Origin of the sequence: Micromonospora sp. DT63, from assembly GCF_049841615.1 — a bacterium.
GTDB lineage: Bacteria > Actinomycetota > Actinomycetes > Mycobacteriales > Micromonosporaceae > Micromonospora.
This window is the reverse complement of the sequence record NZ_JBNCKQ010000001.1, coordinates 957879-1015549: the sequence shown is the minus strand read 5'-3', so window position 1 is coordinate 1015549 and position 57671 is coordinate 957879. Positions and strand designations below refer to the sequence as shown.

The window sequence follows — 57671 nt, the reverse complement described above, 5'->3', positions numbered from 1 at the left end:
AACACGCCGTACTCGGTGGCGCCGGTGGCGGTGACCATGACGGCGACGCCCCCGAAGACCTGGGGCAAGCTGATGGGCACGGTGACCGGGACCAGTTGCCAGGGCGCGACCTCGCCGATCGCCGGCGCGGTGGTCCAGGTGGACTCGTGGGCGATGTCGTGGACGTTCGCGACCGACAGCGCCGGCAGGTACGCCTACTGGGTGGACCGCCGGAACAACCCGCTCACGATGATCGTCGCCAAGGACGGCTGGAAGCCCCAGACCCGTCAGACGAGGATCGACACCACCACTCCCGCGGTGGAGAACTTCGCGCTGGCACCCATCCGGTGCTGACACCCTGCGGTAAGCGGTAGCGCACCATCCGGCCCGCCTGGTCCTCGACCAGGCGGGCCGGACCGGCCTTCGCGACGGCCGGGCGCGCGCTCAGACGGGCGCGAGCCGGAAGCCGACGCCGCGGACCGCGTGGATGGTGGTGGCGGCGTCGAGCCGGGCCAGCTTGCGACGCACCCGACGAACCACGGAGTGCATGTCGGACCCGCGGCCGAGGTGTCGGTTGCCCCAGACCTCAAGGTGCAGTCGCTCGTAGGTCCAGACCTGCCCGGGAGCGTCGACCAGGCAGAGCAGCACGTCGTGCTCCAGTCGGGTCAGGTCGATCTCCTGGTCGCGCCAGCGCAGCACCCGGCGGTCGGAGTCGACGCTCAGATCCGGCGGCGGCTGCGGGCTCGGCGCCACCTCCGCGAGCACGGTCTGGGCGGGGGGAGGTGCGACGGGGGGCATCTCGACCACCCCGAGGAACTCCCGCGCCTGGTCCACGTTCGAGACGATCAGGAAGGCGTCGGTCCCGCCGAGCAGGCGGGCCAACTGCCGGCGCTCAGCCGGCGAGGACGCGATGCCGATGACCAGCGAGGCGACCGGAATTCCCTGCATTGCCCAACCCCTTCCGGTTCCCCACAATCACTCCGGATGGTTTTCGCACCGCCGAGGACGACCATCGATCGGCGTCCTGACCCTAGTGGTGGCTCGTCTCGGCTGGGTAAAACATAGTTGCATGTAAGCATGTGAATGACTGTCGACGTCACGGCCGTGCGGACGGCTTGGCGACAACGAAGGGTGGGCGGGGGTTCGGGAAGCGGGATCGCCCGGTTTTCTCCGGTGGTGACCGGCGGTTGTGACAGAACGAAGACAATCCACGGACGGCGTCCGGACCTGGCCGGCCGAACATGGTCGACATGCCTCACGGATCGTCGTACCCCGTCAGTCGGTCCTCGCCTCGACCCGCGCGGGCGCTGCCGTCCGGCGGCGCCGCCGTTGCGCCGGGCCTGCGGCTGCTCGCAGCGGCTGTCTGTTTCCTGTTCGCCCTGGGCCTCACCGGCCTGTTGTTCGTGTGGACCGACCGGGGTCAGTTGATCGACGGGCTGCTCCTGCCGCGTGCCGAACGGGGTGGCGGATACGAGCAGCCCGGCGATCTGTTCGGGCCGGCGACTGTCGTCCTGCGGCACTTCGGCCGGCCCTCGACGCTCGCCGCCCTGCTCGGCGGGGTGCTGGTGGTGGGTCTGCTCGGTCGTCGACTGCTGGCCGGCCTCACGGGTGTGGGCCTGGTGCTGTGCGCGGTCGTGACGGCCGGTGCGGTGAAGTCGGCACTGCCCCGTCCGGACTTCGCGATCGAGGGCTCGACCACGCACAACAGTTTTCCCAGTGGCCACGTCGCGGTCGCGACGGCTCTGGTGCTGGCCTACCTGCTGGTCCTGCCGGGCTGGGTCCGACGGTGGTCGGTCGTGCCGGGCGCGGCGGCTGTCTCGGTGATCGGCGCGGCCACGATGATCGCGGGCTGGCACCGGTTCAGTGACGTGCTCGGTGGCGTCCTGCTGAGTGCGGCGCTGTTCTGCCTGGCCGCGGCGGCGCTGACGCTCCGACGTGGCGGCGACGCGCCGCGCCCAGGTGCCATGCCGGTCGCCGGTCGCGCCTGGCGCGCGTTCGCCGAGGGGGCGGTGGGGTTGATCGTGCTCGGCTGGGTGGTTCGGGTGCTGCTGCCCGGTCCGGCCGCCGGACTGTCGTGGGGGCCGCTCGTGGCCATTTCGGCGGCGGCCGTGCTGACGGCGCTGGCGGTGGGCGTGGCGGTCTTCCTGGTGGCGTCGGTGGAGTTCACGGGACCGGTGGATCGGCCGCAGCGGGAGGCGGCCCACCCGGGGTCCATGGAGCGCCTGCTGGCGACGGACAGCAGGACGGCAGGGCGCTGACGGGTCGATACCCGACCCGCGAGACATCGACCAAAGGCGAATACATCTCATGATGGGATACTGGACGGCATGCCACAGGTCCTGCTGATCGAAGATCACCAGACGGTCCGCGACGGACTGCAGCTGGCGCTCACCCGGCAGGGCCACTCGGTCGTCGCCGTGGCGACCGGCGAACAAGGCTTGGAACGACTGCAGACGGCGGCGTCCGACGTGGTGGTCCTCGATCTCATGCTGCCCGGTATGGACGGGTTCGAGGTTTGCCGCCGGATCCGGCAGCAGGGCGACCTGCCCATCATCATGCTCACCGCCCGCAACGACGACATGGACGTGGTTGCCGGCCTGGAGGCGGGCGCCGACGACTACGTGGTCAAGCCGGTGCAGGCCCGGGTGCTCGAAGCGCGCATCCGGGCGGTGCTGCGACGCACCGGCGGCGACTCGCGGCGCCCCGGCCCCGAGCGGCCCGGGCTGCACCAGCACGGCGCCCTGACCATCGACCGGGCCGCGCTGGTGGTCAGCAAGGACGGGGCGCCGGTCAGCCTGGCCCCGACGGAGCTGCGGCTGCTGCTCGAACTCTCGCACACGCCAGGCCAGGTGCTCAGCCGCCAGCAACTGCTGGAGGCCGTGTGGGAGCACGGGTACCTCGGCGACTCACGGCTGGTGGACGCCTGCGTCCAGCGGCTGCGCGCCAAGATCGAGGACGAGCCGTCGGCGCCGGTCTACATCCAGACGGTACGTGGCTTCGGATACCGGTTCGGGCCGCTGTGACCCCCTGGCACTGGGCCTGGGCCATGGCACTGGGCCTGCGCGTCCGCCTGCTCCTGGCCTTCGCCCTGCTGGGCGTGACCACCACGGCGGTGGTGGCCAGCGGAAGCTACTTCCAGGCCCGGACGGTCATCCTCCAGCAGGCGCAGGACGCGGCTGTGGCGTCGCTGACCGACGAGCTGTCGAAGGTGTATCCGATCGTCAGTCTGCCGCCGAACCAGGAGGAACTCGACATGCTGGCCCAGCGCCTCTCCGACCGGGAGGGGGACGCCGTGGTCCGCTACGGGGATCTGTGGGCGCAGAGCGTCGTCGACGAGTCCGACGTGCTCACCCCGGAGCTGCGGCAGGAGGTGGCGGGCGGTCGCATCGCCTGGCAGCGCGTCGATCGCCACGGCAAGCACCTGCTGCTCATCGGCACGCAGCTCAGGTTCGACAGGTCCGACGGAACGTCCGTGCCGTCGGGCGTGGAGGTCTACTCGGTGCGCAGCCTCGACTCCGAACAGCAGAGCATCGACCGGCTCGCCATGCTGGCGTGGGTGACCGGCGGTCTCTCCCTGATCCTCGCCGTCCTGCTGGCCCTGCTGGCCGCGCGGGGCGTGTTGCGGCCGGTACGGGAGCTGGGCCGCGCGGCACGCCGGCTCGGCGAGGGCGACCTGTCCACCCGGTTGACCGTTCGGGGTGTCGACGAACTGGCCGACGTGGCCCGCACCTTCAACGACACCGCTGGGACCCTGGAGCGTCAGGTCGGGGAGCTGCGGCGGATGGAGGCCGACGCGCGGCGCTTCGTGGCCGACGTGTCGCACGAACTCCGTACGCCCCTGGCCGCGATGACGGCGGTCACCGACGTGCTGGACGAGGAGGCGGACCGGCTGCCGGGGGACGCCGGCCAGGCCGCCCGGCTCGTCAGTCAGGAGACCCAGAACCTCACCCAGCTGGTCAACGACCTCATCGAGGTCAGCAGGTTCGACTCCGGCACCGCCCGGCTCGCCCTCGACGACGTCGACGTCGCGGCGGCGGTCAACGCGACCCTGCGGCTGCGCCGGTGGGCCGATCGGGTGGAGACGGATCTGCCGTCCGGTGTCATCGCCCGGCTCGATCCCCGCCGGCTGGACGTCATCGTCGCCAACCTGGTCGGCAACGCCTTCCGGCACGGCCACGAGCCGGTGTCCGTACGCCTGCGCGCCGAACCGGACTGGATCACCATCGAGGTCGCCGACCACGGGCCGGGGCTGGACCCGGAGGTGCTGCCGCACGTCTTCGACCGCTTCTACAAGGCCGACACCGCGCGGACCCGCTCCGAGGGCAGCGGCCTCGGCCTCGCCATCGCGTGGGAGAACGCGCGACTGCACCGGCACGCCGGTCAGCCGGGAAGTCTGGTGGCGGGCAACACCCCCGACTGCGGAGCGGTGTTCACGCTGCGCCTGCCCCGGGTGGCGTCGGAGACCGTGGACGCCGGAGGCGTACGGTGATCGGCGCGTGCCGGACACGTCCGGCGCCGCGCCGACGCGTGACGCGGACGCTGCTCGCGGTCGGGCTTCTGCTCACCCTGCTCACGGCCGGCTGCGGAGTCCGGCCCAGCGACGTCATCACCGGCCGCGCCGCGGTGAGCGGGCCGTCCGCGGGCGCGGGTCTCTACCTCATCTCGCACGGCGAGCTGGCGCTCGTCCTGCGCGCGACGAAACCCGGCCCCGGTCCCTCGTCGCCGGCCGACGCGCTCGCGCTGCTCGCGGCCGGTCCCACCCCGACCGAGCGGGAGGCGGGGCTCAGCAGCGAGGTGCCATCCGACGCCGCGCCGGCCAAGGTGGCGCCGAGCGTCGACGAGCCCGGCATCACCGTGACGATGTCGGGTGCCGTGCTGCCGCTGTCGACAGTCGCGGCCAACCAGATCATCTGCACCGTGGTGTTCTCCATGTCGGGAAACGGTGCCACCCCGGTCACCCTCGTCGGGCCGGACGGCACCCGGCCAGCCTGGCCCTGCTGGCTCGAGTGACCGGGGCGAACGCCGCTCACACCAGATCGACAGCCCGTGCCGGCCGGGGCAGCCCGAACGAGGCGACCCGAGGACTGTCGACGAGCGCGCCGGAGATCAGGATGTCGAGCAGGGCGGGAAACTCGATCCCGGCCCGCTGCCAGATCTGCGGGAACTGCGACGCGGCGGTGAATCCCGGGAAGGTGTTGACCTCGTTCACGATGGGCTCCGCGCCCTCGCCGGAGAGGAAGAAGTCGACCCGCAGCAGGCCTCGGCAGTCGAGGGCGTGAAAGGCGCGGATCGCCCGGTCCTGGAGCACCTCGGTGGTGGCCGGATCGAGCGGGGCGGGGATCTCAAAGACAGCCCCGCCGTCGTACTTCGCGTCGTAGTCGAAGAAGCCCGCGCCGTTCACCCGGATCTCCAGCGGCGGCCCGGCCTGCACCCGGCCGTCCGGGTACTGCAGGACGGCGACGTCGATCTCCCGTCCGCGCGCCCCCTGCTCGACGAGCACCTTCGGATCGACCTCGCGGGCCTGCTCGACCGCGGCGGGCAGCGCCGCCCAGTCCGTCACCCGGACCACGCCCAGGCTGGAGCCGGCCCGCGCCGGCTTGACGAAGACCGGCAGGTCCAGTCGCTGCCGCTCGGCCGGCGACAGGTGCTCCCCGGGTCGCAGGGTCACACCCGGGCTCACCCGCAGGCCGTCCGCGGCGAGGAGCCGCTTGGTGACGCCCTTGTCCATGCCCGCCGCGCTGGCGAAGACACCGTTGCCGACGTACGGCACGCCGAGCCATTCCAGCAGCGACGCGACGGTGCCGTCCTCGCCGTACGGACCGTGCAGGGCCGGGAACACCACGTCCTGGGCGCGCAGCACCCGAAGCGCCTGCGGCAGGGGAGTGGGACGGCCGTCGACGTGCCACCCGCCGTCGGTGTCGATGAGCACCTCGGTGACCTGGTACCGCTCGTGGTCCAGCCCGGCCAGAATGCTCTCTCCCGAGCGCCGCGACACCTCGTGCTCGCCGCTCTGTCCGCCGTACAGCACTGCCAGTCGCGTTGTCATGCGACGTCCGCCCTTTCGTGGAGATGATCGCGGCCCACCCGGGCCCCGATGCCGGTCAAGATCTCGTTTGGGTTGGTGCCGGCCCAGCGCGCCCACTCGGTGGCGGTCGGCGGGGTGGCGTCGTCGCCGGCGGGGCCGAGCACGACGACCGGATCGCCGATGGTCACCGGCAGGTCACCGGCGTCGACCACGCACTGGTCCATGGCGATGCGCCCGACGATCGGGCAGCGCCGGCCGCCGAGCCACACCTCGGCGCGGCCCTCGGTGGCCCGGGGCAGCCCGTCGGCGTAACCGAGTGGCAGCAGCGCCAGCGTCGTCGGCGCGGAGGTCACGTGCTCCGGCCCGTAGGAGACACCCGTGCCGGCGGCCACCCGCTTCACGTTGACCACTGTCGTCCGCAGCGTCAGGGCCGCACGCAGCCCGAACGCGCCGGGGCCGAGCGCGCCGAACGGGTCGACGCCGTAGAGGGCCAGCCCGATCCGGCAGAGGTCGAAGCGGGTCCGGGGCGCCGACAGCGCCGCCGCCGAGTTGGCCAGGTGCACGAGGTCGGGATCGAGGCCGGCGCCGCGGGCGATGTGCAGCGCCTCGGCGAACGTCCGCACCTGACGGGCCAGCCCGGGGGTGCCGGGCACGTCCGCGTCGGCCAGGTGCGACCACACGCCGCGCACCCGGACGGTGCCCTCCACCTCGTACTTGCGGGCCCAGGTGACCAGGTCGGGCCAGTCGTCGCGGCCGGCGCCGTTGCGGGTCAGGCCGGTGTCGGCCTTGAGCTGCACCGTCGCGGGCACGCCGAGGCGCACTGCCGCGTCGGCCACGGCGTGCAGGTGGGTGATCGTCGAGACGCCGACGTCGACGCCCGCGTCGATCAACGTGTCGAAGTCGTCGTCCGGTCGGTGCAGCCAGCTCAAGGTGGGCGCGGTGATGCCCGCGTCCCGCAGGGCCAGCGCCTCGGACGCCGAGGTCACCCCCAGCCAGGTGGCGCCGGCGCGCAGCGCGGCCCGGGCGACCGGCACCGCCCCGTGGCCGAACCCGTCCGCCTTCACCACTGCCATCAGTTCGGTGTCGGTGACCGCGGCGACCGTGCGCACGTTGTCGGCGATCGCCCCGAGGTCGATCACCGCCTCGGCCAGCTTGCTCATCCGGCCACCGCCGCGCGACGCGTGCCGGGGAGCGCGAACAGCCAGTGGCCGTGCAGCCGCAGCACGCCGCGGTGCACGGCCAGGCTCAGGCCGATCACGAGCGCGGTCAGCAGGATCGGGTAGCCGAGCACGAGCAGGCTCTGGGCGACCGGGTCCAGCCCCGAGACCGGGGCGGACAGCAGCCGGTGCAGCAGCGCGAGGAGCGGCATGTGGATGACGTAGATGGGCAGCGTGATGCGCCCGAGCGCGGCCAGCCGGTCGCTGAGGGCGGGCCGCCGCGCCAGCCGGGCGGCGGCGGTGACGCCGAACGCCACCGCCACGACGGAGACCACCGGCCACACGCCGAACCACCGCTGGGCGCCGGCCGCCGCCATCGCGACGAGTGCGACGGCGTACGCCCCGGACGTCAGCACGAGTCGCCGCCGGGTGGCCGTGGCCGCCCACCGCTCGATCCACGGCCGCAGGTAGAGGCCGGCGAGGAAGAAGACCAGGTTCTGATAGAGACCCGCGCGGTTGCCCGGGGTGGCCAGCAGGCCGGCGGCCGCGACGGCGGACAACACTGCCGCGGGTACGCCCACCAGCAACCGGGGCAGCCGGCGGGTCGCCTTGGCGAGCGTGAAGTAGAGCGCCAGGGCGTACAGGTACCAGAGGTTGGAGGGCGTGACCGTGAGCTGCGCCAGCAGACCGAGGACGGACGTGGCCCGGTCGGTCGGGAAGTCCGGTGCCAGGGCGAGGACCGCCGTGTGGATCAGCAACCACACCGCGTACAGGTAGAGGAACCCGGCGATGCGGCTGCGGCCGACGGTGCGCCAGGGCCGCTGCACGGCGTTGGCCGCGAAGACGCCGGAGATGGTGAAGAAGAGCGGCATCCGCAGCGGCAGGAACTGCTCGCCGAGCGTGCCCCACAGGCCGGGCACCGGCAGGCCGACGTGCCAGTCGATCTGGAGGTAGTCCTTGACGACGACGTGCCACGCGACGACGAGGATGATGCACACGCCCTTCGCGGCGTCGGCCCACTGCACGCGCGGTGACCGGCCCGAGGCGACGCCGGCCTCGGGCCGCCGTCGGTGGCGGAACCGGACGCGCGTGTCGGCGTCGTACCCCTCTGGCCGCGATTCGGTGAAAGACAGCTCTTGGATCACTCAGCAGAAGGTGCCAGCCGGATATCCGCGCCCGATCCACGAATTGTCATGAACCGGTAATGGACTCGGCCGGATCGTCGTGCGGGAACCACGACCATCGAGCCGGCGACGCGTTGGGAACCGGGGGGAGCGCTACTAGGCTCGATCGCGGAGGTGCCGAACATGAAGCTCGGGCTGCACTACTGGAATTTCTCGACTCCGGCCGATCCGGCCGCCATCGCGCCGACCCTCACCGAGGCGGCGACCGTCGCCGAACAGGCCGGCGTGGCCTCGTTCACGGTCATGGACCACTTCTTCCAGATGGAGGCGCTGGCCCCGGCCGAGGAGCCGATGCTGGAGGCGTACACGACGCTGGGCTACGTCGCGGCGCAGACCCGCCGGATGACGCTCGGTGTGCTGGTCACCGGTGTGATGTACCGCTATCCGGGGCTGCTGGCCAAGACCGTGACGACCCTCGACGTGCTCTCCGGCGGCCGGGCCCGGCTCGGCATCGGAGCGTCCTGGTACGAGCGGGAGCAGCGCGGGCTCGGCGTGCCCGTGGTGCCGGTCGCCGAGCGGTTCGAGCGGCTGGAGGAGACGCTGCGGATCTGCCGGCAGATGTGGAGCGACGACAACGGGCCGTTCGACGGGCGGCACTACCAGCTTACGGAGACGATCAACTCGCCCCAGCCGTTGCGCCGTCCGCACCCGCCGATCATGATCGGCGGCAGCGGCGAGAAGAAGACGCTGCTGCTGGTCGCCCGGTACGCCGACGCCTGCAACCTGTTCGGCACGGGCGCCGAGGGGATCGCGCACAAGCTGGACGTGCTGCGCGGGCACTGCGCCGCCGAGGGCCGCGACTACGACAGCGTCGAGAAGACCGTGCTGGCCAGCAAGCCGCCGCTGGAGGATCTCGACGCGTTCCTCGCCGAGGTGTCCGACTACGCCGCGCTCGGCGTCAGCGAGGTGCAGGTCACGCCGGACCGGCACCCCGTGGAGTTCGCCCGGCGGCTCGGCGACGAGGTGCTGCCGCGGCTGGCCGACATCGGCTGACGCGGGCGTGGCCGAGCATTGTGAACGCAAGGCCAATTCGCGGTGGATTGCTGGTGCGGCACCCGCCGAGTCGCAATGACAAGGTTCAAACAAATGGCTGCTCCGCCCGTCGGAAATTGTTTTTCCGGCGGGTCGGGCAGCCTCGCCGACCGCCACCGATCTGGAGTCGCCCGATCCAGGGCGAATTGCTGACGAGGAGCCGGCTGCTCGCCCACGACGACGAGGGCCGCCCTCCCGCCGGAGCGGGGGGACGGCCCTCGTCGGTGACCGGTCAGCGGACCGAGGCGGGGAACCTCTCCCACACCCGGTGCGCGGCCATCAACTGCTGCACTCCGGTCAGCGCCTCGGCGCCCGAGCCGGCGGACACGATGCCCGGGGTGCCGGCCACCCCGGCCTGCTCCAGCACGGTGACGCCGGCGCCCCAGGCGCCGATCGCCTTGGCGTGCCGCCAGCACTCCTCGACCAGGAGCAGCACGCGGGGATCGACTGTCGACGCGTCCGGCCGGCCGGCCTTGGCGTCGCGGGCGGGCAGCGCGTCCGGCGCGGGCACCGGCGCCCCGGCCAGCAGGAGCGCGTCCAGCTCGACCGACCGGCCGGTGGCGAAGGTCCGCTGGACGGGCATGTCGCCCACCATCCCGCCGTGCGGGGCGATCAGCAGCGGCACCATGCCGGCCTCGAACACGGCCCGGCGGACCTCGTGGACGCCGTCCAGGTCACCGTCGGGGTCCACGACGATCCCGACCATGCGACCGTCGGCGGGCCATGCCTTGCCGACCTGCGACAGGGCCGGGCTCGGCGCGACGTCGGCCAGCGGCACCGTCGGCTGCGGCGCGGGCAGCCCCAGGCCGGTGGCGACCTGCTCGCACAGCACCGGGTCGATGTTGGCGAGGCACTGGAGCTGGCGCTCCTTGATCGCCTGGTGGTAGCACTTGCCCAGCTCGAAGGTGTACGCCCGGATGATGTGCTCCTTCTCGACCGGCGACATGCTCAGCCAGAACAGGCGGACCTGGCTGTAGTGGTCGTCGAACGAGGCCGGGTTGGCGCGGACCTTGGGCGCCTGCGCCACGGTCACCGGCACGTCCAGGAACGCGTGCTGGGCGTCGCCGGCCGGGAAGGGGTTGCCACCGTCGAGCGAGTTCGGCCGGTACGGCGCCACTCCGGCGTGTACGGCGTGCTGGTGGAAGCCGTCGCGCAGCATGTCGTTGACGGCGGCGTGCGGGCGGTTGATCGGGATCTGCGCGAAGTTCGGCCCGCCGAGGCGGGTGAGCTGCGTGTCGACGTACGAGAAGAGCCGGCCCTGCAACAGCGGGTCGTTCGTGACGTCGATGCCCGGCGGCAGGTGGCCGAGGTGGAAGGCGACCTGCTCGGTCTCGGCGAAGAAGTTCGTCGGCGTCCGGTTGAGGACGAGCCTGCCGATCGGCTGCACCTCGGCCAGTTCCTCCGGGACGATCTTGGTGGCGTCCAGCAGGTCGATCCCGGCGAAGGTCTCCTCGGGGGTGTCGGGGAAGACCTGGATGCCGAGTTCCCACTCGGGGAACGCGCCGGCCTCGATCGCGTCGTAGAGGTCCCGACGGTGGAAGTCGGGGTCGATGCCGCCGAGCATCTGCGCCTCCTCCCAGGTCAGGGAGTGCACGCCGAGCTTCGGCTTCCAGTGGAACTTCGCCAGCACCGTCTCCCCGGCCTCGTTGACGAGGCGGAAGGTGTGCACACCGAAGCCCTCCATCGTCCGGTACGAGCGCGGGATGCCCCGGTCGGACATGTTCCACATGGTGTGGTGCTGCGCCTCGGTGTGCAGCGAGACGAAGTCCCAGAAGGTGTCGTGCGCGCTCTGCGCCTGCGGGATCTCCCGGTCGGGATGCGGCTTCGCGGCGTGGATGATGTCGGGGAACTTGATGGCGTCCTGGATGAAGAAGACCGGCATGTTGTTGCCGACCAGGTCGAAGGTGCCCTCGTCGGTGTAGAACTTCGTCGCGAAGCCACGGGTGTCCCGGACGGTGTCGGCCGAGCCGCGCGATCCGAGCACGGTGGAGAACCGGACGAAGACGTCCGTCTCGCGCCCCTTGGCGAGGAAGCCGGCCCGGGTGACCGCCTCGGCGGTGCCGTAGGCCGTGAACACCCCGTGCGCGCCGGCGCCCCGGGCGTGCACCACACGCTCCGGAATGCGCTCGTGGTCGAAGTGCGTGATCTTCTCGCGCAGGTGGTGGTCCTGGAGCAGCACCGGCCCCCGGGGTCCGGCCTTGAGCGAGTGGTCGGTGTCGCGCAGTCGGGCCCCGTTGGCCGTGGTGAGGTACGCGCCCTGCTGGCCCTTCGCGGTCGAAGGCACGCCGGTCTCGGCGCCGGTCGGCGTACGGGTCTGCGGTTGGCCCTGCTCCGGCTTCGGCGGCAGCGGGTCGTGGGGCGTGGTCGGTTCCTCGACCGGTGGGGGTGCGCTGCCCGGGGCGCCGGGCACCTCGGGCGTCAGAGCGTCGGCGATCTTCTCGGAGGCGGTCTTCACGACGTTCTTGACCGCCTCGGCGGGCTTGCTGGAATCCACTGGGTGAACCTCTCCATGGAGCGTTTGGGCAGGCCCCTGCACCCCTACCCCTGGTCGGAGGGTCGAAACGCGCGGTAGATCCGATCTGCGGGTGGGACTGGTGATTTCACCGATGCGGGGGTCGAGCGAAGCGGCGAAGACTGACGAACGTCGATATCGCTCGACTCTAGGGAGTGCCCGACGTGTCGTCACCAACCACCACCCGTCCCCGTTCCGGGCCCGCTCGGGCCATCCGGCTCGCGCTGGCCGCCACTCTGCTCGCCGCCGGCGTCCTCGCCGGTCCCGCCCCCGCGCAGGCGGCGAGCCCGTACGAGCGGGGCCCCGCCCCGACCGCCGCGATCCTGGAGGCCAGCCGCGGCCCCTTCGCCACCGCCTCGCAGAGCGTGTCCTCGCTGAGCGTCACCGGCTTCGGCGGCGGGGTCATCTATTACCCGACCAGCACCAGCGAGGGCACGTTCGGCGCCATCGCCATCTCGCCCGGCTACACGGCCGCCTGGTCCAGCATCAGCTGGCTCGGACCGCGCATCGCCTCGCACGGCTTCGTGGTGATCGGGATCGAGACCAACACCCGGCTCGACCAGCCCGACAGCCGTGGCCGGCAGCTGCTCGCCGCGCTCGACTACCTCACCGAGCGCAGCTCGGTGCGTAGCCGGATCGACAGCAGTCGCCTCGCGGTCGCCGGCCACTCGATGGGTGGCGGCGGGACTCTGGAGGCCGCGTCGGCTCGGCCGTCGCTCCAGGCCGCCGTGCCGCTGGCGCCGTGGAACCTGGACAAGAGCTGGTCCGAGCTGCGGGTGCCCACGCTGATCATCGGAGGCGAGAGCGACACTGTCGCGCCTGTCGCGTCGCACTCGGTGCCGTTCTACACCAGCATCCCGGCCTCGGCCGAGAAGGCGTACCTGGAGTTGAACGGCGCGAGCCACTTCTTCCCGCAGACGGTCAACACGCCGACGGCCCGGCAGATGGTGGCCTGGTTGAAGCGGTTCGTCGACGACGACACCCGCTACGAGCAGTTCCTCTGCCCGGGCCCGAGCGGGTCGGCGATCGAGGAGTACCGCAACACCTGCCCCAGCTACTGAGCGGGTCGGTTCGGGGCGGTCGCCGGTGGCGGCCGCCCCGGTCGCGTCGGCGCATCGAAGGTCTTGACGCCGCAACCGAGAAACGTACACTGCGAGTGTAAATAACACCCGCCACGGCAGAGGGATGGGTGATGGAGCGCGGGCTCGAACTGCACGGCATCGGCGTCCGTTTCGGCGGCCTCACCGCCCTCGACGACGTCTCGCTGCGGGTGCCACCCAACCGGGTGGTGGGCGTGATCGGGCCCAACGGCGCCGGCAAGACCACGTTGTTCAACGTGATCTGCGGCTTCGTGACGCCCGAGTCGGGTTCGCTCACGCTGGACGGTCGTCCGCTGCGACCACGGCCGCACCGGCTGACCAGACTGGGCATCGCCCGGACCCTGCAGGGGACCGGGCTCTTCGCCGGCCTCAGCGTCCTGGAGAACGTGATGACCGGCGCGTCGCACACCGCCCGCGCCGGCTTCGCGTCGGCGCTGTTCGGGCTGCCCCGCAGCGACCGCGACGAGCGCCGGCTGCGCGAGCACGCCCTGGACGTCCTCGACGACCTGGGGATCGCCCGGCACGCCGACGCCGCGCCGGGCACGCTGCCCTTCGCCGTACGCCAGCGGGTCGCCCTGGCCCGCGCGCTCGCCGCGCGGCCCCGGCTGCTGCTGCTCGACGAACCCGCGGGCGGCCTCGGCGCCGACGACATCGCCGAGCTCGCCGAGCTGGTGCGGCAGCTTCCCCGGCGTGACGCCGACCCGTGCGCGGTGCTGCTCGTCGAGCACCACATGGACCTGGTGATGGCCGTCTGCGACGAGCTCGTGGTGCTCGACTTCGGCCGGGTGATCGCCGCTGGCACGCCGGACGAGATCCGCGACGACACGACTGTCGCCGACGCCTACCTCGGCGCCCTCGTCGAGGAGGCCGCACCGTGAGCGCGAGGAGTGAGCCGGGTTTGCGAGCCCCGCAGTCGCGAACGAATGGTGGCTCAGCGTGAGCGCGGCCGATCTGCTCGTGGTGCGGGGGCTGGTGGCCGGTTACGGTGCCGCGCCGGTGTTGCGGGCCGTCGACCTCACCGTGCCCGCCGGCACGATCGCCGCCGTCGTCGGCGCCAACGGCGCCGGCAAGACGACGCTGCTGCGCGCGCTCTCCGGCATGATCCGCCCGTCCGCCGGCCAGGTCGTCCTCGCGGGGGAGGACCTGGGGGGTACGCCCGTGGAGCAGCTCGTCCGGCGCGGCATGGCGCACGTGCCGGAGGGGCGGGGCGTGATCAGCGAGTTGACTGTCGACGAGAACCTGCGGCTCGGCGGGCTGTGGCGGCGGGACCGGGCGGACGCCGGCCGTGCCCTCGACGAGGTCTACCAGCTCTTCGAGCCACTCGCCAGGCGTCGCCGGCACCTCGGCCACCAGCTCTCCGGTGGTGAGCGGCAGATGCTCGCGTTGGGCCGGGCGCTGGTCGGCCGGCCGCGCCTGCTGCTGCTGGACGAGCCGTCGCTCGGCCTGGCGCCCCGGGTGGTCGCCCGGACCATGGCGCTGCTGCGCCACCTGCGCGACCGCACGGGCCTGACCGTGCTGCTCGTCGAGCAGAACGTGCGCAGCGCGCTCGCCGTGGCCGACCAGGGCGTCGTGATGTCACTGGGCCAGGTGGTGATCGCCGCCCCGGCGGCGACGCTGCGGGACGACGACGACCTGCGCCACGCGTACCTCGGTTTCTGACCCACCTCGTCCCCTGGAGGGAGGACTGTTGGACCGCTTCGTCTTCCTCACCGTCGACGGTCTGTCGCGGGGCGCGGTGTACGCCGCGTTCGCGCTGGCGCTGGTGCTCATCTGGCGGGCGGCGCGGGTCGTCAACTTCGCCCAGGGGGCGATGGCCGTCGCCGCCGCGTACGTCGCGTACTCGGTGTCCGCCGCGACCGGCTCCTACTGGCTCGGCTTCCTGGTCGCGATCGTCGCCGGCCTGCTGCTCGGCGCGCTGGTGGACCGGGTCGTGATGCGGCACGTCGATCACGCGTCACCGCTCAACCCGGTGATCGTCGCGCTCGGGCTGGTGCTGGTGCTCCAGGCCGTGCTGGGCATGGTGTACGGCAACGAGTTCCGCCCCGCCGACGTCCCGTTCAGCCGGTCCGCCCTCACCGTCGGCGGGGTCGCCGTGCTGTCGCCGTACGACCTGTTCGTCTTCGCCACGATCGGGGTGGTGGTCAGCGCGTTGGCCTGGATGTTCGCGCGTACCGCTGTCGGGTTGCGGATGCGCGCGGCGGCCTTCGCACCGGAGGTCTCCCGTCTGCTCGGTGTCAACGTCGGCGGGATGTTGACGCTCGGCTGGGCGCTCGCCTCCGGGGTGGGCGCGCTCGCCGCGATGCTTGTCATCCCGACCGAGTTGGGCCTGCACCCGCACGCCATGGACCTGGTGTTCGTCTCGGCGTTCACCGCGGCGGTGGTCGGCGGGCTGGACAGTCCACCGGGCGCGGTGGTCGGTGGCCTGGTGGTGGGTCTGCTGCTCTCCTACGTCAGCGGGTACGCCGGCAGCGACCTCACCCCCCTCGCCGTGCTCGTCCTGCTGCTGGCGGTGCTGCTGGTCCGGCCCGGCGGGTTGTTCGCCCCGGTCGCGGCGAGGCGGGTGTGAGCGCCACCCGGGCGGCCCTGCCGCCGAGGCAGCGGGCCGCCGAGACCGGCGATCGTCCCCTCGACCGCGGGCGTCGCGGTTCCACCCTGCTGCGGCACCTCGCCGTGCTGCTCGTCGTGGGGCTGGTGCTGGTGGCGGTCAGCTACGCCGTCGAGCCGTTCCGCAACTTCCAGCTCGCCACCGTGGCGGCGTATCTCTGCGCCACCGCCGGGTTGACAGTCCTCACCGGGCTCAACGGTCAGCTGTCGCTGGGGCACGGGGCGTTGATGGCGACCGGCGCGTACACGGTGGCCCTGTGCCAGAACGCGTTCGCCGACCGGGGGTTGACCGGCGGCTGGCTGTTGCCGCTGTCGCTGCTCGCGGCCGTGCTGGGCACTGTCGCGGTAGGCGCGGTGGTAGGTGTGGCGGCGGCCCGGCTGCGCGGGCCCTACCTCGCCGGGGTGACGCTCGCCGTCGCCGTCGTGGTGCCGGCGTTGGCCGTCACCTTCGACGGCGTCTTCAACGGCGAGCAGGGGCTGTCGGTGCCGGTGGAGCCGCCGCCGCTGGCGCTCGGCGCGTACTTCCCGTACGAGCGGTGGCAGCTCTGGCTCTCGGGCGCTGCCACCCTGCTGGCCCTGCTGCTGGTGGCGAACCTGGTCCGCAGCCGGTACGGGCGGACCTTCCGGGCGGTCCGCGACGACGAGGTGGCGGCCCGGCTCGCGGGCATCCACGTGGCCCGCACGCAGGTTCTCGCCTTCGTGGTCAGTGCCGCCACCGCCGGGCTCGGCGGCGGTCTGCTCGCGATGCTCGCGCAGAGCGTCTCGCCCGGGGCGTTCTCGTTGACCCTGTCGCTCTTCCTGCTGATGGCTGTGGTGATCGGTGGCCTCGGTCGCCTCGCCGGCGCGCTGTGGGGGGCGGTGCTGCTGGTCGCCCTGCCCGATCTCACCCATTCCGTGACCGAGCTGCTCACCCTCTCGCCGGCGGTGGCGCAGCGGCTGGAGGGCAACCTCCCGTTGGCGATCTTCGGCGTCACGCTGATCGTCGTGATGATCGCCGCGCCCGGCGGTGTGCAGGGTCTGCTGTCCCGTCTCGGCCGAGGGCTGCTGGCCCGCTGGCCGGCGCGGCGTTCCTGAGCTGTCCCCGGCCCGGCCTCGGCCGGGCGCCTCACCACCACACCGTTCCCAGAAGAACCGGACCGAGAAAGGTCGGTGTTTCCCATGCACCGTACGGCACGACGCGGTCTCGCGATCGCCAGCACCATCGCCCTGCTCGTCACCGCCGCGGGCTGCAGCGGCGACGACGGCCCCACCTCCGGCGGGGGGTCGGTGCCGGGGGTCACCGACACCGAGATCGTCGTCGGCACCCACATGCCGCTCACCGGGCCGGCCTCGGCCGGCTACTCCAAGATCGCCCCGGCGACGAAGGCGTACTTCGACTACGTCAACGCCAACGGCGGCGTGCACGGCCGCAAGATCACCTACAAGATCATGGACGACGGCTACAACCCGGCGAACACCCAGCAGGTGGTACGCCAGCTCGTCCTGCAGGACAAGGTCTTCGCCGTCCTCAACGGCCTGGGCACGCCGACGCACACCGGTGTGCTCGACTTCCTCAAGAGCAACCGGGTGCCCGATCTCTTCGTCGCATCCGGCAGCCGCAGCTGGGACCAGCCCGACAAGTATCCCGGCACGTTCGGCTTCAACCCGGACTACACGATCGAGGGCAAGATCCTGGCCAACTACGCGAAGACGAACCTGGCCGGCCGCAAGGTCTGCTTCCTCGGTCAGGACGACGACTTCGGCCGCGACAGCCTGGCCGGCGTGGAGAAGGTGCTCGGCGCGGGGGCGGTGGCCGTCAAGCAGACGTACGTCACCAGCAACACCAACGTCGCGCCGCAGATCGGCGCGTTCAAGGCGGCCGGCTGTCAGGTCGTCATGCTGGCGACCGTGCCCGGCTTCACCGCGCTGTCCATCGGCACCGCCGCACGGCTGGGCTTCAAGCCGCAGTGGCTGGTCTCCAACGTCGGCGCCGACCACCCGACCCTGGCCAAGCAGCTCGGCGCCGCCGCCCCGCTGCTGGAGGGCATGGTCGGCACCAACTACCTGCCGATGCAGAACGACACCGCGAACCCGTGGATCCAGCTCTTCACGAAGATCAACAAGACGCACAACGGTGACGCGCCCTTCGACGGCAACACCGTCTACGGCATGTCGGTCGGCTACCTCTTCGTGCAGGTGCTGCTCGCCGCCGGCAAGGACCTCACCCGCGAGAAGGTGCTCGACGCGGTCCAGAAGGGCGGCTTCACCGGCCCCGGGCTCGCGCCGCTGCGCTTCTCCGCCGACGACCACTCCGGCTACGGCGGGCAGCGGTTGAGCCGGGTGAGCGGGGGAGTGCAGAGCTACTTCGGGCCGACGTACGAGACCGACGAGGGGGACGGCCCGGTCACCGAGTACACCGCCGCGCCGGTCGCGCCGCCGGCGAACGGGGTGCCCACCGTCTCCTGACGGGCCCGCCATCGCTGTCGTACGACCCGGGGGTCACCGCCTCCGGGTCGTACGACAGTGCCCGGACCCGGTGCGCCGTGCCGGATGCCGGCCGTTGACCGACACCGATCAGTCCTCCTACTATCTGCACTGTGGATGCAACTTCAGGTCGACTCGCCGGTCGGGTCGCCATCGTCACCGGCGCCAGTCGCGGGATCGGCCTGGCCATCGCCCAACGCCTCGTCGCCGAGGGCGTCCGGGTGGGTCTGACCGCCCGCCGCCCCGAGGCGCTCGCCGACGCGGTCGTCGCCCTCGGCGGCCCCGCGTACGCCGTGGCCGTGCCCGGCCGGGCCGACGACCCCGAGCACCGGGCCGAGGCGGTGCGGCAGGTCGGCGCGGCGTTCGGGCCGGTGGACCTGCTGGTCAACAACACCGGCATCAACCCCGTGCACGGCCCGCTGGTCGAGCTGGACCTGGCCGCCGCCCGCAAGATCCTCGACGTCAACCTCGTCGCCGCGCTGGGCTGGGTGCAGGAGGTCTGCGCCGCAGGCATGACCGAGCGGGGCGGCTGCGTGGTCAACGTCTCCTCGATCGCCGGCCTCGCGCCGTCGCCGGGCATCGCCTTCTACGGCGTGAGCAAGGCGGCGCTCATCCACCTCACCGCAGGTCTCGCCGTCGAGCTGGGGCCGACGATCCGGGTCAACGCCGTCGCCCCCGGTGTGGTCAAGACCCGCTTCGCCGCGGCGCTCTACGAGGGTCGTGAGGACGAGGTCGCCGCGCGGTACCCCCTCGGCCGGCTCGGCGTCGCCCCGGACGTGGCGGGCGCGGTCGCCTTCCTGGCCGGCCCCGACGCCGCCTGGATCACCGGGCAGACGATCGTCTGCGACGGTGGCGTCACGCTGGCCGGCCGGGCCGGATGACACCGTCCGTGCACGCTCGCCGGTGCCTGATCATCGCCTGTCTAGACTCGGCGGGGAGCCGGGCGACGTCGTGGCGGTGAAGGGGCGAGGGCGGATGAACAGGGTCGAGGCCCCGGGGCGGGTGGACGGGCGGACGGCCCGGGCCGAGCGCACCCGGGCAGCCATCGTCGAGGCGCACCTGGCGCTCATCGCCGAGGGCGACCTGCGGCCGACCGGGGAGCGCATCGCCGAACGGGCCGGCATCTCGCTGCGCACACTCTGGACCAACTTCAAGGACATGGAGACGCTCTTCGAGGCCAGCGGCGCCGAGGTGCTGCGCCAGCAGGATGCCGCCTACCGGCCGATCTCGCCCGCGTTGCCGCTGGCCAAGCGGGTCGACGCGTACTGCCGGCAGCGGGCGCGGCTGCTCCAGCTCATCGCGCCGTCGGCGCGGGCCGCGCAGATGCGCGAGCCGGTCTCCGACCAGCTGCACCGCAACCGCCTCAAGCACATCGACCGGGTGCGCGACGAGGTCGAGCACCTCTTCGCCGCCGAGCTGGCGCAGGCCGGGCGGGGGCGCGAGCAACTGCTCAACGCGTTGGTGGCGGCGAGCATGTGGCCGGCCTGGTCGATGCTGCGCTACGGCCTCGGGCTCGGCGTGGACCAGGCCCGCGCGGTGATGTCCCGGACGGTGGGCGCGCTGCTGGCCGAGGTCACGACCGACTGATCCCGGCTCGTCCCCTCTTTCCATCCGGTGACCGATGGGTAACACTGGGACGCATGGTTACTGCATACTCAGTGCAAATAACCGTGTTGCGCGGCCGGGACGACCAGTGCCGGGCCATCCGGGCTCTGCTCGACGGCGTGCCCGGCGGCGGCGGGGCTCTGCTGCTGCACGGCGAGCCGGGCTCGGGCCGGACGGCGCTGCTCTCCTACGCCCACCGGTACGCGAAGGACTGCACAGTCCTCGCCGGGGCCGGGCTGCCCGAGGAGGCCACGCTGCCGTACGCCGGCCTGCAACGCCTGCTCGATCCGGTGCTCGACCGGGCCGCCGCCCTGCCCGAGCCGCGCCGGCACCTGCTGCGCCGGGCGTTGGACGGCGAGGGCTGCCCGCCCGAGCGCCGGCTGGCCCTGTCGGTGGCCGTCCTCGGTCTGCTCGCCGCGGCCGCCCGGGAGCGCCCGCTGCTCGCCACAATGGACGACGTCGACCGGGGTGACCCGCAGACCGCGCAGGTGCTGGCGTTCGTCGCCCGCCGGCTCCGGCACCTGCCGGCGGCCGTCCTGCTCACCGCGGACGTCACCGCCACCGTCGACGGCATCGCGGCGCACCGCCTGCCGCCGCTGGGCGAGCGGGACAGCATCGCCGTCCTGGCCGACCGGCTACCCGAGCGACCCGCCGCGCCGGTCACGGCCACGCTCGCCGCGGTCGGCGGTGGCAACCCGCAGGCTCTCGTGGACCTCACCGAGGCGCTGAGTCCGGGGCAGTGGCGGGGGGAGGAGCCCCTGCCGGCCGCGCCGCCGGCCGACGGTGCCCTCGCCCGCGCCTACCGGGCCCGGCTCGACCGGTTGCCGCCGGACACCCGCCGGATGCTGCTGCTCGCGGCGCTCGACGACTCGGACGAACCGGCGACCTTCGTGCGCGCGGCCGACGCCGCCGGCCTGGCCGTCGAGGTGCTCGCACCGGCCGAGGCCGCCGGGCTGGTCCGGGTCGAGCCCGGGGGAGTCACGTTCGCGCAGCCGCTGGCCCGCACGATGGTCGCGGCCGGTGCGCCGCTGGCCCAGCGGCGCGCGGCGCACCGGTTGCTCGCGGAGGTTCTCGACCCGGACGGGCAGCGGCTGCTGCGGGCGATGCACCTCGCCGCCGCGACGGCGGGCACCGACCCGGCCCTCGCCGACGAGTTGGAGCGGGCGGCGGCCGGTGGGCGCGACAGTTGGGTCGTGGCGTCGGCCGCGCTGTGCCGGGCCGCCGCGCTCAGCGACCACCCGCGCGACGCCGCCGCGCGCCTGCTCGCCGCCGCCCGCTACGCCTGGACCGCCGGGCAACCCGGCCAGGCCCGACTCCTGCTCGACCGCCTCCGCGCGACCTGCGCGGACCCGACCGTCACCGGGCACGCCGGGCTGCTGCGCGGCGAGCTGCAACTGCGCTGTGACGACGCCGCCGGCGCGGCGGCCACGCTGGTGTCCGCCGCGCGTGCGGTGGCCGGGACCGACCGTGCCGTGGCCATGGAGGCGCTGGCGCGGGCCGGCGAGGCCGTGTGCCTCGCCGGTGACCAGTACCGGTACGCGGAGGTCGGCCGCCGGGCGGCGGCCCTGCGGCACCCGAACGACCCGCCGGCCGTGGAGCTGACGGGCTGCCTCGTCACCGGGGTGGCCGCCACGCTGCGGGGTGACCACGAGCGGGCCGGGCCCGCGCTACGCCGAGCCGTCGTGCTGGGCGGCCGGTTGGCCGGGCCGGCACTGACCCCGACCGCGCTCAGCTGCGCGGCGGCGGCCGGGCTGGTGGTGGCCGTGGACGGCGCCGCGCACCGGCTCGCCGAGCGCGCCGTCGGGTTGGCGCGGGAGCGGGGCGAGCTGTCCATGCTGTCCCGGGCGTTGGAACTGCGCGCGGTCGCCGAGTACTGGCTGGGGCGGCACGAGGCGGCGGCGGAGACCTCCCGTGACGGGCTGCGGGTCGCCCGCGCCACCGGGCAGTTCAACTGCGCCAACGTCCACCTGGGCATGCTCGCCGTGCTGGCCGCCGTCCGGGCCGACCGGGAGGCCAGCCTGCGGTGGATCCGCGAGATCGGCCCGACGCCGACGCCGGGCAGCCGACCACACGCGCTCGCCGGGTGGGCGCTGGCCGTGCTCGACCTCGTCGACGGTCGGCACGCCGAGGCGGCGGCCCGACTGGCGTCGCTGGCCCGGCTCGGCACCGGCCGGGGTCAGGTGCTCGTCCAGGTGATGGCCACCCCGTACCTGGTGGAGGCGGCGGCCCACCTGCCGCACCGGCCGGCGGCGACGGCCGCGCTCGCCGCCTTCGACAGGTGGGCGAGCAGCACCGCGAGCCCGCTGCGGCGGGCGCTCTCGGCCCGGTGTCACGCGCTGCTCGCGCCCCGGGGCGGTGTCGAGGCGGAGCAGGAGTTCCGGACCGCGCTGCGACTGCACCCGACGGAGGATGGCGCGTTCGAACGGGCGCGCACGGAGCTGCTCTTCGGTCAGGAGCTGCGGCGCAGCCGGCGTCCGCGGGACGCCCGGGGGCACCTGCACCAGGCCCGGGAGACGTTCACGTTGCTCGGCGCGGATCGCTGGGCCGAGCAGGCCACGGCCGAGCTGCGCGCTGCCGGGGAGTCGGTCGGTCCGCCGGACCTGCTGGCGGCGCGGTTGCTGACCGGTCAGCAGCTGCGGATCGCGCAACTGGTCGCCGAGGGCGCGACCAACCGGGAGATCGCCGCCCGGATGTTCCTGTCCACCCGCACTGTCGACCACCACCTGCGCAACGTCTTTCACCGGCTGGGCATCCGCTCCCGTACCGAGCTGGCCCGTACCTTCGCCGCCGAGCCGCACGCCGGTCTGGCCTCCGACAGGTGAGCGCGCAACGGGGACGGTCCGGTCTGGACGGCGTAAACTATCACCGCTAGTTTATCCGTCATGGAGCTCACCCTGTCCGCCGAGCAGACGGCGGTCCGTCAGCTCGCCGCCGAGTTCGCCGACCGGGAGTTGACGCCGCACGCCGCCGCGTGGGATCGGCGCGAGTCGGTCGACCCGGCCATCGTCGGCAAGCTCGGCGACCTCGGCTTCCTCGGGCTGACCATCCCCGAGTCCGACGGTGGCTCCGGCGGCGACCACCTCGCGTACTGCCTGGTCCTTGAGGAGCTGGGCCGGGGCGACTCGGCCGTGCGTGGCATCGTCTCCGTCTCACTCGGCCTGGTCGCCAAGTCGATCGCCGCCCACGGGTCGGCCGCGCAGCGGGCCGAGTGGTTGCCCCGGCTCTGCTCCGGGGCCGTGCTCGGCTGTTTCGGGCTCACCGAGCCGGACAGCGGATCCGACGCGGCCGCGTTGCGCACCCGCGCGGTCCGCGACGGCGACGACTGGCTGCTCACCGGCACGAAGACGTTCATCACCAACGGCACGACCGCCGACGTCGCCCTGATCTTCGCCCGCACCGGCGGTCCCGGCCACCGGGGGATCACCGCGTTCCTGGTGCCCACCGACAGTCCGGGCCTGACCCGCCGCGAGATCCACGGCAAGCTCGGCCTGCGCGGGCAGGCCACCGGCGAGCTGCGTCTCGACGACGTACGGGTGCCCGACGCCGCCCGCCTCGGGGCCGAGGGCGCCGGCTTCCGGCTGGCCCTGGCCACCCTCGCCAAGGGACGGATGTCGGTGGCGGCCGGCTGCGTCGGCATCGCCCAGGGGTGCCTCGACGCGGCGGTCGGCTACGCCGGGCAGCGGACCCAGTTCGGCAAGCCGATCGCCGGTCACCAGCTCGTCCAGCAGCTGCTCGCGGCCATCGCCGTCGACACGGCGGCCGCCCGCCTGCTGGTCTGGCAGGTCGCCGACCTGATCGACCGCGACCAGCCGTTCGCCACCGAGGCGTCGATGGCGAAGCTCTTCGCCAGCGAGGCCGCCGTCCGCGCGGCCAACAACGCGGTCCAGGTCTTCGGCGGGTACGGCTACATCGACGAGTACCCGGTCGGCAAGTACCTGCGCGACGCGCGGGTCGCCACCCTCTACGAGGGCACCAGCCAGATCCAACAGCTCCTGATCGGACGCGCGCTCACCGGCGTCAACGCCTTCTAGCTCAAAGGACATCCGGATGCGAGTCTTCACCTCTGTCGACGAGCTGACCACCGCGGTCGGCGAGACCCTCGGGCCCGGCCCCTGGCAGCGGATCGAGCAGGACCGCGTGAACCTCTTCGCCGACGCCACCGACGACCACCAGTGGATCCACATCGACCCGGTACGCGCGGCGGCCGGACCGTTCGGCGCCACGATCGCGCACGGCTACCTGACCCTGTCGCTGTTGCCGGCGTTGGCCGGTCGGCTGTACCGCGTCGAGGGGGTCGCGATGGGAGTCAACTACGGGCTGAACCGGGTGCGCTTCCCCGCGCCGCTGCGGGTCGGCGCCGCCGTGCGGGCCACCGCCGTCATCGCTGAGGTGTCACCGGTCAGCGGTGGGGTGCAGATGGTCACGGCGGTGACGGTGGAGAGTGACGCCGGGGGCAAGCCCGTGTGCGTCGCCGAGACGGTGAGCCGCCTCTACGGCGAGGCGAGCCGCTGACCGGTGCGGGGGCGGGCGACTTCTGTCGCCGCCCCCGCAGCCCGTCGTCTGTCCGGCCCCGAGCGGCGCCGCGTTGGTTGCGCCGCCGCTGCTTGCGCTGCGCTGCCTGGCGTTACCGGCGCGGGGTCAAGGACCACCAGCGGGCCCTTTGCTCTGCTTCAACCGACGCAACAGTGAGAGCCCGTTTGTGTTGCGTGGGTTGAAGCAGAGCAAAGGGTGTGGGGAAGGTGTGCCCGCCCCCGCGTCCCGCTGCCGGTACGAAGGTCAGGCGACCGCGCAGGCGGTGCCGTTGAGCGCGAAGGCGGACGGCCGGCCGGTGTTGCCGGTGTGGGTGGCCTGGAAGCCGATGTCGACAGACGTGTTCGGGGCGATGGTGCCGTTGTACGAGACGTTGCTCGCGGTCACCGCCCCGCTCGACGGGGAGTAGCTGGCGTTCCAGCCGCCGGTGATGGTCTGGCCGCTGGGCAGGGTGAACGTCAGCGCCCAGCCGTTGACCGCGCTGCTACCGATGTTGGTCACCGACACGGCAGCGGTGAGCCCGTTGTTCCAGGCGTTGACCGTGTACGTGACCCGGCATCCCCCGGACGGCGCGGTCGTGGGCGGTGCCGTGGTCGGCGGCGCGGTCGTGGGCGGTGCCGTGGTCGGCGGTGCAGTGGTGGGTGGCGCGGTGGTCGGTGGCGCGGTGGTCGGCGGCGTGTCGCCGCCGATGCTGCCGGGCACCGTGCGCAGCGCGTCGTACCAGGCGACGGCCATCTTGCGGTAACCCGTGGCGTTGGGGTGTACGCCGTCGGCCAGGTCGCTGAGCGTCAGCGCGCGGTACATGTCGACCAGGTGGACGCGCTTGCCGGCGGCGGCCCGGGTCTGCACGATCCCCGGGATCGCCGCGTTGTAGCCGCGGACCTGGGTGTCCGCGCCGGACTTCGGGATGATCGTCGCGACGAACACGTCCGCGTTCGGTGCGGTGGTGGTGATGCGATCGACCAGGGTGGCCAGGCGGGCCGGAGCGCCGGACGTGTCCCCGTACATGTCATTGGTGCCGATGTGCAGCAGCACGGTCCGCGGGTTCGTGGCGCGCAGCCAGTTGACGATGTTGGCGTCGATCTGGGCGATGGTCCAGCCGGAGTGGCCCTCGTGGTCGTGGTCACCGAGACTCGCCGGGCCGTTGAACCCGGAACCGACGAAGTCGATCCGGTATCCGCCGGAGACGAACCGGTTCCAGAGTTCGATGCGGTAGCCACCGGCGACGTTGAAGCCGTCGGTGATCGAGTCGCCGAGGGGCATGACACGTACCCCGCCGTTGGACTCGGCGCTCGCGGGCGTCGTCGCCACCGGGACGGCGGCGGTCATGGCCGCGACGGCGGCCAGGGCCGCCCACCACAGTCGGGCCCGGCGGGGCCTCGACGTCGGCGCGGTGGTGGCGGGCGGTGGGGGGACGGGGTTGCCAAGGGTCGGTTTGCTCATGGGGCTTCCTCAGGTGGTGGGAGCACGACAGCGGCGGCCCACCGACGAGGCGGAACCGCGCGGTACGCGAGAGTGAGCTGCGCGAGGACCAGGAACCCGGACGTCATCACACCGCTGGTCGAACGCTCTGGTCATCGACGGTCGGAGGCGACGGATCGATGAGCCCCGGCCGGGATGTGCCCTGCACCCCGCCTGGACGCACCATAGCTTGTTATCGCTAACACCGGCAATGGATCGAACGTCGACGATGCTCGGGAGTGGACGAGGCGGTCAGTCCCGGCCGGTCGTGTCGGTCGGCGCGAGCCGCGCGGCGAGCCAGCGCAGCTGCCGCCGGACGTGCACGGCCTCGCCGCCCTCGTGGCCGTTGAACGGGTAGACGTGCATCTCCCGCTCGGGCGGGACGGGTTGTCCGGCCGCGGCGCCGTACTGGTTGTAGGCGGCGAAGCCGGTGCTCGGCGGGCAGACGGTGTCGCGCAGGCCGATCCCGAAGTGCGCCGGCGCGGTCGCCCGCCGGGCGAAGGTCACCCCGTCGACGTAGGACAGAGTGTGTCGGACCGCGTCCTCGGCCTCCCGGTGCACCGCCAGGTAACGGCCGATCTCACCGTACGGCGAGACGTCGCTGAGTGTGATGGCGCGCTGGACGTCGCAGAGGAACGGTGCCGTCGCCAGCACCGCCGCGAGGTCGTCGACGAGGCCGGCCACCGCCAGGGCCAGGCCGCCGCCCTGGCTGTTGCCGACCACGGCGATCCGGTCCGCGTCGACCCCGGGCAGGGCGCGTACGGCGTCGACGGCCCGGACCGCGTCGGTGATCAGACGTCGGTAGTGGTAGTCGTGCGGGTCGAGGATTCCCGAGGTGGCCGGCCAGGGGCCGCCGGGCCTGCCGTGCGGGTCGGCCGTGTCACCGGCGCCGTGCTGCCCCGCCTGGCCCCGGTTGTCCATCAGCAGGTGCGCGTACCCGGCGACCGGCCAGGTCAGCCGCTCGTGCGGCAGGCCGCGTCCGCGCCCGTAGCCGGCGTACTCCACCACGGCCGGCAGCGGTCCGGGTACGCCCGCGGGGCGGGTGTACCAGGCGCGCACCGGGTCACCGCCGAAGCCGGCGAACGTGACGTCCCAGGAGTCGAGCAGGGGCAGGTCGGTGGGCTCGGGGCGGACGTCCACCAGCACCGGACGGGCGGCCGCCTCGGCGAGGGTGTTCCGCCAGAACCTGTCGAAGTCCGCGGGCTCGGCGACGGTCGGCACGTATCGCGCAAGCTCGTCGAGGGCGGGGTCGGAGTACGGCACGGGTCCTCGCAGGGTCAGGGCTGCTGGGCGGGGGGTGCGGTGCTCTCCCGGACGACCAGCTCGGTCACCAGGTCGATCCGGCTGGTCGCCGGGCCATTGCCGGCGATCAGGTCGAGCAGCATCTGGGTGGCGATGCCCGCCATGTCGCGCAGCGGCTGGTTGATGGTGGTGAGAGCCGGATAGGTCCAGGTGGCGACGGGCAGGTTGTCGTACCCGATCACGGAGAGGTCCTCGGGGACCCGCAGGCCGCACTGCCGGGCGGCCCGGAGCACCCCCATGGCCTGGGTGTCCGAGCCGGCGAATATCGCCGTCGGCCGGTCCGGCCGTCTCAGCAACTCGAGCCCGTGGGCGTGCCCGGCGCCGGCCGAGAAACTGCCGTAGTGGACCAGCTCGCGGTCGACGGTCAACCCGATCTCCTCGTGCGCGTGCTGGAAGCCCGCGGCGCGGGCCCGGCTGCACAGCACGTCGGGCGGCCCGGAGATGACGGCGTTTCGTCGGTGACCCAGCTCCAGCAGGTGTCGAGCGGCGAGCAGGCCGCCGTTCCAGTTGTTCGACCCGACCGTGGGCACGGAGGCCGAGGTCGCGCTGTCGGTGTCGATCACGACGAACGGGACGCCCTGGCGGCGCAGCTGCTGTTGCTGCGTCTCGGCCAGGTGGCACAGGACGAGCAGCACGCCCAGCGGGCGTTGGCTGAGCAGCGTGTCGAGCCACCGTTGCGGTGGCCGGTGCGCGCCGTCGAGTTGGGAGACCGCGAGGCCGATGCCGGCGATGCTGGTCACCGCCTCGGCGCCGCGCAGGACCTCCATCGCCCAGCCGGTGTCGAACTCGTGGAACACCAGATCGATCCGCCCCGCGCCGGACGACCGCCGCGCACGGCGCTGGTACCGGTGCCGGTCGAGACTCTCCTCGACCCGTGCCCTGGTGCCGGCGGCGACATCCTCGTGGCCGTTGAGGACCTTGGACACCGTTGCCACCGACACGCCGACGTCGTGGGCGATCGTCGCGATGGTGGTGGAGGCGGGTGGGTCGAGCGGGCGGTGCTCTGTCATCGCAGCCTCATGCAGCGTCGAAATTTTCGGAAGACCTTAACACGACCAGCCGGTCATGACGGTCGATGTGGCCGCAGGTCGGGCGCGGCCGCAGCGGTTCTGGGGCCCGGGCATGACTGAGCGCTATGGGCGGTGCCACTGGCCGTACGAAGGAGCCGCCTCGCAACCAATCGAGCCCCTTGACTACATCCCGGCGGTGGACTTAGGTTGCCGAAAAGGTTGCTTGGGTTTCCGGAAAGTTTCGGATCGCACACCGTCCGCCACGGACCGGTCCCACGAGGGTGCGGGAACGTGGCCGGAGCTAAGGGGTCTCGGCATGAGAAGTCAGCTGCCCGCCGACGGCGAACCGGCGTCGCGCGACGCCACACCCTGGCGGGACGCGCGGCTGTCACCGGCCGAGCGGGCCGAGGCGCTGCTCCCGCTGATGTCGGTGCAGGAGAAGATCGCCCAGCTCGTCGGCGTCTGGGTCGGCGCCGACGCCTCCGGCGAGGGCGTCGCTCCCCACCAGTCCGACATGGTCGCCGAGACGCCGGCGTGGGACGACGTCATCTCCCACGGGCTGGGCCAGCTCACCCGGCCGTTCGGCACCGCGCCGGTCGACCCGGTGCTCGGCGCCCGGTCGCTGGCGGCCTCCCAGGCGCAGATCGTCGCCGCCAGCCGGTTCGGCATTCCCGCCCAGGTGCACGAGGAGTGCCTCACCGGGTTCGCGGCCTGGCAGGCCACCGTCTACCCGACCCCGCTGGGCTGGGGCGCGTCCTTCGACCCCGACCTGGTCCAGGAGATGGCCGGCCGGATCGGCAGGTCCATGCGCGCCGCGGGCGTGCACCAGGGGCTCGCGCCAGTCGTCGACGTCACCCGCGACTACCGCTGGGGCCGCACCGAGGAGACGATCGGTGAGGACCCGTACCTGGTGGGAACGACCGGCGCGGCGTACGTGCGGGGCCTGGAGAACGCCGGCGTGGTGGCCACCCTCAAGCACTTCGCCGGCTACTCGGCCTCCCGGGGTGGCCGCAACCTCGCCCCGGTGTCGATGGGACGCCGCGAACTGGCCGACGTCATCCTGCCGCCGTTCGAGATGGCCCTGCGCCTCGGCGGCGCGCGGTCGGTGATGAACTCCTACGCCGAGATCGACGGCATGCCGGCCGCCGCCGACGAGCAGCTGCTGACCGGGCTGCTGCGCGACGAGTGGGGTTTCACCGGCACCGTCGTGGCCGACTACTTCGCCGTACGGTTCCTGCAGACCCTGCACGGTGTCGCCGAGGGCGCGGCCGACGCCGCCCACCTGGCCCTGCGCGCCGGGATCGACGTCGAGCTGCCCACCGTGGACGCCTTCGGCGGCGCGCTGGTGGAGGCCGTCCGCGCCGGCGAGATCGACGAGGCGCTGATCGACCGGGCGTTGCGTCGGGTGCTGATCCAGAAGATCGAGCTCGGCCTGCTCGACGAGGACTGGCACGAGTTGCCCGACGACGTCGCGGACCTGCGCCTCGACGACGAGGCCAGCCGGGACGTCGCCGTACGCCTGGCTCGCGAGTCCGTCGTCCTGCTGCGCAACGACGGTGTCCTGCCGTTGCCCATCGCGAGCCGGGTCGCCCTGGTGGGCCCGGTCGCCGACGATCCGATGGCGATGCTGGGCTGCTACTCCTTTCCCAACCACGTCGGCGTCAACCACAGCGACCACGGCATGGGCCTGGACATCGCCTCGCTGCGCGAGGAACTGGCCCGCCGCGTCCCCCTGCTCACCCACGAGCCGGGCTGCACCATCACCGGCGAGGACACCTCGGGCATCCCGGCGGCGGTCGCGGCGGCCAGCGCGGCCGACGTGTGTGTGCTCGCCGTCGGCGACCGGGCGGGAATGTTCGGCCGGGGCACCTCCGGTGAGGGCTGCGACGCCGCCGACCTGCGCCTGCCCGGGGTGCAGGCTGACCTCGTCCGGGCCGTCCTCGCCACCGGCACTCCGGTCGTGCTGGTGCTGATGACCGGCCGGCCGTACGCGCTCGGCCCGGAGTTCGACACCGCAGCGGCCGTGGTGCAGGCGTTCTTCCTCGGCCAACTCGGCGCTCAGGCGCTCGCCGAGGTGCTCATCGGCGCGGTGAACCCGTCCGGGCGGTTGCCGGTCAGCGTCCCGCGCGACGCCGGCGGCCTGCCGGGCACCTACCTGTCGCCGCCGCTCGGGCACCGCAGCAAGGTGTCCTCGATCGACACGACAGCGGCGTACCCGTTCGGCCACGGCCTGAGCTACACCAGCTTCGAGTGGTCCGACGCCACGGTCGTGTCGCCGGTGGACGGAACCGAGGGCGGGACGACCGCCTGGCCGGTCGACGGCGAGGTGCGGGTGCGGATCACCGTCCGCAACACGGGTGACCGGGCCGGCACCGAGGTGGTGCAGCTCTATCTGCACGACCCGGTGGCGCAGACCACCCGCCCGGTGAACCGGCTCGTCGGCTTCGCCCGGGTGCCCCTGGAGCCCGGGGCGGAGGCGCACGTGACGTTCGGCGTACCTGCCGACATCGCGTCGTTCACCGGTCGGTCCGGACGGCGCATCGTCGAGCCCGGCGCGGTGGAGCTGCGGTTCGGGCGGTCGAGCGGGGAGATGGCGGCGGCCGTGGCGCTGCTGCTGACCGGGCCCGAGCGCCAGGTCGGCCACCAGCGGGAACTACTCACGTCGGTGCGGGTCGAGCCCCTGGTGGCCGTACCGCACTCCGCATAGGAGGCGAGGATGACATCCGGAACGTTACGGCCACCGCCACCGGCGCCACCCGGCGCTCCGGCGGAGGCCGCCGTCGGGGCGCCCCGCGCGCCGCGCCGTCGCCGCACCTGGCGGCAGGCGCTGCGCCGGGACTGGCAGCTCTACTCGCTCGCCATCGGGCCTCTGCTGTTCTTCCTGGTCTTCCGGTACCTCCCGATGATCGGCAACATCATCGCGTTCCGCCGGTTCAAGCCCGGCGGCAGCATCTTCGGTGAGTACTGGGTGGGGCTGCGGTACTTCCGGATGTTCCTCGCCGACCCGACGTTCTGGGACGTCTTCACCAACACGCTGGTGCTCGGGACGCTGACCCTGCTGTTCTGCTTCCCGCTGCCGATCGTCCTGGCGCTGCTGCTCAACGAGGTGCGCGCCCGTCGCCTGCGGCGGTTCGTCCAGTCCGTGTCCTACCTGCCGCACTTCCTGTCGATCGTGATCGTGGCGGCCATGGTCATGCAGTTGACCTCGGTCGACGGCACCATCAACCAGATCGTGCAGGCCACCGGCGGCGACGCGGTGCCGTTCCTGCAACGGGCCGAGTGGTTCCGGACCATCTACGTGTCGTCCGAGGTCTGGCAGACGGTCGGCTGGGGCACCATTCTCTACCTCGCCGCGCTGACCACGGTCGACGACGACCTGTACGAGGCGGCCCGGATCGACGGCGCCAACCGGTGGCGGCAGACCTGGCACGTGACGCTGCCGGGCATCCGCCCCACAATGGTGACGTTGCTGATCCTCAACATCGGCAGCTTCATGGCGGTCGGGTTCGAGAAGATCCTGCTGCTCTACAACCCGCTGACCTATCCGACCGCCGACGTTCTCTCCACGTACCTGTTCCGGATGGGCTTCGGGTCCAGCAACTTCAGCTACGCCGCCGCCATCGGGCTGTTCGAGGCGGTCATCGGGCTCACGCTGGTCCTGACGGCGAACCTGATCGCCCGCCGCACCGTGGGGACGAGCCTGTGGTGACCGTCGACGCGGCCGACACGGCCAGCGGCAGCGACCTGCCCGCGCGTGCGCGGCCGCGCGGAATCCGCCCGACCCGGGGCTACCGCGTGTTCCAGGCGTGCAACGCGGTAGTGCTCACCATCGTCGTGGTGGTGACGCTGTTCCCGTTCGTCAACGTCGTGGCCCGCTCGCTCAGCGACGAGCAGTACATCATCGCCGGCAAGGTCAACCTCGTGCCGCGCGGCTTCAACCTGGACACCTACCGGCTGGTGCTGAACGACTCGCTGTTCTGGACGAACTACCGCAACACCGTCTTCTACACGGTCGTCGCCACTGTCATCTCGATCGTGCTGACCACCTGTTACGCCTACGTGCTGTCCAAGAAGCACCTGCGCGGCCGTACGGCTCTGATCGGTATCGCGGTGTTCACCATGTTCTTCACCGGCGGCCTGATCCCCAACTACGTGCTGGTCACCAGCCTGGGCATGAAGAACACCGTCTGGGCCATCGCGGTGCCCAACGCGATAAACGTGTTCAACCTGCTGGTGATGAAGGCGTTCTTCGAGAGTCTGCCCACGGACCTGGAGGAGGCCGCGGCCGTCGACGGGCTCAACACGTACGGCATCCTGCTGCGCATCGTGCTGCCGTTGTCGAAGGCGATCGTCGCCACGATGGTGCTGTTCTACGCCGTTGCCTTCTGGAACTCCTGGTTCGCCGCCTTCCTCTACATGGACCAGCAGGAGCTGTGGCCGGTGACCGTCTATCTGCGCAACCTGATCGCGGGGGCCACCGGCGCGGAGAACGTCGGCGTCATCGCCGAGGCCGACGAGGTGCAGGCCGACGCGACGCTCAAGGCCGTGACGATCGTGCTCACGACCCTGCCGATCCTCGCTGTCTACCCCTTCGTCCAGCGGTACTTCGTCCGCGGCGTGATGCTCGGCGCCGTCAAGGGCTGACCGGCACGTCCACCATTTCCCTTCACCGAACCCGAAAGGACCGCCATGCTCCACCGATCGTGGCGCCGCGCCGCGACAGCGGCAGTAGCCGCGCTGCTCGCGGCCAGCAGTATCGCCGCCTGTAGCGAGGACTCGTCCGACGCCAAGGACCTGTCGGAGAACCGGGCCGGTGCGATGGCCGACTACGGCATCGGCAAGCAGTTCAAGGCGAGCGAGCCGGTTTCCTTCTCCATCCTCTACAACAACCATCCGAACTACCCGCTGCGCGAGGACTGGCTCTTCTGGAACGAGCTGAAGTCGCGGGCCAACGTCACGCTCTCGCCGGTCGCCGTGCCGCTGAGCGACTACGAACAGAAGCGCAGCCTGCTGATCGGTGCCGGCGACGCTCCGATGATCATCCCGAAGACGTACCCCGGCCAGGAGGACGCCTACGTCTCCTCCGGGGCGGTCCTGCCGGTCAGCGACTACCTGGACCTCATGCCGAACCTTCAGGACAAGATCTCGCGGTGGAACCTCAAGCCCGAGATCGACACGCGACGTCAGGAGGACGGCAAGTTCTACCTGCTGCCGGGCCTGCACGAGAAGCCCTGGCAGGACTACTCGCTGGCGATCCGCACCGACATCCTCGACGAGCTGAAGCTGAGCCCGCCGAAGACCTGGGACGAGCTGTACACGGTGCTCAAGGCCATGAAGGCCAAGTACCCGAACGTGTATCCGTTCTCCGACCGGTGGAGCAAGCCCAACCCGGCCGGCAACCTGCTCAACATCCTGGCCGTGTCGTACGGACTGCAGGGGGCGGGCTGGAACTTCCAGCACACCTCCTGGGACGCGAACGCCAAGAAGTTCGTCTACACCGGCGCAACGGAGCAGTACAAGCAGATGCTCCAGTACCTCAACAAGCTGGTGTCGGAGAAGCTGCTCGACCCGGAGAGCTTCACCCAGACCGACGAACAGGCCCGGCAGAAGCTCGCCAACAGCAAGTCCTTCGTGATCAGCGCCAACGCGCAGGCGGTCGTGAACGACTACCGGCCCGACCTCGCCAAGACCAACCCCAAGGCGAAGATCGCCAAGATCCCGCTGCCGATCGGTCCGGCGGGTGAGGTCAACCCCGCCAGCCGGTTGGAGAACGGCGTGATGATCTCCTCGAAGGCCCGCGAGAGCAAGAACTTCGTGGCGATGATGCAGTTCATCGACTGGCTCTGGTATTCCGACGCCGGTCAGGAGTTCGCCAAGTGGGGCGTCGAGGGAACGACGTTCGTCCGGGACGCCGCCGGCCAGCCCAAGCTCGCGCCCGACGTCAACGTCATCGGCCTGAACCCGAAGGCGCCCAAGCATCTGCAGAAGGACTTCGGCTTCTACAACGGCGTGTTCGCCTACGGTGGCAAGCCGGAGCTGGTGCAGGGCTTCTTCTCCCCGGAGGAGCAGGAGTTCCAGAAGGTGCTGAACGCCCGTCCGCCGGTCGCGGTGCCCCCGCCGCACCCCCTCAGCGACGAGGAGCGCGAGCAGGCGTCACTGTGGGAGACACCGCTGAAGGACGCCGTCTACCAGGCGACCCTGCAGTTCGCGCTCGGCCAGCGCGACCTCTCCCAGTGGGACGCCTACCTGGCCGAGTTGAAGGGCAAGAACATGGACGCCTACCTGACCATGGTCAACAAGGCGTACGACAGGTACCAGAAGGACCACGGCTGACCGTCGGCCGGTCCGGTCGTGCCCGTCACGACCGGACCGGCCGCGCACCGTCAGCCGCGCACCGCACCGGCCGCGCACCGCACCGAAGAGGACGAGATGACGCGCATGACCGTGTCGGCGGATCCGCAGGGCCGCCTGTCCGATGCCTGGCGCTTCGCCGTCGGCACCGGCCGTTTCGAGTTGGCCCTGCGCCGCGACTACCAGGACTCGCTGGCGCTCATCCAACGCGACATCGGGTTTCGGCACATTCGCGGGCACGGGCTGCTCAGCGACGGTGTCGGTGTGCACCGCCCGTACGAGTACGCCGGCGAGCGCCGGGTGCACCACTCGTTCACCTACGTCGACCAGGTCGTCGACGCGTACCTCGATCTGGGCATCCGCCCCTTCGTGGAGCTGGGGTTCATGCCCAGCGGCCTCGCGTCGGGCGACCAGACGGTGTTCTGGTGGCGGGGCAACGTCACGCCACCGGAGTCTCACAAGGAGTGGGGCGACCTGGTCCGCGCCACGGTCGCCCACCTCGTCGACAGGTACGGGATCGACGAGGTCCGTGGCTGGCCGATCGAGGTGTGGAACGAGCCGAACCTCGCCGACTTCTGGGCGGGCGCCGACCGCGACGCGTACCACCACCTGTACGAGGTGAGCGCGCACGCCGTCAAGGAGGTGGACGCGTCGTTGCAGGTCGGCGGCCCGGCGATCTCGCCCGGGGCGGACGGGTGGCTGGCGCCGTTCGCCGAGTTCGTCACCGAGCGGCAGGTGCCCGTCGACTTCGTCAGCCGGCACGCGTACACCTCCGGCCCGGCGCGGCACGTGCCGTTCGGCACCCACCAGTCCCTCGCCCCGGCCACGGATCTGCTCACCCAGTTCGCCGCGCCGCGCCGGCACCTGGCCGGCACCGCGCTGGCGGACCTGCCGGTGCACATCACCGAGTTCAACTCCTCCTACCGGCCGGACAACCCGATCCACGACACGGCGTTCCACGCCGCCTACCTCGCACCCGTGCTGGCCGCCGGCGGCGACCTCGTGGACTCCTTCGCGTACTGGACCTTCAGCGACATGTTCGAGGAGGCGGGGATCCCGACCGCGCTGTTCCACGGCGGGTTCGGCCTGCTCACCCACCGCCAGATCAAGAAACCCACCTACCACCTGTACGCCTTCATGGCCCGCCTCGGCCCCGAGGTGCTGGCGCGCGGCGACGACCACCTGGTCACCCGCCATCCCGACGGACGGGTGGCCGTGCTGGCGTGGGCGCCGGTGGACGTCACCGGACGGTCACCGGCACCCGACCGACACCCCCTGGCGCTGTCGATTCCGCTCGGCTCGCCCGCGACGACCTCGGCGTTCCTGCTCCGCTCGTCGGTCAGCGAGGAGGCCGGCAACGCCTGGGCGGCGTGGGCCGAGATGGGCCGCCCCCGCTCGCCGGGCGTCCGGCAGCTCGACGCGCTGCGGGAGGCGGCGGAACCGTCGCGGACGCACCGTGCCCTGCCGGTCGCCGCCGGCCGGGTCGAGGTGGACCTCACCCTCAGCCGGCACGAGGTCACCCTCCTCGAACTGACCCCGGTCGTGGACGAGACCCCGCCGTGGTGGGACGCCGACGGCCTGCTGGGCGCCGAGCCGGGGGACGACCGATGAGCACCGCGCACGCCTGGCGGCAGTTCGGCGACGGGCCGCTGTCCCGGTTCGCGTCCCGCGTCTACACGCTGCTCGTGGTCGAGGTGCTGCTCCTGGTCACCACACTGCCCGGCCTGCTCCCGCTGCTGCTGCTCGGCCGCGACCCCAGCAACCTGCCGCTTGTCGCGCTCCTGCTGCTGCCGGTCGGTCCGGCGGTCTGCGCGGCCCTGTACGCCCTGCGCCACCAGCGGCCCGACCTGACGGACCTGCGGCCCGCCGCCCTGTTCTGGCGGGGCTACCGGAGCAACGCCACGGGCGCGCTGCGGGTCTGGGCGCCGACGTTGCTGTGGCTAACCGTGCTCGCGCTGAACCTCGCCTATCGAGATGCGGTAGGCCTCAGGAGGTGGTGGGTGGTGCCGCTGGTCCTGATCGCGGTCGGGGTGACCCTCTGCGCCGCCAACGCGCTGGTGATCACCTCACTGTTCGAGTTCCGCACCCGCGACGTCCTGCGCCTGGCCGTGCACTTTCTCGTCCGTACCCCCGGGGTCACCGTCGGCAACGCCCTGCTGCTCGCCGCGGCGGCCGGGGTCACCGCGGTCTTCTCCGAGGCCGTCCTGGTGCTGCTCGCCTCGGTCGTGGTGCTGGCGGTCCTGCGCGTCGGCGACCCGATGATCCACCTGATCCGGAAGGAGTTCACCGCATGAGCCTGCCCGCGACCGCCGAGGTGCGCTTCGGCCGGGAGGACGCGTGAACGCGCACGAGTCGATGCACCTGGAGGAGCCGGTGTTCGTGGCGGAGCCGGGCGACATCGAGGAACCGCGGGTACACCCCGCCTGGCTCCCACCGGAGGCGTTCCGCGCGCTCGGCGCGCGCCGCGTCCTCGTGCACGGCGACGGGCTGCTCGTCGACACCGTCCTCGACGAGGTGACCCGTGCCTGCGCGCGCTACGGCGGGCGGGTCTGGCATTCCCCCTCCTGGGACGTCGACGTCGACCTGGTGCTCACCCTGCGCGACGCCGACGAGCTGCCCAGCGCCGCGGTCGAGGCGGCGCGGTCGGCGGGGGAGGCGGCGCTCGTCGACCTGGGCGACGGTGCGACGCTCGGCGACGAGGGGTTCCTGCTGGCCCGCGCCGGCGAGACGACTGTGGTGCTCGCCGACGCGCCCGCCGGCCTGCTGTACGGGCTCTTCCACGTCGTACGGCTCTGCGCGGCGGCCTTCGACCCGGCCCGCCCACCCGAGCTGCACCGGCCCGCGCTGCGCCGCCGGATGTTGAACCACTGGGACAACGTGGCCGTGCACCCGGTGATGGGTCAGGTCGAACGGGGGTATGCGGGCGGCTCGATCTTCTGGGCCGATGGCCGTCCGCGCGGGGACCTGGCCCGGATCCGGGAGTACGGGCGGCTGCTGGCCGCCAGCGGGATCAACGCGATCTCGGTGAACAACGTCAACGTGGGTCACGCCGAGGCGCTGCTGCTCACCGACCGGCTCGGCGACGTGGCGCGGATCGCGGACGTGCTGCGCCCGTACGGCATCCGGGTACACCTGTCGGTCACCTTCGCCGCGCCTGTGGTCCTCGGTGGACTGTCGAGCGCCGATCCGTTCGACGAGGAGGTACGCGCCTGGTGGGCGGCCACCACCCGGCGGGTGTACGAGCGCATCGACGACTTCGGCGGCTACGTGGTGAAGGCCGACTCGGAGGGGCAACCCGGCCCGTTCACCTACGGGCGCGACCACGCCGACGGGGCGAACCTGCTCGCCGAGGCCCTCGCCCCGTACGGGGGAGTGGTGCACTGGCGGGCGTTCGTCTACAACCACCACCAGGACTGGCGGGACCGCTCCACCGACCGGGCGCGGGCGGCGTACGACCATTTCGCCCCGCTCGACGGGCGGTTCCGCACCAACGTGGTCCTGCAGGTGAAGTTCGGCCCGGTGGACTTCCAGACGCGTGAGCCGGTCTCGCCGGTGCTCGCCGCCATGCCGGCCACCCGGATCGCTGTCGAGTTGCAGGTCACCCAGGAGTACACGGGTCAGCAGCGGCACGTCTGCCACCTCGGGCCCTGCTGGAGCGACGTGCTGCGCTTCGAGCCCTGGGGCCCGGGCGGGCGGACGATCGCCGACCTGGTCACCGGGGAGGCCGGCAAGGGCGGTGGCCTGGTCGCCGTCGCCAACACCGGCGACGACCCCTTCTGGACGGGGCACCCGCTGGCCCAGGCCAACCTGTACACGGTCGGCCGGCTCGCCTGGGATCCGCTGCTCGACCCGACGGCGGTCCTCGACGAGTGGATGACGTTGACGTTCCCGCCGTCGGCGACGGCCGAGCCGGAGCTGGTACGACGGACACTGCACGAGATCATGGACGACTCGTGGCGGACGTACGAGCGGTACACCGCCCCGTTGGGCGTCGGCTTCATGGTCCATCCCGGCGACCACTACGGCCCCGACGTCGACGGGTACGAGTACTCGCGGTGGGGCACCTACCACTTCGCCGACCGGGACGGCGTCGGCGTGGACCGCAGTCGCGCCTCGGGCACCGGCTTCGCCGGCCAGTACCCGCCCCACTGGGCGCAGGTGTACGAGTCGCCCCGCACCTGCCCGGACGAGCTGCTGCTCTTCTTTCACCACGTCCCGTACACGCACGTCCTGCACAGCGGCTCCACGGTCATCCAGCACATCTACGACACCCACTTCGCGGGCGTCGAGGAGGTGGCGGTGATGCGGCGGCGGTGGCAGACCCTGAACGGGATGATCGATCCAGCCGTGTACGAACGGGTGGCCGAGCGCCTCGACGAGCAGCTGCGCTGCGCCACCGAGTGGCGGGATCAGATCAACACGTACTTCTTCCGCAAGTCCGGGGTGCCCGACGAGCGGGGGCGGCGCATCCACTGACCCGGCCGGCCCGGCCGGGCCGGCCGGGGCATCGGCGCCGGCGCGCTCACCAGGGGTGCACGGTCCCGTCCTCCAGCCGGTTCACCGGCAGGTACGCGGGCGCGTACGGGTAGCGGGCCGCCGCCTCCTCGTCGATGTCGACGCCGAGGCCGGGGGTCTCGGCGGGGTGCAGGTAGCCGTCGGCGTAGTGGTAGCCGTGCGGGAACACCTCGTCGGTCTGCGCGGTGTGCCGCATGTACTCCTGCAGGCCGAAGTTGGGGATCGAGATGTCGAGCTGGAGCGCGGCGGCCATACACACGGGCGACAGGTCGGTGGCGCCGTGTGAGCCGCTGCGGACGTGGTGCAGCGCGGCGAGGTCGAAGATGCGACGCAGGTGGGTGATGCCGCCGGCGTGCACCACCGTGGCCCGGATGTAGTCGATGAGCTGTTCCCGGATGAGCTGCGCCGCGTCGAAGACGCTGTTGAAGACCTCGCCCACGGCGATCGGGGTGGTGGTGTGCTGCCGGATCAGCCGGAAGCCCTCCTGCAGGTCGGCGGGGACCGGATCCTCCATCCAGGTCAGCGCGTAGGGCTCCAGGCTCTGGCCGAGCCGGGCCGCCTCGATGGGCGTGAGCCGGTGGTGCACGTCGTGCAGCAGGCGCAGGGTGGGGCCGAACTCGTCGCGGACCCGGGCGAACACGGTGGGCACGTGGGCCAGGTAGCGCGGCGTCGACCAGGTGGCCTCGCTGGGCAGCGCCGCGTCGGCCGGCTCGTAGAAGAGCTTGTCGGCGCTGACCCCGTACGTCTTGGGCAGGCCCGGCACGCCGCACTGCACCCGGACCGCCCGGTAGCCGAGGTCGACGTAGCGGGCGACCTCGACCAGGACCTCCTCGACGGTTTCGCCGTTGGCGTGGCCGTACACCGTGACGCCCTCGCGGGACCGGCCGCCGAGCAGCTGGTAGACCGGCAGGCCCGCCACCTTGCCCTTGATGTCCCACAGCGCGGTGTCCACCGCGGCGATCGCGCTCATCGTGACCGGCCCGCGCCGCCAGTACGCGCCCTGGTACAGGTACTGCCAGGTGTCCTCGATCCGGGCCGGGTCCCGGCCGATCAGCAGCGGCGCCACGTGGTCGCGCAGGTACGACGCGACGGCCAGCTCCCGGCCGTTGAGGGTGGCGTCCCCGACGCCTGTGACGCCCTCGTCAGTGACGATCTTGAGGGTGACGAAGTTGCGGCCCGGACAGGTCACGATGACCCGGGCGTCGACGATCTTCACTCGATCTCCTTCGTGCCCGCGGGAGTCGCGTGAGGACGCTCGCAGGGGGTGCGTGCGAGGGCGGTCTGCCTATCGGGAACGTGCCGATAATATCCCGCCGGCTGCCGGTGGTGAATGGTGTTGCTGAGCGGGGAGTGCGTGCAGGTGACGGCCCAATCCCTTGCACCGAAAGGTTTCCGGGAACCTTGACAATCGAGTGCGCTCGATCGAAGCTGACATCGGTCACGCGAGCCGCGGTCACGGTCGGGCGAAGGGCAGTCCTCGACTCACCCCCCTTCCATGCGCCATTCTCCCGAGGAATCGCGAACCATGACACTGAAGACAAGGCTGCTCGGCGTCCTCGCGGCGGTCGCGACAGTCGCCGCCGCGGCGCTGACGTTCGCCAGCCCCGCGTCGGCCGCGACGCTCACCCAGGTGACCGGCTTCGGCAACAACCCCACAAACCTCCAGATGCACCTGTACGTCCCGGACCGGGTCGCATCCCGGCCAGGAATCCTGCTCGCCCTGCACTACTGCACCGGGACGGGCCCCGCCTTCTACTCCGGCACGCAGTACGCGTCGCTCGCCGACCGGTACGGATTCATCGTCATCTACCCGTCCGCGACCCGCAGCAGCAAGTGCTGGGACGTGGCCTCGCCGCAGGCGCTGCGCCGAGGTGGCGGCAGCGACCCGGTCGGGCTCATCTCGATGATCGACTACGTGAAGCAGCGGTACTCCGCCGACCCGGACCGCGTCTTCGCCACCGGCACCTCGTCGGGCGCGATGATGACCAACGTCATGCTCGGCGACTACCCGGACGTGTTCGCGGCGGGCGCGTCCTTCGCCGGGGTGCCGTTCGCCTGCTTCGCCACCGGGGGCACCTCGGAGTGGAACAGCGAGTGCGCGAACGGGCAGTCCATCAAGACCGCCCAGCAGTGGGGTGACCTGGTCCGCGGGGCGTACCCCGGCTACACCGGCCGGCGACCGCGGATGCAGATCTGGCACGGCACCAGCGACGAGACGCTGCGCTACCCGAACTTCGGCGAGCAGATCAAGCAGTGGACGAACGTGCACGGTCTGAGCCAGACCCCGACGTACACCGACTCCCCGCAGTCCGGATACACCCGCACCCGGTACGGCAGCAGCGGCCCGATGGCACCGGTCGAGGCGATCAGCATGCAGGGCGTCACACACAACATCCCTGTCGACGCGGCCCAGGTGATCCGCTTCTTCGGGCTGGACGGCACGACGCCCCCGACGACGCCGCCGCCCACGACGCCGCCCCCGACGACGCCGCCCCCGACCACGCCGCCCCCGACCACGCCGCCCCCGACCACGCCTCCGCCGACGACGCCGCCGCCGACCACGCCTCCGCCGACCACGCCTCCGCCCACCGCGGGTGCCTGCCGGGTCGGATACACGGTCAACGCCTGGAACTCGGGCCTCACCGCGAGCGTGACCATCACCAACACCGGCACCGCCGCCGTCAACGGGTGGGCGCTGACCTTCACGCTGCCCAGCGGCCAGGCCATCACCAACGGCTGGAACGCCACCTACTCCCCGACGAGCGGAGCGGTCACCGCCCGCAACGTCTCCTACAACGGCACCCTCGCGCCGAACGCGTCGGTCGAGATCGGGTTCCAGGCCACCCACACCGGCGGCACCGGCAAACCGTCGTCGTTCGCGCTCAACGGGGCCACCTGCGCCGTCTCCTGACCACCCACCACCATCGACAAACGGAGTCGCACGATGAGCAGAACGAAATGGAAGGCGGCATCGAGAGCCGCGATCGCGCTGACCGGCGCGGGCGCTCTCGCCGCCGGCATGGCAATGGTCCTGGTGACGCCCGCGTCCGCCGGGACCACCCTGGGCGCGTCCGCGGCGGAGAAGGGCCGCTACTTCGGTACGGCGGTGGCCGCGAACAAGCTCTCGGACAGCACGTACACCACGATCTTGAACCGCGAGTTCACCATGGTGACGGCCGAGAACGAGATGAAGATCGACGCGACGGAGCCGCAGCAGGGCCAGTTCCGCTACTCCCAGGCGGACCCGATCGTCAACCACGCGCGCAGCCACGGCATGCAGGTACGCGGTCACACCCTGGCCTGGCACGGCCAGCAGCCGGGGTGGATGCAGGGCATGGAGGGCACCGCGCTGCGTAACGCGATGCTCAACCACGTGACGCAGGTGGTGACCCACTACCGGGGACAGATCTATTCCTGGGACGTGGTGAACGAGGCGTTCGCCGACGGCAACTCCGGAGGACGCCGCGACTCGAACCTGCAGCGCACCGGCAACGACTGGATCGAGGCCGCGTTCCGCGCTGCCCGCGCCGCCGACCCGGGCGCGAAGCTCTGTTACAACGACTACAACATCGACAACTGGACCTGGGCCAAGACCCAGGGCGTCTACAACATGGTGCGGGACTTCAAGTCCCGTGGTGTGCCGATCGACTGCGTGGGCTTCCAGTCGCACTTCAACAGCGACTCGCCGTACGTCAGCAACTACCGCACCACGCTGTCGAGTTTCGCGGCGCTGGGCGTGGACGTGCAGATCACCGAGCTGGACATCCAGGGCGCTCCGGCGAACACCTACCGCAGCGTGACGGAGGACTGCCTCGCGGTGGCCCGCTGCAACGGGATCACGGTGTGGGGCATCCGCGACAGCGACTCGTGGCGGTCCTCGCAGACCCCGCTGCTGTTCAACAACGACGGCTCGAAGAAGGCCGCGTACGACGCGGTCCTCGCGGCGCTGAACAACGGCACCCCGCCACCCACCACGCCCCCGCCCACGACCCCTCCACCCACCACTCCGCCGCCCACGACCCCGCCGCCCACCACTCCTCCGCCCACGACCCCGCCTCCGGGGCAGGGCGGCTGCACCGCGACGGTGACGGTGAACCAGTGGACCGGTGGCTTCGTGGCGAACGTACGGGTGACGGCCGGCTCGTCGGCGCTCAACGGTTGGACCGTGACGATCGCGTTGCCGTCCGGCGCGACGGTCACCAACGCCTGGAGCGCCACCAACAGCGGTAGCACCGGCACGACGACCTGGAGAAACGTGTCGTACAACGGTCAGGTCGGCGCGGGACAGTCCACCGAGTTCGGGTTCCAGGGCAACGGCACCGCCGGCAGCCTCAGCCCGACCTGCGCGGCGGGCTGACGGAGCCCCGGCCGGTGCGGAGGTCGGCCCGGACCCTCCGCACCGGCCGGCACGTCCCGGTCGAGTCCGCTATCCCCGGGCGGCGACGGGAGCGAGTCGGCCTTGGCGTGCACGAGACGGCGGGTCGTGTCCGACTCGTCCGAGTCGATGGCGATCAGGTCCCAGTCCTGGCCGAGCAGCACGGCCCGCCCGCCCGGTGCGAGGACCCGGCGGGCCTCGTCGACGGCTCGCGCCGGGTCGTCGAGCAGGTGGCCTCGATCCTGCGCGCGAAGCAGGCCGGCCTGTCACCGCCCGACATCGGTGCGTTCCTCGCCGCGCACGACCCGGCCGCCCGCAAGGACGTGCTGCGCCGCAACCACAGCGCGCTGCACGCCAGGATGGCGGTGCTGCGGTCGGCGCTCGATCTGCTGAAGGCCGGGTTGAACTGCACGCACGAGGACATCGCGACCTGCCCGAACTACCGCGCCCACCTCACGGAGCTGGTGGACGTCGGCGTCCCGGGCTAACCGTCGATGCGGGTGATGTTGCGGATCTTGTTGGACGCGTCCAACGCGGCCACCTTGTACGCCTCGGCCAGGGTCGGATAGTTGAACACGGCGTCGACCAGGTAGTCGATCGTGCCGCCGCAGCCGATGACCGCCTGACCGATGTGGACGATCTCGGTCGCCGCGGTGCCGAACACGTGCACCCCGAGCAGCCGGCCGTCCTCGGGGGAGACGAGCAGCTTCAGCATCCCGTACGAGTCGCCCACGATCTGGCCGCGCGCCAGCTCGCGGTAGCGCGCGACGCCCACCTCGAAGGGCGTCGACGCGTCGGTCAACTCGGCCTCGGTCTGGCCGACGAAACTGATCTCCGGGATGGTGTAGATGCCGATCGGCTGCAGGCCGTGCATCTCCCGGATCGGCTCGCCGCAGGCGTGCTGCGCGGCCAGCCGGCCCTGCTCCATCGAGGTGGACGCCAACGCCGGGAAGCCGATCACGTCGCCGACGGCGTAGATGTTGTCGACCGGGGTGCGGTAGTTGGCGTCGACAGCGATCCGGCCGCGCCGGTCGGCCTGCAACCCGGCCGCCTCCAACGCCAGGTCGTCGGTCTGGCCCTGCCGGCCGGCCGAGTACATGACGGTGTCCGCGACGATCTTCTTGCCGCTCTTGAGAATGCACAGCGCCGCCGTCTGGTGCTTCTCCACCGCGGCGACCTCCTCGCCGAAGCGGAACGCCACCGACAGGTCGCGCAGGTGGTACTTCAGCGACTCGACGATCTCCTCGTCGCAGAATTCCAGCATCCGCTCGCGGCGCTCCACGACTGTCACCTTGGTGCCGAGGGCGGCGAACATCGACGCGTACTCCATGCCGATCACACCGGCGCCGACCACGACCATGCTGCGGGGGACAGCCTGCAGGTTGATGACGCCGTCGGAGTCCACGATGGTCCGGTCGTCGAAGTCGACGCTGTCCGGGCGGGCCGGGCGGGTGCCGGCCGCGATGATGGCCTTGTCGAACGTCACCTTCGACTCGCGCCCGGAGCCGGCGTCGACCCAGATGGAGTGCGCGTCCGCAAAGCGTCCGGTCCCGGTGATCATCGCGACCCGGTTGCGGGCGAGCTGGTTGCGGATGACGTCGGTCTGTCGGGTGATCACATGCTGGGTGCGGGCGGCCAGGTCGCTGACCGTGATCTCCTCCTTGACCCGGTAGCTGCTGCCGTACAGGTCGCGCTGGCTCAGGCCGGTCAGATAGAGCACGGCCTCGCGCAGCGTCTTGGACGGGACGGTGCCGGTGTTGATGCACACCCCACCGATCATGTCGCGGCGGTCCACGATGCCGACCCGCCTGCCGAGCTTGGCGGCGGCGATCGCGGCCTTCTGACCGCTGGGTCCGGAGCCCAGCACCAACAGGTCGTAGTCATACACGATCGCTAGCGTCGCAAGATGTCGCCGTCGACGCCAGAGTCCGGACGCGAGCGTTACTTGTCTGCCACCACGCGGACACCGCCGTTCGCCGCAGGCCGGCCAGCTCTTGTGAAACAGGCCTAGCCGACGAGGCGGCGTTCCCAGGCCCAGGCGGCGATCTCGACACGGTTGCGGGCCGGGAGCTTGGTCTGCACGCTGGCGAGGTGGGTCTTGACGGTGCCGACGGCGATGAAGAGCCGACCGGCGATCTCCGCGTTGGTCAGGCCCCGGGCGACGAGCTTCACGACGTCGAGTTCGCGCGGGGACAGGCCGGCGTCGTCGCGCGGCGCGGTGGGCGGGCTGAGGTGCTCCAGCAGTCGTACGGTGATGGACGGGCTGATCAGCGCGTCGCCCGAGACGGCAGCGCGGACCGCCTCGACGAGCAGCGCCGGGCCGGAGTCCTTCAGGAGAAACCCGCAGGCGCCGTTGGACAGCGCGGTGTGCACGTACTCGTCGAGGTCGAAGGTCGTCACCACGACCACCCGCACCGGGTCGGCGACGCCCGGCCCGGCGAGCAGCCGCAACGCCTCCAGGCCGTCCAGGCGGGGCATCCGGATGTCCAGCAGCACCACGTCCGGGCGTAGCCGCCGGACCATCTCGACGGCGGCGACCCCGTCGGCGGCCTCACCGACCACCGCCATGTCCGGCTGCGCTGAAATGATCATGCCGAAGCCGGTGCGGACCATCGCCTGGTCATCCGCGATCAGCACCCGGATCATCGGGTCACCGCCGACCGCAGCGGGAACGCGGCGTCGAGCACCCAGCCGCCGGAGATCCCCGGCCCGGCGGTGATCGTGCCGCCGAGGGCGCGTACCCGCTCGGTGAGGCCCAGCAGGCCGAAGCCGTGCCCCCGGGCGGGAGCGGTACGCGGGGTCGCGCCGTCGTCGGCGACCCGGACCAGGAGCCAGTCCGGCGTTCGACGCACGGACACGGCCACCGACCGGGCGTCCGGGGCGTGCTGGCGGGCGTTGGTGAGCCCCTCCATCACCACCCGGTACGCCGAGGTCGACACCTCCACCGGCAGCTCGTCGAGCGGGCCGTCGACGTACAGCCGGGCCGGCGCGTTGGTGGTGTCGTTGTGGCCCTCCACCAGGGGTGCGAGATCGGCCACGCCGGCCAGCGGGGCCAGCGGCGCGTCCGGCGGGGCGTCCGGATTGCGCAGGACGCCGACCATCCGTCGCATGGAGGCCATCGTCTCGGCGCCGGCCCGCTCGATCTGCTCCAGGGCGACGATCACCCGTTGCGGGTCCTGCTCGGCGACGAACCGGGCACCCTGCGCCTGGACCACGATGCCGGTCACGTGGTGGGCGATGAAGTCGTGCAGGTCGCGGGCGAACTCGGCGCGCTGCTCGGCCCGTACCAGCGCGATGGCCCGCTCCCGCCCGGCGGCGACGACGCGCAGGTAGATCCCGACGGCGGCGGCGCCAACCGCGGCGAGCGCCTGAAGCAGCCCGAAGATCACGTAGACGTAATCCGCGCCGGCGCGCAGCGGCAGCGCGGCGGCAGCGAGCGCGGCGAGCACCGCCGCCCACGGAGCGAGCCGCGCGGCGGCCCACCGGGTCACCACGAACACCACAGCGATCATCCCGGCGGACTCGGCCAGCCCCCAGCTGCCGCCCAGCAGATAACTGCCGCTCGCGCTGAGCACCAGGAAGCCGAAGGTGACAGCGAGTGAGACGGTGCCGAGCGCGAGCGCCGCGAGCGGCAGGGATCGGGACCCCTGCCGGTGCACGGGCAGCCAGACCACGGCGGTCAGCAACGCCAACCCCACCTGCAGGAGGGCGCGCAGGGCGTCGGCAGCGCTCGCCCCGCTGTAGAGGCCGTACCGCAGGTCGAAGGCACCGAGCAGGGCCAGCGCCGCCAGACCGGCGAGCTGACCCAGGCGTACCCACCATGTCGAGAATCCCGGCGCGTTCATCGTGACCCAGCGTAGCCAGACGACCGGCGCGGGCAGATCGGCCGAAAGACAGACCCGGCGCGGGCGTTCCCCGACCGCGGGCCGATGCGGCTCCCACCCGGCGCGGGCGAGGCTTCCCCTGTCACATCGCAGCCCCTGGAGGAACCCATGACAACCCACGCCCCGCCGCCGACCGGGCAGGCCGCCGTCGCCGCGGTCGACCTGGTCAAGGTGTACGGCAGCGGCGACACCGCGGTCCGCGCCCTGGACGGCGTCTCGGTCGGCTTCGGCCGGGCCGAGTTCACCGCGATCATGGGCTCGTCCGGGTCGGGCAAGTCGACGCTGATGCACTGCCTCGCCGGCCTGGACACGGCCACGTCCGGCCGGGTCCTGCTCGGCGGCACGGAGCTGACCGGTCAGTCCGACCGCACGCTGACCCGCGCGCGCCGCGACCGGATCGGCTTCGTCTTCCAGTCGTTCAACCTGCTGCCGCAGCTCACCGCCGCGCAGAACATCACCCTGCCGCTGGACCTCGCCGGTCGCGAACCCGACCGTGACCTGCTCGCGCGCCTCGTCGACGTGCTGGGCCTCGGGCAGCGGCTCGGGCACCGGCCCAGCGAACTCTCCGGCGGCCAGCAACAGCGGGTGGCGCTGGCCCGGGCCCTGGTGTCGCGGCCCGAGGTCGTCTTCGCCGACGAGCCGACCGGCAACCTCGACTCCCGCTCCGGGGCGGAGGTCCTGGGCATCCTGCGCGACTCGGTACGCGACCTGGGTCAGACGGTCGTCATGGTCACCCACGATCCGATCGCGGCCGCGTACGCCGACCGGGTGGTGCTGCTCGCCGACGGCCGGGTCGCCGGCGAGATCGACGCGCCGGACCAGGGATCGGTCACCGACGCGCTGCGCGAGCTGGCGGTTCCCGCGTGAGGGCGACCGTGCTGCGTACCCAGGTGAGCGCCGCGGCCCGACGCCCGGGGCGACTGATCCTGACCGGCCTGGCGATCCTCGTCGCGTCGTTTGTCGTCTTCGGCACCGTCCTGGCGCAGGAGATCACCGAACGGACCGCGCGGGACAACCTCAGCGGCACGCCGGCCGCCACCGACCTGGTCATCGGCGACCCGCAGCAACCCCCGCCCACCGTGGCGGCGCTGCGTGCCGTCCGCGCCGTGGCGGGTGTCACCGAGGCGGTGGGCCGGACGACGCTCGGTGTCTCCCTCGCCGGGGGCTACCTCAACCTGCGCAGCGACCCGGGCGCCGGCCCGCTGGCCACGGTCCGCCTGGTCCAGGGCAGCTACCCGGACCGGCCCGGTGAGATCGCGGTGACCCGCCGTACGGTCGAGCGGCTGGGACTGTCGGTCGGGACCGTGACCACCGGGACGGGCGGTGACCTCACCACCGGCGCCCCGCTCACCGTCACCGGCCTGGTCGACACCCCCGACGACGACGGCTACAACGCGTACGCCCCGGACGACGCGGTCGTCGCCTGGGGTCACCTGAGCACCGTGGAGCGGATCGACCTGCGTGCGACTGCCGGCACGGCGCAGGCGGTTCGCGACCGGGTGACAGCGGTGGTCCCGGCCGATCAGCCGATCCGCTCCGGCGCCGAGGTGCGTGACGCCGAGGCCGACGCGGCGGCCGAGCAGGTGGGGAGACTGTTCGCGCTTGTCGGAATGTTCGTCGCGGTCGCGGTGGTCGCCGCGGCGCTGGTGGTCACGTCGACGTTCCGCATCGTCTTCGCCCAGCGGATGCAGCATCTCGCGCTGCTGCGGGCGGTGGGCGCGGGCCGCAGCGGACTGGTGGTCGCGCTGACCGCCGAGGGTGCCCTGACCGGGCTGGTCGCGGGTGTCGTGGGGGTCGTCGGCGCCCTCGCCGCCGGGCAGGTCCTCCCCGTGGTCCTGCGCGCCTCGGGCATGGCGGTCTCGTCGCCCGGCCTGTCGCCGGGGGCAGCGGTCGCCGTGGTGCTCGGCGCGGTGGTCCTCACCGTGGTGGCGGTCCTGGCGCCGGCGTTCTCCGCCGCCCGGGTCTCGCCCCTGGAGGCGCTGCGGGCGGCGAGCGTGACCGCCGGGCGGCGCGGCGTCGGAGCGCCGCGCCTGGTGTCCGGCGGGCTGCTGGTCCTCGGCGCGCTGCTGGCCGGCGTCGTGGCGGTGCGGCGGTTGCCGACGCCGGGCCAGGAGTCCTACGACCCGAGCGCGCCGCTGTTGCTGCTGGTCACCTCGGGAGCGCTGGCGTTCTTCGCCCTGGTCGCCCTCGGGCCGCTGCTGGTGCGCCCGGTGCTGGCCGTGGTGGGTTGGCCGCTGCGCCAGGTCGGGCCGCTGGGGCGGCTGGCGGTCGGCGGGATCGGTGGCACGCCCCGGCGGGCCGCCGCCGTCTCCGTCGTGGTCGCGCTCGGCGTGACCCTGATCTCCGGGGTGGTCATCGGCGGCGCGTCGATGCGGGTCGTCGCCGATCGGGACATGGCGCTGTCCGCGCCGGCCGACTTCGAGGTGTCCTCCGGTGAGGGTGCCACCCTGCCGGTCGCCGTGGTGACGAGGGCGCGGGCGGCGAGCGGCGCGCTGACCCGGGTGGTGCCGTACCGGATGGTCCACGACGTCGCGCTGATGCGGGGCGCCGATCGGCTCGGCGACGGCGAGTCCGGGTACTCGACGACCGACCTCGACCTGTCGGCGCTGCCGACCACCGCGGCCCTGGACGTGGCGCAGGGCACCCTCGCCGACCGGGGACCCGGCCGGGTCGTGCTCGGTGACTGGGTCGCCCGCGACGCCGGACTGCGCGCCGGCGACACCGTCACACTGGCCCGCGGCGGGCGGACTGTCGACGTACGGGTGTCGGCGGTCCTGCCCGACCGTGGCCCCCTGTACGCGGGCATCGTCGTCGACCGTGCCGACCTGGACCGGATCGGCGGGCCGACGGCGTACACCGGTCTGCTGGCCGACGCGGCGCGGGCGGGTGAGGACGGTCGTACCGCCGGGGTACGGGCGCTGCGGCAGGCGATCGGGAACGGCGCCGGCCTGGGCATCGGGGTGCTCGCCGACGAGCGGGACCGCAACGACGCGGTGCTGAACGCCCTGGTCTGGATCACTGCCGGCCTGGTCAGCCTGACCGTGCTGATCGCTGTGGTCGGCGTGGGCTCCACGACCGCGCTGTCGGTCGTCGAGCGGGTCCGCGAGTCCGGGCTGCTGCGCGCCGTCGGCCTGTCCCGGGCGGGGCTGCGCACGATGCTGACCGTCGAGTCCGGTCTCTACGGGGTGATCGGGGCGAGCTTCGGTCTGCTGCTCGGCGTCCCGTACGCCTGGTTGGCGGTGCGGGCGCTCGGGCTCAACGCGCCGCTGTCGCTGCCGGTGCTGTCGCTGGTCGGGCTCTTCGCGGCGCTGGTCGGGCTGACCGCGCTGGCCGGCGTGCTGCCGGCGCGGCGGGCGTCGCGGGTCAGCCCGGTGGTGGCGCTGGGCGTCGAGGGCTGAGCGCGCCCAGGTGCGGGGCGGGCCGGCGTCGAGAGGGTTTCGGCGCCGGCCCGTCGCGGCGCGGTCAGTTGGGGTTGCTCGCGTGGGTCAGCGTCTCCCAGGCGACGAAGAGGTTGTTGGTGCCGGCGGGTCGCTGTTGCAGCGTGAGGGTCTGCGTGTTGGTCATGACATTGCCCAGCCGGTTGCTCAGCGCGTTGAAGCCGACCTCGGTGACGGGGCCGAGGCCCCGGGTGAGGGTGCCGCCGCAGAGCCAGGAGGGTGCCGCCTCGCCGAGCTGGTAGCGCGAGTGCAGGCCGAGCGCCTGCCGCAGCCGCTCACCGACCTGCGGGTACAGGTCGCGGCCCTGGATGCGCGAGGTCTCCGCGACGTGCGAGATGGCGGAGATCCCGTACCCGGTGTGGACGAAGTCCCGGCAGGTCTCCTGCGCGAGGCCGGCGACGAAGGTGGACTGGCCTTGCCAGTAGCCGATGATCTCGCTGCTGGTGTCCAGGCCGCTGCCGGGCACCGTGTACGGCAGCGCGCCGTCGCTGGGCAGGTAGATGAAGGCGCGGGCGCGGTTGAGGAAGCGGGTGACCGCCGCGTCGTAGGCGGTGCGGTCCTCCAGGAAGACGGCGATGCCGACGGCGGCCTCCATCATCGTCAGTTCCCAGTTGCCGTTGCTGTTCGACCCGTTGCGGACGACCGGCAGGTAGACGGTGCGCAGCATGGTGGCGAACCGGTTGGCGTTGGGCCAGCTCCCGTAGGTGTACTTGATGATCTCGGCGGCGCGGGGCCAGGTCGAGGCCGCCCAGCCGGTCTGCAGGGGTCCGTTGCTGCCGGTGTGCGAGGTGATCGTCGCCGACCAGGCGTCCATGATCTGGATCGCCTTCTGCGCGTACCGGGAGTCACCGGTGAGGTACCAGGCGAGCGCGTCGGTGTACGCCGCGATGGCGTCCTCGCGCTCGTCGGTGCAGCCGTTGTTCGGGTTGGAGTAGGAGCCGCACTCGACGACGGCGCGGGGCGCCGGGGTGCGCGAGAGCGAGGCGTACCGGCTGCTCATCATCTGGTTGTACGCCGCCGCCCACGGCTGCGCGCCCGCCTGCACCCGCCCCCGGACGAAGTCGAGCTGGCCGCGGCTGACCAGCACCCCGGGGTGGGTGAAGCCGCTCGACGGCGGGGGAGTGGTGCCATCGCTGGGCAGGGTCCAGAGCTGGTTGGCGCTGCCGGTGCAGCTCCAGATCTGCAACGGCGTGCCGTCGGCCGAGCTGGGGCCGGTCGCGTCGAGGCACTTGCCCGAGGTCGGGTTGACCACCTGTCCGGCGCTGGACGACCACTGCTGCGCGCCGGTGCCGTTGCAGTCGTAGATCTGCACCCGAGCGCCGTTGGTGGTGCTGGCGGCGGCGATGTCGAGGCACTTGCCCAGGGCTCTGATCGTGCCGTCGTCGGCCACCGTCCACTGCTGGGCGGTGGAGCCGTTGCACGTGTAGAGCTGCACGGCTGTCGAGTTGGCCGGGTTCGCTGCGGCCACGTCGACGCACTTGCCGCCGTAACCCGTGATGGCGCCCGTGGTGGCGGCCGTCGCGGGGGAGGCGCCGACGAACAGACCGGTCGGCACGGCGAGCAGGGCCGCGGCGAGCGCGGCGGCGAACCTGGTACGGGGGTGGCGGGGCGCGGGCCCGGCCAATCGTCGCGCCATGTCGGGGTCCTTCCGGGCGGCGAAGACAACTGTAAAGTGTGTTAATCATTACAGTCGTACCCATTGATATCAATGTCTTCGATGCGACGGGTGCGCTCACGGATGCATTGCCGCGCCCTTGAGGACCTTGTCGACCATGCCGCGCGGGGCGTGCAGGGCCAGCCCCACCAGGTCGAGCTTCTCCCGGCCGACCGCCTGCACCGCCGCCCGGTTGTCCCGGTCGTTGCCGGTGGCGAACAACTCGGACGTGAAGATCGCCAGGCGCAGCCCGCGGGTGAGCGCCCGCGAGTGCGCGGCGGTGAGGGTGGCCCGGTCACCGGCGAAGACCAGCACCGGCTGTCGGAACATCGGCAGGTACGAGGTGCCGTCCGCGTCGCGGTACTCCTCGCCGAGCAACTCCGGCTCGGCGCTCGCGACACCACTGACCAAAAAGGCGGTGACGTTCAGCCGCTGCCACCCCGCCAGGTCGTTGCGGAGCAGCACGGCGATCTTGGTGGGGAAACGGATCGGTTCGGTCATGCCGTCGAGCCTGCCCGCCCGGCGCCCGGCCGTTCTTGTACGTTCTTAGCGTGGTCACCCGACCGACGGGCGCACAGGTCAGCGCGTGGCGACCCGCTGTCGCCGGGGTCGCCGAGGTGTTCCACGCCCACTTCCCGGATCACGCGTACCCGCTGCACACCCACGACGTGTGGACGCTGCTGATCGTCGACGACGGCGCGGTCCGCTTCGACCTGGACCGGCACCGCCACGGCGCGCTGCGCACGTCGGTCACGCTGCTGCCGCCGTACGTGCCGCACGACGGCCGGGCCGCCACGCCGAACGGCTTTCGCAAACGGGTCCTGTACCTCGACACCACGGCGCTCGACGCCGCGCTCGTCGGTCCGGCGGTCGACCGGCCGGACCTGGCCGATCCGCGCCTACGGGACCGCATCCACCATCTGCACCGGGTGCTCGCCGCGCCGGGGGACGAATTCGAGGCCGACAGCCGGCTCGCGCTCATCCTGGAACGGCTGCGCCAGCGGCTGCGCCCGCGCTCCCCGGCCGGCGACCCGCCGGCCGCGCCCGGCCTCGCCGTACGACTACGCGAGCTGCTGGACGCCCGGACCGTCGAGGGCCTCACGCTGCGCCAGGCTGCCGAGCTGCTGCACGCCCACCCGACCCACCTGGTCCGGACGTTCACCCACACGCACGGGCTGCCGCCGCACTCGTACCTGACCGGTCGTCGTGTCGAACTGGCCCGCCGTCTGCTCCTCGCGGGGCAGCGCCCCGCCGAGGTCGCCGTCGCGGCCGGGTTCTTCGACCAGGCGCACCTGACGCGCCACTTCCGGCGGCACCTGGGCGTCAGCCCGTCCCGCTACGCGGCCCCGCGCGTGCTCCTGGCGAGCCGGCCGCGATCAGACGAGCTGGCCGCCGGTGACGGACAGCAGGCGTAGCTTCTCGTCGCTCTCCGACCCGGGCGCGGCGGTGAAGACCAGCAGCGTCTGGGACCCGTCGGGATCCACGAGTGTCTGACAGTGCAGCTCCAGCGGGCCCACCTCGGGGTGCCGGAGACGCTTCGTCGGGCAGGGGGCGTCGGGCACCGGGTGCTCCCGCCACAGGCGGGCGAACTCCGGGCTGCGAGCCAGCAGGTCGTCGACGAGCGTCGCCGCCCGCGAGCCCCGGCCGTCGCGGGTGTACGACGCGTGCAGGTGCGCCACGAACAGTCGGCTCTGCGTCTCGTGGTCCTCGCTGGGGTGCAGCCGTCGCGCCGCCGGTTCGGTGAACCAGCGGTGGTGCGCGCTGCGCGCCAGCCCGGTGTACCAGGTCTCGTCGCCGAGCAGGGCGATGGCCGGCGCGGTCTGCGCCAGCGTCTCACCGAGGTGGTTCACCACCTGGGCGGGAGTGTCGTGCATCCGGTCGAGGATGCGCATCATCCCGGGGTTGACGTGGTCGGCCCGGACGGCGCGGTGCGGAACGGCGTGACCGGCGAGTCGGAACAGGTGGTCCCGTTCGGCGAGCGACAGCCGCAGACCGCGGGCGAGGGCGGCCAGCATCTGCTCGGAGGGGTGCGGCCCGCGCTGCTGCTCCAGTCGGCTGTAGTAGTCGGTGGACATACCGCTCAACGCGGCGACCTCCTCGCGCCGCAGGCCACCGGTGCGTCGGCGCTGACCCCGGGGCAGACCCACGTCCTCGGGTTGCAGGGCCGCACGTCGGGTGCGCAGGAAGCTGGCGAGCTGGGCGCGGTCCACGGCATCTCCTTCTGCCACCCGGGGTGGATCGGTGTGGGCCGGCGGTGCGCCGGCACGTCGGGTGCAACAGCCGGGGCCGGCCGCGCTGTTCCGCGGACGTTCCCGTGCCGGGTCGGTCCGCCGGCTGATCGACACCCCGACTACCGGTTCCAATCGGGCGGCCGATCGGTTCCGCCACGTGGCCGTCACGAAATCCGGCCGCAATCCGTCACAGTCCCCGGATAGTCTGCCTCCGCGCGTCGTCGCCCCGGCACGTCGCGTCCCGCGCCTGGTCGGCGTGGCATACGCCGCCACCGCCCACCTTCCGCCGGATCAACCGACCTCAGGAGAGTCAGTGACACAGCAATCCGTCGCGACATCGGACAAACTCGACGCCGCGGTGCTCAAGGTGGCGGGCGTCGTCGTCCTTGGCGCGATCATGTCGATCCTCGACGTGACGGTGGTCAGCGTCGCGCTGCCCACGTTCCAGACCGAGTTCGACGCGTCCTACGCCCGGGTGGCCTGGACGATGACGGGCTACACGCTCGCCCTGGCCACGGTGATCCCCCTCAGCGGATGGGCGGCCGACCGGTTCGGCACCAAGCGCCTCTACATGGTGGCGCTCGCCCTGTTCACGATCGGGTCCGGCCTCTGCGCCACCGCCGACTCGATCGGCCAACTGATCGGCTACCGCGTCCTTCAGGGCCTCGGCGGCGGCATGCTCATGCCGCTCGGAATGACGATCATGACGCGCGCGGCCGGGCCGCACCGGATCGGCCGGCTGATGGCGGTCCTCGGCATCCCGATGCTCCTCGGCCCGATCGGCGGCCCGATCCTCGGCGGCTGGCTGATCGACACGGCGAGCTGGCACTGGATCTTCCTGATCAACCTGCCGATCGGTGTCGTCGCCCTCATCTACGCGCAGATGGCGCTCCCGAAGGACGCCCCCGAGCCGTCGGAGTCCTTCGACTTCCTCGGCATGCTGATGCTCTCCCCGGGCCTCGCGCTCTTCCTCTACGGCGTCTCATCGCTGCCGGAGGCGGGCACCTTCTCCGCGACCAAGGTGTGGGCCCCGATGCTGGTCGGCGGCGCGCTGGTGGTGGCGTTCGTGCTCTACTCGTTCAAGCCCCGGCACCCGCTGCTCGACCTGCGGCTGTTCCGCAACCGCAACCTGACCATCGCCTCGGTGACGCTGTTCGTGTTCATCATCGCGTTCATGGGCGCCGGCCTGCTGTTCCCGAGCTACTTCCTGCAGGTGCGCGGCGAGTCGACGCTGGCCGCCGGCCTGCTGATGGCGCCCCAGGGCCTCGGCGCCATGATCACCATGCCGATCGCCGGCACGCTCGCCGACCGGGTGCCCATCGGGCGCACCGTCCCGTTCGCGCTGGCGTTGATCGTCGCCGGTTTCTTCGGCTTCACCCAGGTCGACGCGCAGACCTCGTACTGGCTGCTCGGTGGGTCGTTGTTCGTGATGGGCCTGGGCATGGGCGGCACGATGATGCCGATCATGACCTCGGCGCTGCGGACGTTGCAGGCACAGGAGGTGGCGCGCGGCTCGACGCTCGTCAACATCCTCCAGCAGATCGGCGGTTCGGTCGGCGCCGCGGTGATGTCGGTGATCCTCACCAACGAGCTGAACGGCTCCCGGCCGATCCCCGGCGCGGTGGACCCGAGCGGCAAGCCGATCACCGAGGCCGGGCTGGCCATCGCCGCCCAGCAGCGGCCGGAGCTGCTCCAGCAGATGCCGGTGGATCCGTCGATCATCGAACGTGGCCTCGACTTCGCCGCGCGGTCGTTCGCCCACACGTTCTGGGTGGCGTTCGCGCTGGTGCTGGCCACGTTCATCCCGGCCGCCCTGCTGCCGCGCCGGCGTACGCCCGCGCAGCCGCTCGGCGACGAGCAGGCCGAGCTGGCCAAGGCGCCGGTCGTCATCCACTGACCGACGCGCTCGACCACCCGCCGCGCTCGACGCCCATCGTGGTGTCGAGCGCGGCGGTGTGTCGATCAGCGCAGCGGACCGTCGCCCGGCCCGTCGGGGTCCTCGATCACGTGGACCGCCGCCTCCTCAGCGCTGGCGGCGCCCGCGTCGATCCCGGCGTCCCACGCCACCGACTCGGCCTCGTCGTCCTCGCGGACGCCCTCGTCGTACTCGACGAGACGGCCCGCGCGCGCCTCGGTCTCGTATCCCCGGCGGGTCAGCTCGTCCTCGTCGTCGCCGGTCTCGGCGTACGGGTCGACGTCCGGCTCCTCCTGGGCGAGGTACTGATCCAGCGACTCGCCCGCCCGCTCCTCGGCGGGGGTGGTGCCGAACCGGTTCGCCGCCGTCCAGTGGTCCGCGGCGACGATGCCGGTGTCGAGGGGGTCGCCGACACGGTCGTCGTCCAGGGTGTCGGAGGCGTCCAGCACCCCGTCGTCCTCGGCCACGTTCCACTCGTCGACGGAATCCGTCTGGCTCACGGCGGTATCTCCTTCGTCACGGCGCAGCGAAGTGCCAAGCCTATGACCGTCCAACGCCGCCGCCCCCCGGGGTCTGCCCGCTGTGACGAACGGACCTCGGGGCGTGGCGCGCGCTCAGCGCTTCAGCAACTCCGCAACGGCGTCGGTGAACTCCGTCGGCTGCTCGACGTGCGCGAAGTGCCCGCTGCGTTCCAGCACCACCAGGCGCGAGTCCTTGAGGCCCGCGTGCAGCTCCTCGGCGTACCGGGGGCCGCAGATGAAGTCGTACGCGCCGACGATCACCACGGCCGGCACGGTGATCTCACCGAGCCGGTCGCGCACGTCGAAGGGCGTGGGGTCCTGTGCGCCGGCCGGCGCCGCCGAGATCCGCACGGCCGCCTGGAACGGGACGAACTCGGCCTGCCGACCCCAGAAGTCCGCGAAGTACACCGGAAGGGCGGCGCGCAGGGCGCTTCCCAGGGACTCGTCGTCGGTGGCGGCGCCGATCTGCGCGAAGGCGGCCGGGATCTCCGCCGCCTCCGGACGGTCCGGGTGCCGCTGCGGGTACGCGGCGAGGTTGGCCATCGCCTCGGCCCAGAAGTCGGCGCCGGTGACGGGTGAGGTGTCGTACAGGGCGAGGCCGGCGACCCGGTCCGGGTGGTCCAGGGCGTACCGCTGGATGACGAATCCGCCGTACGAGTGGCCGAGGAGGTACACCCGGGGCTCGCCGAGGTGCGCGATGACGGCGTCGAGGAACCGGACATACGTGACGAGGCGATAGTCGTCGACGGTGTCGAGCCGACCCGACGCGCCGGTGCCGACCGGCTCGACGTACACCATCGTGAAGTGCTCCTCGAGGCCCGGCG

General features: G+C 72.2%; 48 protein-coding genes (2 of these 48 cut by a window edge). 31 read left to right on the top strand and 17 right to left on the bottom strand.

Translation table 11 applies throughout. The features are described from left to right. On the top strand, positions 1-333 hold the 3' end of the coding sequence (locus ACLQ27_RS04745; RefSeq protein ID WP_425865749.1) for a S8 family serine peptidase. 4080 nt of this gene lie to the left of the window's left edge; the window shows 333 of its 4413 coding nt (coding positions 4081-4413); the start codon falls outside the window, past its left edge; it ends in the stop codon at positions 331-333. A gap of 90 nt (positions 334-423) precedes the next feature. Here the strand turns inward: ACLQ27_RS04745 and ACLQ27_RS04740 are convergent, their stop codons facing one another. Beyond that, entirely contained in the window at positions 424-927 is a 504-nt protein-coding gene (locus tag ACLQ27_RS04740; RefSeq protein WP_234588844.1) for a winged helix-turn-helix domain-containing protein, read from the bottom strand. A gap of 302 nt (positions 928-1229) precedes the next feature. On the opposite strand from ACLQ27_RS04740, the gene ACLQ27_RS04735 reads away from it, so the two are divergent. The 4 genes from ACLQ27_RS04735 to ACLQ27_RS04720 all read left to right on the top strand — a co-directional run bounded on the left by ACLQ27_RS04735 (position 1230) and on the right by ACLQ27_RS04720 (position 4989). Beyond that, entirely contained in the window at positions 1230-2237 is a 1008-nt protein-coding gene (locus tag ACLQ27_RS04735; RefSeq protein ID WP_425865748.1) for a phosphatase PAP2 family protein, read from the top strand. Positions 2238-2306: 69 nt separating this feature from the next. Next, complete coding sequence (locus tag ACLQ27_RS04730) at positions 2307-3002, top strand: response regulator transcription factor (protein ID WP_234588846.1); 696 nt, start codon at positions 2307-2309, stop codon at positions 3000-3002. Further along, the gene (locus ACLQ27_RS04725; protein WP_425865747.1) at positions 2999-4468 is read left to right on the top strand and encodes an ATP-binding protein; all 1470 of its coding nucleotides are present in this window, start codon (positions 2999-3001) and stop codon (positions 4466-4468) included. The genes ACLQ27_RS04730 and ACLQ27_RS04725 overlap by 4 nt, the downstream gene beginning before the upstream one ends. Before the next feature lie 38 nt (positions 4469-4506). Continuing rightward, positions 4507-4989, top strand: a complete 483-nt coding sequence (locus tag ACLQ27_RS04720; protein WP_234588851.1) for a hypothetical protein — start codon at positions 4507-4509, stop codon at positions 4987-4989. 16 nt (positions 4990-5005) lie between these two features. Here ACLQ27_RS04720 and ACLQ27_RS04715 read toward each other — a convergent pair whose 3' ends face one another. The 3 genes from ACLQ27_RS04715 to ACLQ27_RS04705 are packed head-to-tail and all read right to left on the bottom strand — an operon-like array spanning position 5006 to position 8186. Further along, positions 5006-6025 (bottom strand): D-alanine--D-alanine ligase family protein, encoded by a 1020-nt coding sequence (locus ACLQ27_RS04715; RefSeq protein ID WP_357574056.1) that lies wholly within the window; start codon positions 6023-6025, stop codon positions 5006-5008. Beyond that, positions 6022-7164, bottom strand: coding sequence for an alanine racemase (gene alr / locus ACLQ27_RS04710; protein WP_425865745.1), 1143 nt, complete (start codon positions 7162-7164; stop codon positions 6022-6024). Before alr ends, ACLQ27_RS04715 begins: the two co-directional genes overlap by 4 nt. Continuing rightward, positions 7161-8186: an acyltransferase family protein gene (locus tag ACLQ27_RS04705; protein WP_357492398.1), complete on the bottom strand. Its 1026-nt coding sequence runs from the start codon at positions 8184-8186 to the stop codon at positions 7161-7163. The genes alr and ACLQ27_RS04705 overlap by 4 nt, the downstream gene beginning before the upstream one ends. A 282-nt stretch (positions 8187-8468) precedes the next feature. Here ACLQ27_RS04705 and ACLQ27_RS04700 point away from each other — a divergent pair, with 282 nt between their 5' ends. Next, positions 8469-9338: an LLM class F420-dependent oxidoreductase gene (locus tag ACLQ27_RS04700; RefSeq protein WP_425865744.1), complete on the top strand. Its 870-nt coding sequence runs from the start codon at positions 8469-8471 to the stop codon at positions 9336-9338. A 271-nt stretch (positions 9339-9609) separates the two neighbouring features. Here the strand turns inward: ACLQ27_RS04700 and ACLQ27_RS04695 are convergent, their stop codons facing one another. Continuing rightward, positions 9610-11871, bottom strand: a complete 2262-nt coding sequence (locus tag ACLQ27_RS04695; RefSeq protein WP_357492394.1) for a catalase — start codon at positions 11869-11871, stop codon at positions 9610-9612. A 182-nt stretch (positions 11872-12053) separates the two neighbouring features. Between ACLQ27_RS04695 and ACLQ27_RS04690 the strand changes: the two genes are divergently transcribed. From ACLQ27_RS04690 to ACLQ27_RS04640, 11 genes are all read left to right on the top strand, one after another. Next, the gene (locus ACLQ27_RS04690) at positions 12054-12950 is read left to right on the top strand and encodes an alpha/beta hydrolase family protein (protein ID WP_425865743.1); all 897 of its coding nucleotides are present in this window, start codon (positions 12054-12056) and stop codon (positions 12948-12950) included. A 131-nt stretch (positions 12951-13081) separates the two neighbouring features. Continuing rightward, positions 13082-13867: an ABC transporter ATP-binding protein gene (locus ACLQ27_RS04685; protein WP_357492390.1), complete on the top strand. Its 786-nt coding sequence runs from the start codon at positions 13082-13084 to the stop codon at positions 13865-13867. A gap of 58 nt (positions 13868-13925) precedes the next feature. Next, positions 13926-14648 carry an ABC transporter ATP-binding protein gene (locus tag ACLQ27_RS04680; protein ID WP_234588867.1) on the top strand — a complete coding sequence of 241 codons (723 nt, stop codon included), beginning with the start codon at positions 13926-13928 and terminating at the stop codon, positions 14646-14648. Between the two features lie 28 nt (positions 14649-14676). Further along, the gene (locus ACLQ27_RS04675) at positions 14677-15555 is read left to right on the top strand and encodes a branched-chain amino acid ABC transporter permease (RefSeq protein ID WP_355066448.1); all 879 of its coding nucleotides are present in this window, start codon (positions 14677-14679) and stop codon (positions 15553-15555) included. Then, positions 15552-16667: a branched-chain amino acid ABC transporter permease gene (locus ACLQ27_RS04670; RefSeq protein WP_425865740.1), complete on the top strand. Its 1116-nt coding sequence runs from the start codon at positions 15552-15554 to the stop codon at positions 16665-16667. The genes ACLQ27_RS04675 and ACLQ27_RS04670 overlap by 4 nt, the downstream gene beginning before the upstream one ends. Positions 16668-16751: 84 nt before the next feature. Continuing rightward, entirely contained in the window at positions 16752-18038 is a 1287-nt protein-coding gene (locus tag ACLQ27_RS04665; protein ID WP_357574050.1) for an ABC transporter substrate-binding protein, read from the top strand. Between the two features lie 131 nt (positions 18039-18169). Continuing rightward, positions 18170-18937 (top strand): SDR family oxidoreductase, encoded by a 768-nt coding sequence (locus tag ACLQ27_RS04660; RefSeq protein ID WP_357492383.1) that lies wholly within the window; start codon positions 18170-18172, stop codon positions 18935-18937. A 94-nt stretch (positions 18938-19031) separates the two neighbouring features. Then, a complete protein-coding gene (locus ACLQ27_RS04655; RefSeq protein WP_234588875.1) occupies positions 19032-19643 on the top strand; it encodes a TetR/AcrR family transcriptional regulator in 612 nt (203 codons plus the stop codon). 53 nt (positions 19644-19696) lie between these two features. Then, positions 19697-22483, top strand: a complete 2787-nt coding sequence (locus tag ACLQ27_RS04650) for an AAA family ATPase (protein WP_425865738.1) — start codon at positions 19697-19699, stop codon at positions 22481-22483. A gap of 60 nt (positions 22484-22543) precedes the next feature. After that, positions 22544-23692 (top strand): acyl-CoA dehydrogenase family protein, encoded by a 1149-nt coding sequence (locus tag ACLQ27_RS04645; protein ID WP_425865736.1) that lies wholly within the window; start codon positions 22544-22546, stop codon positions 23690-23692. Between the two features lie 16 nt (positions 23693-23708). Beyond that, on the top strand, positions 23709-24173 hold the full coding sequence (locus ACLQ27_RS04640; RefSeq protein WP_357492377.1) for a MaoC family dehydratase: 465 nt from the start codon (positions 23709-23711) through the stop codon (positions 24171-24173). Positions 24174-24437: 264 nt separating this feature from the next. On the opposite strand, the gene ACLQ27_RS04635 is transcribed toward ACLQ27_RS04640, so the two are convergent. From ACLQ27_RS04635 to ACLQ27_RS04625, 3 genes are all read right to left on the bottom strand, one after another. Beyond that, positions 24438-25634: a cellulose binding domain-containing protein gene (locus ACLQ27_RS04635; protein WP_425865734.1), complete on the bottom strand. Its 1197-nt coding sequence runs from the start codon at positions 25632-25634 to the stop codon at positions 24438-24440. Positions 25635-25904: 270 nt separating this feature from the next. After that, positions 25905-26915, bottom strand: a complete 1011-nt coding sequence (locus tag ACLQ27_RS04630; RefSeq protein WP_425865732.1) for an acetylxylan esterase — start codon at positions 26913-26915, stop codon at positions 25905-25907. 14 nt (positions 26916-26929) lie between these two features. Continuing rightward, on the bottom strand, positions 26930-27964 hold the full coding sequence (locus ACLQ27_RS04625) for a LacI family DNA-binding transcriptional regulator (RefSeq protein WP_425865730.1): 1035 nt from the start codon (positions 27962-27964) through the stop codon (positions 26930-26932). A 316-nt stretch (positions 27965-28280) separates the two neighbouring features. Between ACLQ27_RS04625 and ACLQ27_RS04620 the strand changes: the two genes are divergently transcribed. From ACLQ27_RS04620 to ACLQ27_RS04590, 7 genes are all read left to right on the top strand, one after another. Continuing rightward, entirely contained in the window at positions 28281-30671 is a 2391-nt protein-coding gene (locus ACLQ27_RS04620) for a glycoside hydrolase family 3 N-terminal domain-containing protein (RefSeq protein ID WP_425865729.1), read from the top strand. 9 nt (positions 30672-30680) lie between these two features. Continuing rightward, positions 30681-31673, top strand: coding sequence for an ABC transporter permease (locus ACLQ27_RS04615; protein WP_357492367.1), 993 nt, complete (start codon positions 30681-30683; stop codon positions 31671-31673). Then, entirely contained in the window at positions 31670-32608 is a 939-nt protein-coding gene (locus ACLQ27_RS04610) for a carbohydrate ABC transporter permease (RefSeq protein WP_357492365.1), read from the top strand. Before ACLQ27_RS04615 ends, ACLQ27_RS04610 begins: the two co-directional genes overlap by 4 nt. Positions 32609-32653: 45 nt before the next feature. Beyond that, entirely contained in the window at positions 32654-34297 is a 1644-nt protein-coding gene (locus ACLQ27_RS04605) for an extracellular solute-binding protein (RefSeq protein ID WP_357492363.1), read from the top strand. Positions 34298-34393: 96 nt separating this feature from the next. Beyond that, positions 34394-35926, top strand: coding sequence for a GH39 family glycosyl hydrolase (locus tag ACLQ27_RS04600; RefSeq protein ID WP_357492361.1), 1533 nt, complete (start codon positions 34394-34396; stop codon positions 35924-35926). Beyond that, positions 35923-36609: a hypothetical protein gene (locus ACLQ27_RS04595; protein ID WP_425865727.1), complete on the top strand. Its 687-nt coding sequence runs from the start codon at positions 35923-35925 to the stop codon at positions 36607-36609. Before ACLQ27_RS04600 ends, ACLQ27_RS04595 begins: the two co-directional genes overlap by 4 nt. A gap of 43 nt (positions 36610-36652) precedes the next feature. Then, entirely contained in the window at positions 36653-38791 is a 2139-nt protein-coding gene (locus ACLQ27_RS04590) for an alpha-glucuronidase (protein WP_425865726.1), read from the top strand. 46 nt (positions 38792-38837) lie between these two features. Here ACLQ27_RS04590 and manD read toward each other — a convergent pair whose 3' ends face one another. After that, entirely contained in the window at positions 38838-40046 is a 1209-nt protein-coding gene (manD, locus tag ACLQ27_RS04585) for a D-mannonate dehydratase ManD (RefSeq protein WP_357492355.1), read from the bottom strand. A gap of 309 nt (positions 40047-40355) precedes the next feature. Here manD and ACLQ27_RS04580 point away from each other — a divergent pair, with 309 nt between their 5' ends. The 3 genes from ACLQ27_RS04580 (at position 40356) to ACLQ27_RS04570 (ending at position 43693) form a co-directional block, all read left to right on the top strand. Beyond that, the gene (locus ACLQ27_RS04580; RefSeq protein WP_357492353.1) at positions 40356-41741 is read left to right on the top strand and encodes an extracellular catalytic domain type 1 short-chain-length polyhydroxyalkanoate depolymerase; all 1386 of its coding nucleotides are present in this window, start codon (positions 40356-40358) and stop codon (positions 41739-41741) included. Between the two features lie 33 nt (positions 41742-41774). After that, positions 41775-43187, top strand: coding sequence for an endo-1,4-beta-xylanase (locus ACLQ27_RS04575; RefSeq protein ID WP_357492351.1), 1413 nt, complete (start codon positions 41775-41777; stop codon positions 43185-43187). A 107-nt stretch (positions 43188-43294) separates the two neighbouring features. Further along, the gene (locus tag ACLQ27_RS04570) at positions 43295-43693 is read left to right on the top strand and encodes a hypothetical protein (RefSeq protein ID WP_425865725.1); all 399 of its coding nucleotides are present in this window, start codon (positions 43295-43297) and stop codon (positions 43691-43693) included. Here ACLQ27_RS04570 and sthA read toward each other — a convergent pair. The 3 genes from sthA to ACLQ27_RS04555 all read right to left on the bottom strand — a co-directional run bounded on the left by sthA (position 43690) and on the right by ACLQ27_RS04555 (position 47050). Beyond that, positions 43690-45093 carry a Si-specific NAD(P)(+) transhydrogenase gene (gene sthA / locus ACLQ27_RS04565; RefSeq protein WP_234583724.1) on the bottom strand — a complete coding sequence of 468 codons (1404 nt, stop codon included), beginning with the start codon at positions 45091-45093 and terminating at the stop codon, positions 43690-43692. The two genes, ACLQ27_RS04570 and sthA, sit on opposite strands and share 4 nt — an antisense overlap. Positions 45094-45212: 119 nt before the next feature. After that, positions 45213-45851: a response regulator transcription factor gene (locus ACLQ27_RS04560; RefSeq protein ID WP_357492346.1), complete on the bottom strand. Its 639-nt coding sequence runs from the start codon at positions 45849-45851 to the stop codon at positions 45213-45215. After that, positions 45848-47050 (bottom strand): sensor histidine kinase, encoded by a 1203-nt coding sequence (locus ACLQ27_RS04555; RefSeq protein WP_425865722.1) that lies wholly within the window; start codon positions 47048-47050, stop codon positions 45848-45850. Before ACLQ27_RS04555 ends, ACLQ27_RS04560 begins: the two co-directional genes overlap by 4 nt. Before the next feature lie 147 nt (positions 47051-47197). Here ACLQ27_RS04555 and ACLQ27_RS04550 point away from each other — a divergent pair, with 147 nt between their 5' ends. Both ACLQ27_RS04550 and ACLQ27_RS04545 read left to right on the top strand, forming a co-directional pair. Continuing rightward, positions 47198-47956 (top strand): ABC transporter ATP-binding protein, encoded by a 759-nt coding sequence (locus tag ACLQ27_RS04550; RefSeq protein WP_425865721.1) that lies wholly within the window; start codon positions 47198-47200, stop codon positions 47954-47956. Next, positions 47953-50487 carry an FtsX-like permease family protein gene (locus tag ACLQ27_RS04545; protein WP_425865719.1) on the top strand — a complete coding sequence of 845 codons (2535 nt, stop codon included), beginning with the start codon at positions 47953-47955 and terminating at the stop codon, positions 50485-50487. The genes ACLQ27_RS04550 and ACLQ27_RS04545 overlap by 4 nt, the downstream gene beginning before the upstream one ends. 64 nt (positions 50488-50551) lie before the next feature. On the opposite strand, the gene ACLQ27_RS04540 is transcribed toward ACLQ27_RS04545, so the two are convergent. Both ACLQ27_RS04540 and ACLQ27_RS04535 read right to left on the bottom strand, forming a co-directional pair. Continuing rightward, entirely contained in the window at positions 50552-52162 is a 1611-nt protein-coding gene (locus ACLQ27_RS04540) for a ricin-type beta-trefoil lectin domain protein (protein ID WP_425865717.1), read from the bottom strand. A 96-nt stretch (positions 52163-52258) separates the two neighbouring features. Continuing rightward, entirely contained in the window at positions 52259-52681 is a 423-nt protein-coding gene (locus ACLQ27_RS04535) for a DUF2000 family protein (RefSeq protein WP_425865716.1), read from the bottom strand. Between the two features lie 50 nt (positions 52682-52731). Here ACLQ27_RS04535 and ACLQ27_RS04530 point away from each other — a divergent pair, with 50 nt between their 5' ends. Beyond that, on the top strand, positions 52732-53595 hold the full coding sequence (locus tag ACLQ27_RS04530) for an AraC family transcriptional regulator (RefSeq protein ID WP_425865714.1): 864 nt from the start codon (positions 52732-52734) through the stop codon (positions 53593-53595). Here the strand turns inward: ACLQ27_RS04530 and ACLQ27_RS04525 are convergent. Further along, on the bottom strand, positions 53557-54390 hold the full coding sequence (locus ACLQ27_RS04525) for a helix-turn-helix transcriptional regulator (protein WP_425865713.1): 834 nt from the start codon (positions 54388-54390) through the stop codon (positions 53557-53559). The genes ACLQ27_RS04530 and ACLQ27_RS04525 overlap by 39 nt on opposite strands. Positions 54391-54724: 334 nt before the next feature. On the opposite strand from ACLQ27_RS04525, the gene ACLQ27_RS04520 reads away from it, so the two are divergent. Continuing rightward, positions 54725-56308, top strand: coding sequence for a DHA2 family efflux MFS transporter permease subunit (locus ACLQ27_RS04520; protein WP_234583736.1), 1584 nt, complete (start codon positions 54725-54727; stop codon positions 56306-56308). Positions 56309-56373: 65 nt separating this feature from the next. On the opposite strand, the gene ACLQ27_RS04515 is transcribed toward ACLQ27_RS04520, so the two are convergent. Then, entirely contained in the window at positions 56374-56826 is a 453-nt protein-coding gene (locus ACLQ27_RS04515; RefSeq protein WP_425865711.1) for a DUF5709 domain-containing protein, read from the bottom strand. Positions 56827-56940: 114 nt separating this feature from the next. Beyond that, positions 56941-57671 carry the 3' portion of an alpha/beta fold hydrolase gene (locus tag ACLQ27_RS04510; RefSeq protein WP_425865709.1) on the bottom strand. Its footprint extends 154 nt past the window's final position, so 731 of the gene's 885 nt are visible here — the last part of the coding sequence; the start codon falls outside the window, past its right edge — the gene reads right to left on this strand; it ends in the stop codon at positions 56941-56943.

Bases quoted from the DNA above. Each gene is read 5' to 3' on its own strand.
- ACLQ27_RS04605 (WP_357492363.1), top strand. From the start codon at position 32,654: ATGCTCCACCGATCGTGGCGCCGCGCCGCGACAGCGGCAGTAGCCGCG.
- ACLQ27_RS04640 (WP_357492377.1), top strand. From the start codon at position 23,709: ATGCGAGTCTTCACCTCTGTCGACGAGCTGACCACCGCGGTCGGCGAG.
- ACLQ27_RS04580 (WP_357492353.1), top strand. From the start codon at position 40,356: ATGACACTGAAGACAAGGCTGCTCGGCGTCCTCGCGGCGGTCGCGACA.
- ACLQ27_RS04600 (WP_357492361.1), top strand. From the start codon at position 34,394: ATGACGCGCATGACCGTGTCGGCGGATCCGCAGGGCCGCCTGTCCGAT.
- ACLQ27_RS04540 (WP_425865717.1), bottom strand. From the start codon at position 52,162: ATGGCGCGACGATTGGCCGGGCCCGCGCCCCGCCACCCCCGTACCAGG.
- ACLQ27_RS04730 (WP_234588846.1), top strand. From the start codon at position 2,307: ATGCCACAGGTCCTGCTGATCGAAGATCACCAGACGGTCCGCGACGGA.
- ACLQ27_RS04700 (WP_425865744.1), top strand. From the start codon at position 8,469: ATGAAGCTCGGGCTGCACTACTGGAATTTCTCGACTCCGGCCGATCCG.
- ACLQ27_RS04645 (WP_425865736.1), top strand. From the start codon at position 22,544: ATGGAGCTCACCCTGTCCGCCGAGCAGACGGCGGTCCGTCAGCTCGCC.
- ACLQ27_RS04595 (WP_425865727.1), top strand. From the start codon at position 35,923: ATGAGCACCGCGCACGCCTGGCGGCAGTTCGGCGACGGGCCGCTGTCC.
- ACLQ27_RS04575 (WP_357492351.1), top strand. From the start codon at position 41,775: ATGAGCAGAACGAAATGGAAGGCGGCATCGAGAGCCGCGATCGCGCTG.
- ACLQ27_RS04535 (WP_425865716.1), bottom strand. From the start codon at position 52,681: ATGACCGAACCGATCCGTTTCCCCACCAAGATCGCCGTGCTGCTCCGC.
- ACLQ27_RS04655 (WP_234588875.1), top strand. From the start codon at position 19,032: ATGAACAGGGTCGAGGCCCCGGGGCGGGTGGACGGGCGGACGGCCCGG.
- ACLQ27_RS04715 (WP_357574056.1), bottom strand. From the start codon at position 6,025: ATGACAACGCGACTGGCAGTGCTGTACGGCGGACAGAGCGGCGAGCAC.
- ACLQ27_RS04555 (WP_425865722.1), bottom strand. From the start codon at position 47,050: ATGAACGCGCCGGGATTCTCGACATGGTGGGTACGCCTGGGTCAGCTC.
- ACLQ27_RS04740 (WP_234588844.1), bottom strand. From the start codon at position 927: ATGCAGGGAATTCCGGTCGCCTCGCTGGTCATCGGCATCGCGTCCTCG.
- ACLQ27_RS04650 (WP_425865738.1), top strand. From the start codon at position 19,697: ATGGTTACTGCATACTCAGTGCAAATAACCGTGTTGCGCGGCCGGGAC.
- alr (WP_425865745.1), bottom strand. From the start codon at position 7,164: ATGAGCAAGCTGGCCGAGGCGGTGATCGACCTCGGGGCGATCGCCGAC.
- ACLQ27_RS04635 (WP_425865734.1), bottom strand. From the start codon at position 25,634: ATGAGCAAACCGACCCTTGGCAACCCCGTCCCCCCACCGCCCGCCACC.
- ACLQ27_RS04550 (WP_425865721.1), top strand. From the start codon at position 47,198: ATGACAACCCACGCCCCGCCGCCGACCGGGCAGGCCGCCGTCGCCGCG.
- ACLQ27_RS04615 (WP_357492367.1), top strand. From the start codon at position 30,681: ATGACATCCGGAACGTTACGGCCACCGCCACCGGCGCCACCCGGCGCT.
- ACLQ27_RS04665 (WP_357574050.1), top strand. From the start codon at position 16,752: ATGCACCGTACGGCACGACGCGGTCTCGCGATCGCCAGCACCATCGCC.
- ACLQ27_RS04685 (WP_357492390.1), top strand. From the start codon at position 13,082: ATGGAGCGCGGGCTCGAACTGCACGGCATCGGCGTCCGTTTCGGCGGC.
- ACLQ27_RS04620 (WP_425865729.1), top strand. From the start codon at position 28,281: ATGAGAAGTCAGCTGCCCGCCGACGGCGAACCGGCGTCGCGCGACGCC.
- ACLQ27_RS04625 (WP_425865730.1), bottom strand. From the start codon at position 27,964: ATGACAGAGCACCGCCCGCTCGACCCACCCGCCTCCACCACCATCGCG.
- ACLQ27_RS04560 (WP_357492346.1), bottom strand. From the start codon at position 45,851: ATGATCCGGGTGCTGATCGCGGATGACCAGGCGATGGTCCGCACCGGC.
- ACLQ27_RS04735 (WP_425865748.1), top strand. From the start codon at position 1,230: ATGCCTCACGGATCGTCGTACCCCGTCAGTCGGTCCTCGCCTCGACCC.